Origin of the sequence: Plastoroseomonas hellenica, from assembly GCF_018129085.1 — a bacterium.
GTDB classification, from domain to species: Bacteria; Pseudomonadota; Alphaproteobacteria; order Acetobacterales; family Acetobacteraceae; genus Plastoroseomonas; species Plastoroseomonas hellenica.
Genome location: NZ_JAAGBB010000041.1, coordinates 1 through 53,856, shown reverse-complemented (window position 1 = coordinate 53,856; position 53,856 = coordinate 1). Strand labels below are relative to the sequence as shown.

At 70.3% G+C, this 53,856-nt stretch carries 60 protein-coding genes and 1 tRNA gene (1 of these 61 only partly in view); 36 read left to right on the top strand and 25 right to left on the bottom strand.

All coding sequences use genetic code 11. The annotated features are described in order from the left end of the window. The 8 genes from uvrC to uvrB all read right to left on the bottom strand — a co-directional run. Nucleotides 1-762: the 5' end (the start) of an excinuclease ABC subunit UvrC gene (uvrC, locus tag GXW71_RS25955; protein WP_211855604.1), read on the bottom strand. It extends 1,122 nt beyond the left edge of the window; 762 of the gene's 1,884 nt are visible here — the first part of the coding sequence; it begins with the start codon at nt 760-762; its stop codon lies off the left edge, out of view. 371 nt (nt 763-1,133) lie between these two features. After that, entirely contained in the window at nt 1,134-1,529 is a 396-nt protein-coding gene (gene folB / locus GXW71_RS25950; protein WP_211855603.1) for a dihydroneopterin aldolase, read from the bottom strand. Then, nucleotides 1,526-2,308, bottom strand: coding sequence for an SDR family oxidoreductase (locus GXW71_RS25945; protein WP_211855602.1), 783 nt, complete (start codon nt 2,306-2,308; stop codon nt 1,526-1,528). Before GXW71_RS25945 ends, folB begins: the two co-directional genes overlap by 4 nt. A 33-nt stretch (nt 2,309-2,341) precedes the next feature. Further along, the gene (locus tag GXW71_RS25940; RefSeq protein WP_246526891.1) at nt 2,342-2,788 is read right to left on the bottom strand and encodes a VOC family protein; all 447 of its coding nucleotides are present in this window, start codon (nt 2,786-2,788) and stop codon (nt 2,342-2,344) included. A gap of 13 nt (nt 2,789-2,801) precedes the next feature. Then, nucleotides 2,802-3,587 carry an ABC transporter ATP-binding protein gene (locus GXW71_RS25935; protein ID WP_211855601.1) on the bottom strand — a complete coding sequence of 262 codons (786 nt, stop codon included), beginning with the start codon at nt 3,585-3,587 and terminating at the stop codon, nt 2,802-2,804. A 67-nt stretch (nt 3,588-3,654) separates the two neighbouring features. Beyond that, nucleotides 3,655-4,428 (bottom strand): ABC transporter permease, encoded by a 774-nt coding sequence (locus tag GXW71_RS25930; protein ID WP_211855600.1) that lies wholly within the window; start codon nt 4,426-4,428, stop codon nt 3,655-3,657. Between the two features lie 4 nt (nt 4,429-4,432). After that, a complete protein-coding gene (locus GXW71_RS25925) occupies nt 4,433-5,383 on the bottom strand; it encodes an ABC transporter substrate-binding protein (protein ID WP_211855599.1) in 951 nt (316 codons plus the stop codon). Between the two features lie 209 nt (nt 5,384-5,592). Then, on the bottom strand, nt 5,593-7,770 hold the full coding sequence (gene uvrB / locus GXW71_RS25920; RefSeq protein ID WP_211855598.1) for an excinuclease ABC subunit UvrB: 2,178 nt from the start codon (nt 7,768-7,770) through the stop codon (nt 5,593-5,595). Between the two features lie 108 nt (nt 7,771-7,878). Here uvrB and GXW71_RS25915 point away from each other — a divergent pair, with 108 nt between their 5' ends. After that, on the top strand, nt 7,879-8,466 hold the full coding sequence (locus GXW71_RS25915) for a hypothetical protein (protein ID WP_211855597.1): 588 nt from the start codon (nt 7,879-7,881) through the stop codon (nt 8,464-8,466). Between the two features lie 24 nt (nt 8,467-8,490). Here GXW71_RS25915 and GXW71_RS25910 read toward each other — a convergent pair whose 3' ends face one another. From GXW71_RS25910 to GXW71_RS25890, 5 genes are all read right to left on the bottom strand, one after another. Further along, nucleotides 8,491-10,071 carry an ABC transporter substrate-binding protein gene (locus tag GXW71_RS25910; RefSeq protein ID WP_211855596.1) on the bottom strand — a complete coding sequence of 527 codons (1,581 nt, stop codon included), beginning with the start codon at nt 10,069-10,071 and terminating at the stop codon, nt 8,491-8,493. 137 nt (nt 10,072-10,208) lie between these two features. After that, nucleotides 10,209-10,895, bottom strand: a complete 687-nt coding sequence (locus tag GXW71_RS25905; RefSeq protein ID WP_211855595.1) for an RraA family protein — start codon at nt 10,893-10,895, stop codon at nt 10,209-10,211. 78 nt (nt 10,896-10,973) lie between these two features. Next, entirely contained in the window at nt 10,974-11,600 is a 627-nt protein-coding gene (locus GXW71_RS25900) for a glutathione S-transferase family protein (protein WP_211855594.1), read from the bottom strand. Nucleotides 11,601-11,655: 55 nt separating this feature from the next. Next, nucleotides 11,656-12,642 (bottom strand): Bug family tripartite tricarboxylate transporter substrate binding protein, encoded by a 987-nt coding sequence (locus GXW71_RS25895; protein WP_211855593.1) that lies wholly within the window; start codon nt 12,640-12,642, stop codon nt 11,656-11,658. Nucleotides 12,643-12,753: 111 nt separating this feature from the next. Then, entirely contained in the window at nt 12,754-13,470 is a 717-nt protein-coding gene (locus tag GXW71_RS25890; RefSeq protein ID WP_211855592.1) for a GntR family transcriptional regulator, read from the bottom strand. A gap of 223 nt (nt 13,471-13,693) precedes the next feature. Between GXW71_RS25890 and GXW71_RS25885 the strand changes: the two genes are divergently transcribed. The 4 genes from GXW71_RS25885 (at nt 13,694) to GXW71_RS25870 (ending at nt 17,437) form a co-directional block, all read left to right on the top strand. Next, complete coding sequence (locus GXW71_RS25885; RefSeq protein ID WP_211855591.1) at nt 13,694-15,025, top strand: LLM class flavin-dependent oxidoreductase; 1,332 nt, start codon at nt 13,694-13,696, stop codon at nt 15,023-15,025. A gap of 274 nt (nt 15,026-15,299) precedes the next feature. Then, nucleotides 15,300-16,199, top strand: coding sequence for an AraC family transcriptional regulator (locus tag GXW71_RS25880; protein WP_211855590.1), 900 nt, complete (start codon nt 15,300-15,302; stop codon nt 16,197-16,199). A 163-nt stretch (nt 16,200-16,362) separates the two neighbouring features. Next, nucleotides 16,363-17,097 carry an SDR family oxidoreductase gene (locus GXW71_RS25875; RefSeq protein ID WP_211855589.1) on the top strand — a complete coding sequence of 245 codons (735 nt, stop codon included), beginning with the start codon at nt 16,363-16,365 and terminating at the stop codon, nt 17,095-17,097. 25 nt (nt 17,098-17,122) lie between these two features. Next, complete coding sequence (locus GXW71_RS25870) at nt 17,123-17,437, top strand: Atu4866 domain-containing protein (RefSeq protein ID WP_211855588.1); 315 nt, start codon at nt 17,123-17,125, stop codon at nt 17,435-17,437. A gap of 34 nt (nt 17,438-17,471) precedes the next feature. Here GXW71_RS25870 and GXW71_RS25865 read toward each other — a convergent pair whose 3' ends face one another. After that, the gene (locus tag GXW71_RS25865; protein WP_211855587.1) at nt 17,472-17,954 is read right to left on the bottom strand and encodes a M23 family metallopeptidase; all 483 of its coding nucleotides are present in this window, start codon (nt 17,952-17,954) and stop codon (nt 17,472-17,474) included. Between the two features lie 179 nt (nt 17,955-18,133). Here GXW71_RS25865 and GXW71_RS25860 point away from each other — a divergent pair, with 179 nt between their 5' ends. The 3 genes from GXW71_RS25860 to GXW71_RS25850 all read left to right on the top strand — a co-directional run bounded on the left by GXW71_RS25860 (nt 18,134) and on the right by GXW71_RS25850 (nt 19,927). After that, nucleotides 18,134-19,099 (top strand): SMP-30/gluconolactonase/LRE family protein, encoded by a 966-nt coding sequence (locus tag GXW71_RS25860; RefSeq protein ID WP_367617374.1) that lies wholly within the window; start codon nt 18,134-18,136, stop codon nt 19,097-19,099. Nucleotides 19,100-19,179: 80 nt separating this feature from the next. Continuing rightward, nucleotides 19,180-19,500 carry a hypothetical protein gene (locus GXW71_RS25855; protein WP_211855585.1) on the top strand — a complete coding sequence of 107 codons (321 nt, stop codon included), beginning with the start codon at nt 19,180-19,182 and terminating at the stop codon, nt 19,498-19,500. 112 nt (nt 19,501-19,612) lie between these two features. Next, nucleotides 19,613-19,927, top strand: coding sequence for an NIPSNAP family protein (locus GXW71_RS25850; RefSeq protein WP_211855584.1), 315 nt, complete (start codon nt 19,613-19,615; stop codon nt 19,925-19,927). A gap of 132 nt (nt 19,928-20,059) precedes the next feature. Here the strand turns inward: GXW71_RS25850 and GXW71_RS25845 are convergent. Further along, nucleotides 20,060-20,135, bottom strand: a tRNA-Ala gene (locus tag GXW71_RS25845). A 226-nt stretch (nt 20,136-20,361) separates the two neighbouring features. Between GXW71_RS25845 and GXW71_RS25840 the strand changes: the two genes are divergently transcribed. From GXW71_RS25840 to GXW71_RS25820, 5 genes are all read left to right on the top strand, one after another. Then, complete coding sequence (locus GXW71_RS25840) at nt 20,362-20,667, top strand: YggT family protein (RefSeq protein ID WP_211855583.1); 306 nt, start codon at nt 20,362-20,364, stop codon at nt 20,665-20,667. Nucleotides 20,668-20,726: 59 nt separating this feature from the next. Continuing rightward, complete coding sequence (locus GXW71_RS25835; protein WP_367617373.1) at nt 20,727-20,999, top strand: DUF167 domain-containing protein; 273 nt, start codon at nt 20,727-20,729, stop codon at nt 20,997-20,999. After that, entirely contained in the window at nt 20,996-21,841 is an 846-nt protein-coding gene (locus GXW71_RS25830; RefSeq protein WP_211855581.1) for a bifunctional 5,10-methylenetetrahydrofolate dehydrogenase/5,10-methenyltetrahydrofolate cyclohydrolase, read from the top strand. Before GXW71_RS25835 ends, GXW71_RS25830 begins: the two co-directional genes overlap by 4 nt. Continuing rightward, entirely contained in the window at nt 21,838-22,716 is an 879-nt protein-coding gene (locus GXW71_RS25825) for a DMT family transporter (protein ID WP_211855580.1), read from the top strand. The genes GXW71_RS25830 and GXW71_RS25825 overlap by 4 nt, the downstream gene beginning before the upstream one ends. A 90-nt stretch (nt 22,717-22,806) precedes the next feature. After that, nucleotides 22,807-23,412, top strand: a complete 606-nt coding sequence (locus GXW71_RS25820; RefSeq protein ID WP_211855579.1) for an RraA family protein — start codon at nt 22,807-22,809, stop codon at nt 23,410-23,412. Nucleotides 23,413-23,435: 23 nt separating this feature from the next. Here the strand turns inward: GXW71_RS25820 and GXW71_RS25815 are convergent, their stop codons facing one another. After that, on the bottom strand, nt 23,436-24,194 hold the full coding sequence (locus tag GXW71_RS25815) for an IclR family transcriptional regulator (RefSeq protein ID WP_211855578.1): 759 nt from the start codon (nt 24,192-24,194) through the stop codon (nt 23,436-23,438). A gap of 146 nt (nt 24,195-24,340) precedes the next feature. Here GXW71_RS25815 and GXW71_RS25810 point away from each other — a divergent pair, with 146 nt between their 5' ends. The 4 genes from GXW71_RS25810 (at nt 24,341) to GXW71_RS25795 (ending at nt 27,976) form a co-directional block, all read left to right on the top strand. After that, nucleotides 24,341-25,606: a 3-isopropylmalate dehydratase large subunit gene (locus tag GXW71_RS25810; RefSeq protein ID WP_211855577.1), complete on the top strand. Its 1,266-nt coding sequence runs from the start codon at nt 24,341-24,343 to the stop codon at nt 25,604-25,606. Further along, a complete protein-coding gene (locus GXW71_RS25805) occupies nt 25,603-26,163 on the top strand; it encodes a 3-isopropylmalate dehydratase small subunit (protein ID WP_211855576.1) in 561 nt (186 codons plus the stop codon). The genes GXW71_RS25810 and GXW71_RS25805 overlap by 4 nt, the downstream gene beginning before the upstream one ends. A 51-nt stretch (nt 26,164-26,214) precedes the next feature. Next, nucleotides 26,215-27,195, top strand: coding sequence for a Bug family tripartite tricarboxylate transporter substrate binding protein (locus GXW71_RS25800; protein WP_211855575.1), 981 nt, complete (start codon nt 26,215-26,217; stop codon nt 27,193-27,195). Nucleotides 27,196-27,352: 157 nt separating this feature from the next. Next, complete coding sequence (locus GXW71_RS25795; RefSeq protein WP_211855574.1) at nt 27,353-27,976, top strand: YopT-type cysteine protease domain-containing protein; 624 nt, start codon at nt 27,353-27,355, stop codon at nt 27,974-27,976. On the opposite strand, the gene GXW71_RS25790 is transcribed toward GXW71_RS25795, so the two are convergent. The 4 genes from GXW71_RS25790 to GXW71_RS25775 all read right to left on the bottom strand — a co-directional run bounded on the left by GXW71_RS25790 (nt 27,957) and on the right by GXW71_RS25775 (nt 31,284). Further along, complete coding sequence (locus tag GXW71_RS25790; RefSeq protein ID WP_211855573.1) at nt 27,957-29,123, bottom strand: aminotransferase class V-fold PLP-dependent enzyme; 1,167 nt, start codon at nt 29,121-29,123, stop codon at nt 27,957-27,959. The genes GXW71_RS25795 and GXW71_RS25790 overlap by 20 nt on opposite strands. Nucleotides 29,124-29,145: 22 nt before the next feature. Beyond that, nucleotides 29,146-29,541: a carboxymuconolactone decarboxylase family protein gene (locus GXW71_RS25785; protein ID WP_246526889.1), complete on the bottom strand. Its 396-nt coding sequence runs from the start codon at nt 29,539-29,541 to the stop codon at nt 29,146-29,148. Between the two features lie 67 nt (nt 29,542-29,608). Next, on the bottom strand, nt 29,609-30,781 hold the full coding sequence (gene rlmN / locus GXW71_RS25780) for a 23S rRNA (adenine(2503)-C(2))-methyltransferase RlmN (RefSeq protein ID WP_211855572.1): 1,173 nt from the start codon (nt 30,779-30,781) through the stop codon (nt 29,609-29,611). Further along, nucleotides 30,778-31,284 carry an invasion associated locus B family protein gene (locus tag GXW71_RS25775; protein ID WP_211855571.1) on the bottom strand — a complete coding sequence of 169 codons (507 nt, stop codon included), beginning with the start codon at nt 31,282-31,284 and terminating at the stop codon, nt 30,778-30,780. The genes rlmN and GXW71_RS25775 overlap by 4 nt, the downstream gene beginning before the upstream one ends. 169 nt (nt 31,285-31,453) lie before the next feature. Here GXW71_RS25775 and GXW71_RS25770 point away from each other — a divergent pair, with 169 nt between their 5' ends. Both GXW71_RS25770 and GXW71_RS25765 read left to right on the top strand, forming a co-directional pair. Continuing rightward, complete coding sequence (locus GXW71_RS25770) at nt 31,454-32,698, top strand: class I SAM-dependent methyltransferase (protein ID WP_211855570.1); 1,245 nt, start codon at nt 31,454-31,456, stop codon at nt 32,696-32,698. Continuing rightward, the gene (locus tag GXW71_RS25765) at nt 32,695-33,222 is read left to right on the top strand and encodes a YdcF family protein (RefSeq protein ID WP_211855569.1); all 528 of its coding nucleotides are present in this window, start codon (nt 32,695-32,697) and stop codon (nt 33,220-33,222) included. The genes GXW71_RS25770 and GXW71_RS25765 overlap by 4 nt, the downstream gene beginning before the upstream one ends. Before the next feature lie 27 nt (nt 33,223-33,249). Here the strand turns inward: GXW71_RS25765 and GXW71_RS25760 are convergent, their stop codons facing one another. Next, nucleotides 33,250-33,573 (bottom strand): TIGR02300 family protein, encoded by a 324-nt coding sequence (locus GXW71_RS25760; RefSeq protein WP_211855568.1) that lies wholly within the window; start codon nt 33,571-33,573, stop codon nt 33,250-33,252. 123 nt (nt 33,574-33,696) lie between these two features. Here GXW71_RS25760 and aroA point away from each other — a divergent pair, with 123 nt between their 5' ends. The 12 genes from aroA (at nt 33,697) to GXW71_RS25700 (ending at nt 45,630) form a co-directional block, all read left to right on the top strand. Further along, entirely contained in the window at nt 33,697-35,058 is a 1,362-nt protein-coding gene (gene aroA / locus GXW71_RS25755) for a 3-phosphoshikimate 1-carboxyvinyltransferase (RefSeq protein ID WP_211855567.1), read from the top strand. Further along, nucleotides 35,055-35,714: a (d)CMP kinase gene (cmk, locus tag GXW71_RS25750; RefSeq protein ID WP_211855566.1), complete on the top strand. Its 660-nt coding sequence runs from the start codon at nt 35,055-35,057 to the stop codon at nt 35,712-35,714. The genes aroA and cmk overlap by 4 nt, the downstream gene beginning before the upstream one ends. 247 nt (nt 35,715-35,961) lie before the next feature. Further along, nucleotides 35,962-37,674 (top strand): 30S ribosomal protein S1, encoded by a 1,713-nt coding sequence (rpsA, locus tag GXW71_RS25745; protein ID WP_211855565.1) that lies wholly within the window; start codon nt 35,962-35,964, stop codon nt 37,672-37,674. Between the two features lie 181 nt (nt 37,675-37,855). After that, a complete protein-coding gene (gene sppA, locus GXW71_RS25740) occupies nt 37,856-38,779 on the top strand; it encodes a signal peptide peptidase SppA (protein WP_211855564.1) in 924 nt (307 codons plus the stop codon). An 18-nt stretch (nt 38,780-38,797) separates the two neighbouring features. Further along, nucleotides 38,798-39,139, top strand: a complete 342-nt coding sequence (locus tag GXW71_RS25735) for an integration host factor subunit beta (protein ID WP_211855563.1) — start codon at nt 38,798-38,800, stop codon at nt 39,137-39,139. A 258-nt stretch (nt 39,140-39,397) separates the two neighbouring features. Continuing rightward, on the top strand, nt 39,398-39,721 hold the full coding sequence (locus GXW71_RS25730) for a LapA family protein (protein WP_211855562.1): 324 nt from the start codon (nt 39,398-39,400) through the stop codon (nt 39,719-39,721). Next, nucleotides 39,718-40,428: an orotidine-5'-phosphate decarboxylase gene (gene pyrF / locus GXW71_RS25725; protein ID WP_367617372.1), complete on the top strand. Its 711-nt coding sequence runs from the start codon at nt 39,718-39,720 to the stop codon at nt 40,426-40,428. The genes GXW71_RS25730 and pyrF overlap by 4 nt, the downstream gene beginning before the upstream one ends. After that, nucleotides 40,425-41,060, top strand: coding sequence for a phosphoribosylanthranilate isomerase (locus GXW71_RS25720; protein ID WP_211855561.1), 636 nt, complete (start codon nt 40,425-40,427; stop codon nt 41,058-41,060). Before pyrF ends, GXW71_RS25720 begins: the two co-directional genes overlap by 4 nt. Before the next feature lie 52 nt (nt 41,061-41,112). Next, entirely contained in the window at nt 41,113-42,351 is a 1,239-nt protein-coding gene (gene trpB, locus GXW71_RS25715) for a tryptophan synthase subunit beta (protein ID WP_211855560.1), read from the top strand. Nucleotides 42,352-42,395: 44 nt separating this feature from the next. Beyond that, nucleotides 42,396-43,235, top strand: a complete 840-nt coding sequence (gene trpA / locus GXW71_RS25710; protein WP_211855559.1) for a tryptophan synthase subunit alpha — start codon at nt 42,396-42,398, stop codon at nt 43,233-43,235. A 105-nt stretch (nt 43,236-43,340) separates the two neighbouring features. Further along, nucleotides 43,341-44,282, top strand: a complete 942-nt coding sequence (accD, locus tag GXW71_RS25705) for an acetyl-CoA carboxylase, carboxyltransferase subunit beta (protein WP_211855558.1) — start codon at nt 43,341-43,343, stop codon at nt 44,280-44,282. A 58-nt stretch (nt 44,283-44,340) separates the two neighbouring features. Continuing rightward, nucleotides 44,341-45,630, top strand: coding sequence for a bifunctional folylpolyglutamate synthase/dihydrofolate synthase (locus GXW71_RS25700; RefSeq protein WP_211855557.1), 1,290 nt, complete (start codon nt 44,341-44,343; stop codon nt 45,628-45,630). Here GXW71_RS25700 and GXW71_RS25695 read toward each other — a convergent pair. Beyond that, on the bottom strand, nt 45,627-46,310 hold the full coding sequence (locus GXW71_RS25695; protein WP_211855556.1) for an SDR family NAD(P)-dependent oxidoreductase: 684 nt from the start codon (nt 46,308-46,310) through the stop codon (nt 45,627-45,629). The genes GXW71_RS25700 and GXW71_RS25695 overlap by 4 nt on opposite strands. Nucleotides 46,311-46,440: 130 nt before the next feature. Here GXW71_RS25695 and GXW71_RS35535 point away from each other — a divergent pair, with 130 nt between their 5' ends. Genes GXW71_RS35535 through GXW71_RS25670 form a run of 5 tightly spaced genes read left to right on the top strand, consistent with a single transcriptional unit; the run spans nt 46,441 to nt 51,570 of the window. Continuing rightward, entirely contained in the window at nt 46,441-47,301 is an 861-nt protein-coding gene (locus GXW71_RS35535; protein ID WP_211855555.1) for an IclR family transcriptional regulator, read from the top strand. 49 nt (nt 47,302-47,350) lie between these two features. Beyond that, nucleotides 47,351-48,481: an iron-containing alcohol dehydrogenase gene (locus GXW71_RS25685; RefSeq protein ID WP_211855554.1), complete on the top strand. Its 1,131-nt coding sequence runs from the start codon at nt 47,351-47,353 to the stop codon at nt 48,479-48,481. 11 nt (nt 48,482-48,492) lie between these two features. Continuing rightward, nucleotides 48,493-49,680, top strand: a complete 1,188-nt coding sequence (locus GXW71_RS25680; RefSeq protein ID WP_211855553.1) for a sialidase family protein — start codon at nt 48,493-48,495, stop codon at nt 49,678-49,680. After that, a complete protein-coding gene (locus GXW71_RS25675) occupies nt 49,677-50,567 on the top strand; it encodes a dihydrodipicolinate synthase family protein (protein WP_211855552.1) in 891 nt (296 codons plus the stop codon). The genes GXW71_RS25680 and GXW71_RS25675 overlap by 4 nt, the downstream gene beginning before the upstream one ends. Before the next feature lie 34 nt (nt 50,568-50,601). Continuing rightward, the gene (locus GXW71_RS25670) at nt 50,602-51,570 is read left to right on the top strand and encodes a Bug family tripartite tricarboxylate transporter substrate binding protein (RefSeq protein ID WP_211855551.1); all 969 of its coding nucleotides are present in this window, start codon (nt 50,602-50,604) and stop codon (nt 51,568-51,570) included. 28 nt (nt 51,571-51,598) lie between these two features. Here the strand turns inward: GXW71_RS25670 and GXW71_RS25665 are convergent, their stop codons facing one another. The 3 genes from GXW71_RS25665 to GXW71_RS25655 form a co-directional block, all read right to left on the bottom strand. Next, nucleotides 51,599-52,729: a PQQ-dependent sugar dehydrogenase gene (locus GXW71_RS25665; protein WP_367617371.1), complete on the bottom strand. Its 1,131-nt coding sequence runs from the start codon at nt 52,727-52,729 to the stop codon at nt 51,599-51,601. Between the two features lie 122 nt (nt 52,730-52,851). Then, nucleotides 52,852-53,184 carry a thioredoxin TrxA gene (gene trxA / locus GXW71_RS25660; protein ID WP_211855550.1) on the bottom strand — a complete coding sequence of 111 codons (333 nt, stop codon included), beginning with the start codon at nt 53,182-53,184 and terminating at the stop codon, nt 52,852-52,854. Nucleotides 53,185-53,250: 66 nt separating this feature from the next. After that, a partial coding sequence (locus GXW71_RS25655; protein ID WP_211855549.1) for a PD-(D/E)XK nuclease family protein occupies nt 53,251-53,856 on the bottom strand: 606 nt, incomplete at its 5' end.

Here is a 53,856-nt window from a genome sequence, read left to right as displayed (position 1 = left end):
TCCCTGCACATGGGTCAGGCCGCGGATGCGGTCGCGGATCGCCGCCGCGCGCTCGAATTCCAGCTTCTCGGCCGCCTGCTCCATCTCGGCCGCCAGGCGCTTCTGGATGGAGGGCGTCTCGCCCGACAGGAACTGCTTTGCCTCCCGCACCAGCTCCGCATAATCCGCCTGCGAGATGCGGTCGACGCAGGGCGCCGAGCAGCGGCGGATCTGGTACAGCAGGCAGGGCCGGTCGCGGGTGTCGAACACCGTGTCGCGGCAGGAGCGCAGCAGGAAGACGCGCTGCAGCGCGGTCAGGGTCTGGTTCACCGACCAGGCGCTGGCGAAGGGCCCCCAATAGCTGGCGCCCTTGCGCCGTTCCCCGCGATGCTTGGCGATCTGCGGGTAGGGGTGATCCTCGGTCATCACCAGCCAGGGATAGGATTTGTCGTCGCGCAGGACGATGTTGAAGCGCGGCCGCAGGCGCTTGATGAGGTTGGCTTCCAACAGCAGCGCCTCGGCCTCGCTGCCGGTGGTGATGACCTCGAGCTGCCGGGTCTCGAAGACCATGCGGCGCAGCCGCTCGGGCAGGCGCGCGACCTGGGTATAGGCATGCACGCGCCGCTTCAGTGACCGCGCCTTGCCGACATAAAGGGCATCCCCCTTGGCATCGAGCATGCGATAAACGCCGGGCGACAGCGGCAAGGTCGCAAGTGCCGTCTCGATGACTGAAAGACCCGTCACGGATGGGGCGGTCTCGGCGATCTCGCTGGGCTCCTGCATGGGGCGGGATTAGGCGCGGGCCCTGCCTGTCGACAAGTCCACACTGTCCACGGCCCCTGTGGACAAGCTTGTGGAGGAACACCGCATCGGGGCTGCTCAGACCCGCTTAGAGGCCAGTTTGGCCGTGATTGCCTAAAATCTGGGCTTCGTGACCAAGGCGGTCTAACTCTTTGAAAATACACAGATATGTCGTGACAAATAGGCACACAAATGTGTCAAGCCCCTGATTTTCCTTGACCTGTAACTCCGATGACGCGGCTTGGTCATGGCGGTGGACAAATTCCTACTGCCCATTGCGGGGCCAGATCGAAAGCCCGCCAAGCGTTATGACTCAAGCGATTCCGCCCCTTCATGCTCGCCTCCAGCGCGAATCAGGCGCGGAACCGCTCTACCACGACGCCGACACTCGCCACGTCGGCGAAGGCGTCCGGCTTCTCCACCGTCACCCTCACGGCCAGGACGCGGTGATCCTGCAGGGCGGCGGCGGCGATACGTTCGGCGAGCGTCTCCACCAGCAGCACATGCCCCTCGGCGGCGACCCTCCGCGCCGCCTTCACGACCGCCTCGTAGTCCACCACCCGGTCGAGGTGATCGGGCCCGATGCCGGCGGGGGCATGCGGATCCTCGACCGCCAGCTCGACGCCGATGATGACGCGCTGCGGCGCCGCCTTCTCGTGCGCATAGATGCCGAGCCGTGCCTGCAGCTCCAGCCCGCGCAGGAAGACGCGCCGGATGCCGCGCGCGGCGTCGGGCGCGAAGCCGCTCATTCGGAGACACTTTCGCCGCGGGACGGCCACCATTGCAGATGCTGGCCGCCATCCAGCGCCAGCATCTGTCCGGTCATCGAAGGCAGTGACAGGATGGCGAGCAGTGCACGCGCGATCTCCTCGGGCGAGGTGCCGCGGCGCAGCGGCGTGCCGGCGCATTGGCGCGCGAACTGCTCCTCGCTCTGGCGGGGGCTCGGCAGGGCGGGGCCGGGGCCGATGCCGTTCACGCGGATCCGCGGCGCCAGCGCCAGCGCCATGGTCTGCGTCATCGCCCAGAGCCCGGCCTTGGACATGGTGTAGGACATGAAATGCGGGGTCAGCGACCAGACGCGCTGGTCGATCATGTTCACCACCACGCCTTCCGCCACCTCCGGCAATTGCTGCGCGAAGAGTTGGGTCAGCCGGAAGGGCGCGCGCAGATTGGGCTCCATGTGCAGGTCCCAGCTCGCGCGCGTCGCGTTGTGCCACTCGTCGCGCTCGAAGGTGGAGGCGTTGTTCACGAGCACCCCGAGCGGCCCGAGGGCCGCCGCCGCCGCCGGGAGCAGCGCCTCCGTCTCCGCCTCCCGCGAGAGATCGGCGCGCAGCGCCACGGCACGGCGGCCGAGGGCGCGGATCTCCGCCGCCGTCGCCTCGGCGGCGTCCTGGCTGCCGGCATAGTGGACGGCAATGTCAAAGCCTTGCCCGGCCAGCGTCAGCGCCAGCGCATGGCCGAGCCGCTTCGCGCCGCCGGTGACGAGCGCGACGCGGGGGATCGCGGCGGAGATGGGAAAACTGGTCACGACCGCGGCGTGTAGCGCGACGGTCGCCGCCCGTCACCCTCCGGCACGAGAGAGGGGATGCGCCAGCGACCAGACATGGCCGAAAGGATCGCGCAGCTTGGCGTAGCGATCGCCCCAGAAGGCGTCCATCGGCGGCAGCAGCGCCGTTGCGCCGGTGGCGATAGCGCGGGCGAAGACGGCATCCACATCGTCGACATTGATATGGATCGTCACCGGGCTCGCGGCGCCGGGCGGCGCATTGCCGGACTCGAATTCCGGGAAATGGTCGCAGAGATAGAAGATGCCGCCCTGCAGACCGAGCACCGCATGCAGGACTCGGCGCCCATCCTCGGCGGGATGGCGCGCGAGTTCCTGCGCGGCGAAGGCCTGGCGGTAGAAATCGATCGCCGCGGCGCCATCGGCGACGCAGAGGTGTGGTATCGGTCCGGGAACGGCATCCACCATGGCGGCAGTCTGCCATGTCCAAGGGACCTTGGTCATCACGCCCCCGCGCTCAGCCGATCGCCTTGCGCACCTCTTCACGGATTTCGGCCATCAAACGGGCCTTGAGCGCGCCGAATTCGGGCGTGGTCTTCACCGTCCATTCCCGCGGATAGGACAGCGGCACCTCGACCTCCGCCTTGATCCGCCCGGGCCGCGCCGACATGACGATGACGCGGTTTGCCAGGAAGATCGCCTCGTCGATGTCATGGGTGACGAAAAGCACCGTCTTCCGGTCGGCCTCCCAGATCTCCAGCAGCAGCTCCTGCATCAGCTCCCGGGTCTGGTGGTCGAGCGCGCCGAAGGGCTCGTCGAGCAGCAGGATCTCAGGATCATTGGCGAGCGCCCGGGCGAGCGCGGTGCGCTGCTGCATGCCGCCGGAAAGCTGGCGCGGCCAGTGCTCGGCGAAGCCGGTAAGGCCGGTGCGCGCCAGGAAGCGGTCCACGATGGCGCGTTGCTCCGCCGGCGGTAGTCCGCGCTCGCGCAGGCCATAGGCGATGTTCTCAGCGACGGTGAGCCAGGGGAACAGCGTGTAGGACTGGAAGACCATGCCGCGGTCTGGCCCGGGGGCCGCGATCGGGGCCTCGTCCAGCGTCAGCGTCCCGGCGGTCGGGCGGTCGAGCCCGGCGACGATGCGGAGCAGGGTCGATTTGCCGCAACCGGAGGGGCCGAGGATGGCGACGAATTCCCCGGGCTGCACGGTCAGGTCGGTCGGCTGCAGCGCGAGCGTCGGGCCGGCGCGGCCGCTGCCGGGGAAAGTCCTGGTGACACCACGGACGCGGAGCGTTTTGCGGCTCACGGTTCGCCGCCCAGTATCGGGCCGCCACACCACCCCTCGGCGCCGGGCGGCGGAAAATTGTCCGCCATCACAGCGTGGCCCAAGGGAACAGCCAACGGTTCAGCGCCTTGAACAGGAAATCGGTGATCAGCCCGATCAGCCCGATAACCACGATGCCGAAGATCATCTGCCCGGTGTCGAGCAGGCGCTGGCTATCCATGATCATATGGCCGATGCCGCTGGTCGCGCCGATCAGCTCGGCCACGATCACATAGGTCCAGGCCCAGCCGAGCACCAGGCGCATCGTCTCCATCACGTCAGGCGCGGCACTCGGGATGATGACCCGGCGCAGGATCCCGGCCCGCCGGGAGCCGAGCGTATAGGCCGCCTCCACCAGGTCCATGCGCGTCGCGCCGGCGATGACGGCGACCATGATGACCACCTGGAAGACGCTGCCGATGATGATGACGGAGAGCTTCTGCGCCTCCCCCACCCCGGCCCAGAGGATCAGCAGCGGGATGAAGGCGGAGGCCGGCAGGTAGCGCGCGAAGGAGATGAAGGGTTCGAAGAAGGCCTCGATCGGCTTGAACGCCCCCATCATCAGCCCGAGCGGCACCCCGATCGCGGCCGCGATCGCGAAGCCGCCGACGACCCGGAACACCGTCACCGCGATGTCGCCGAGGAAGTTGAATTCGGTGAGCAGCGACCAGCCGGCGACCAGCGTCTGCCCCGGGGAGGCGAGGAACAGCGGCGGCACGAAGCCGCCATAGGTCGCGAGCCCCCAGCCGGCGATGAACAGCGCGAAGAAGCCGGCGCCGAGCACGATGCGGGCGCCGGCCGAGACCGGCTTCAGCGGCTCCACGAAGTCAGCCGAGGAAGCTGGTGTTGAGCAGCGGTCCCAGGTTCACATCCTGGCGCACCACGCCGGTCTCGCGCTGCACGGTATGCGCCTTCTGCATGAATTCCGGCAGGCCGGCGGTGACGTATTCGCGGTTCTTCGCCTGGTCCAGCCATTCGATGTACTGGGCGCTGTTGCGGAAGGCCTCCGCGGTCTGGTTCACGCGTGCGCCCATGATGCCGAAGCTGCGGTCGGGCTCGGCCGCGATCATCGCGATGGCGTCGTACCAGGATTTCACCACGCGGCGCACCGCCTCCGGGTTGGCCTGGATGAAGGCCGGCTGGAAGCCGAGCGTATCCACCACGCAGGGATGCTGCACCGTGGTCGCCAGGATCTTGCCGCGATCGGCACCCATGCCGCGCACCTGCGAGAGATAGGGCTCGTAGGTCGAGCAGGCGTCGAACTGGCCCGCCACGAAGGCCTGTGCCGCCGGCTGCGGCGCGAGCGTCGCGGTGGTGACGTCACGGATCGAGGCGCCATTCTCCCGCATCATGTAGGCCAGCACGAAATAGGGCGTGGTGCCGGCGCCATCGACCGCGACCGTCTTGCCCTTGAGGTCGGCGAAGGAATTGATGCTCGGCCTGACAGCGACGCCGTCGCCGCCCTTGGACCGGTCAAGCACCAGCACCTGCACCAGCGGCGCGGCGCTGGCCCAGAGGATCATGGTGTCGACGGTCGTCACCACGCAGTTCAGCGCGCCGCCGACCAGCGCCAGGTTGCGCTCCCGCTGCGGGACGAACTTGGTCTCGACCTCCAGGCCGTTGGCCCGGAACAGTCCGGCCTGCTCGGCGAGTGTCAGCGGCGCGAAGCCGGTCCAGCCGGACATGCCGATGGTGATCTTCGGGAAGCTCTGCGCCCGCAGAAGGGCGGGCGCGACGAGGGTGCCGGCGGCGGCGCCAAGCATCGTCCTGCGAAGCATGTGTCGGTCTCCCAGCGGGGCCTGATGGCCCCGATTCCAGGGCTGAGCCTACCGGGCCGCAACTGCCGTGCAAGAAGAACCGCATCGGCCATCGGTCGGACGGAACCGGTCCTGCCTGCCCGCTGGGCAGGCTCTGCCTCGCAGAGCCTCTTGCAAGTGGCGCGTCCGATTCAGACCTCCGGGCCTTCGGCCCTCCGATCATCGGACGCTCAGCCGCGCTTGCGGCGCCCGCCCTTCATCTTCTTCGGGTCGTAGCCGCCGCCGCCCGGGCCCATGGGCTTCGGCTTCCAGTCGGCGCGCGGCGCCGCATCCCGGAGCGACCGCCCGGCGAGCTGCGGCTCCAGCCCCAGCTCCAGCGCCTCCAGCCGCTTGATCTCGTCGCGCAGCCGGGCCGCGGTCTCGAACTCCAACTCGGCGGCGGCGGCGCGCATCTTCTTCTCGAGCTCGGCGATCGAGCTGCGCAGGTCCTTGCCGACGAACTCCGCGGCGCTGTCGCCCTCCACCGCTTCGACCGTCACGTAATCCTGCTCGTAGACGCTCTGCATTACGTCGGCGATCTGGCGCTTGATGCTGGTCGGCGTGATCCCGTGCGCCGTGTTCCAGGCGATCTGCTTCTCGCGCCGCCGCGCCGTCTCATCGAGTGCGCGCTTCATGCTGTCGGTCATGCGGTCGGCATAGAGCACGACCCGGCCTTCCACGTTGCGCGCCGCGCGGCCGATGGTCTGGATCAGGGAGGTGGTGGAGCGGAGAAAGCCTTCCTTGTCGGCATCCAGGATCGCGACCAGCGCGCATTCCGGGATGTCGAGGCCCTCGCGCAGCAGGTTGATGCCGACGAGGACGTCGAAGACACCCTTGCGCAGGTCGCGGATGATCTCGATGCGCTCCAGCGTGTCCACGTCGCTGTGCAGGTAGCGCACGCGAATACCGGCCTCGGTCATGTACTCCGTCAGGTCCTCGGCCATGCGCTTGGTCAGCGTCGTCACCAGCACGCGGCCGCCCTTGGCGTTCACGTCGCGGCACTGTGCCAGCAGGTCGTCCACCTGGCCTTCGACCGGGCGGATCTCGGTCGGCGGGTCGATCAGGCCGGTCGGGCGGATCACCTGCTCGGCGAAGACACCGCCGGTGCGCTCCATCTCCCAGGGGCCGGGGGTCGCGCTGACGAAGACCGTCTCGGGGCGGTAGGCGTCCCATTCCTCGAACTTCAGGGGGCGGTTATCGGTGCAGGAGGGCAGCCGGAAGCCGAACTCGTTCAGGATGGTCTTGCGCGCAAAGTCGCCGCGATACATGCCGCCGATCTGCGGCACCGTCACGTGGCTCTCATCGACCACCAGCAGCGCGTTCTCCGGCAGGTATTCGAACAGCGTCGGCGGCGGGTCGCCCGGGTTGCGGCCGGTGAGATAGCGCGAATAGTTCTCGATCCCTTTGCAGGACCCGGTGGTCTCCATCATCTCGATATCGAAGATGGTGCGCTGCTCCAGCCGCTGTGCCTCCAGCAGGCGGCCGGCCGCGTGCAACTCCTCCAGCCTTTGCTTCAGCTCGATCTTGATGTCGCGGACCGCCTGCTGCAGCGTCGGGCGCGGCGTCACGTAGTGGCTGTTGGCGTAGACGGAGACGCGGTCCATCTCCGCCGTCACCTCCCCGGTCAGCGGGTCGAATTCGCGGATGCCGTCGATCTCGTCCCCGAACAGGGAGACGCGCCAGGCGCGGTCCTCCAGATGGCTCGGCCAGATGTCCACCGTCTCGCCGCGGATGCGGAAGGTGCCACGCTGGAAGGCGGCGTCGTTGCGGCGGTATTGCTGCTCGACCAGCCCCTTCACCAGCGCGTCGCGCTCGATCCGCCCGCCGCGTTCCAGCTTCACCACCATGCGGCCATAGGTCTCGACCGAGCCGATGCCGTAGATGCAGGAGACGGAGGCGACGATGATCACGTCGTTCCTCTCGAGCAGCGCCTGCGTCGCGGAATGCCGCATGCGGTCGATCTGCTCGTTGATCTGCGCATCTTTTTCTATGTAGGTGTCGGTGCGCGGCACATAGGCTTCCGGCTGGTAGTAGTCGTAGTAGCTGACGAAATACTCGACCGCATTGTCCGGGAAGAAGGCCTTCATCTCGCCATAGAGCTGGGCCGCCAGCGTCTTGTTCGGTGCCAGGATCAGGGTGGGGCGCTGCACCGCCTCGATCACCTTCGCCATGGTGAAGGTCTTGCCGGATCCGGTGACGCCGAGCAGCACCTGGTCGCGCTCCGACCTCGCCAGCCCCTCCAGCAACTCGCGGATGGCGGCCGGCTGGTCGCCGTTTGGCTCGAAGGGCGAGACGACCGTGAGCCGCCGCTCCGGCGGGGGCGCCGGGCGCTTCGGGGGGAAGAACTGCACGGGGGGGAGGTGGTCCATTCCGGTGAAAATAGGGCCGCGCCGCGCCCCGTGAAAGACCGCAGGCTTGGCGCAGCGCCATGCGGGCGGCATGATCCGCCCTCGAAAGAACCGGGGACGGACCATGCCATGCGCGCGCTTCTGCTGCTGATCCTGCCGATCGCCTTCCTGGCCGGCTGCACCCCGCCGCCGCCGCCCTGGGCCTTCAACTGCCCGGCCACCAACGCGCTGGTGCGCTATGACGATGGCCGCACCTACCGTTTCGTCCGCCGCGACGGCAATGCCTGCATCGCCAAGGACGCCCAGGAGCAGGAGCACCGCCTGGTCTGGGGCATGATCGAGGAGCGGGGCCTGGAAGGCCGTGGCCATGCGGAGGGCCTGAACGGCTTCTTCCCCGCCGCCGCCTCCGCCCAGTCCCGCTACGAGGCGACCGTCACCTCCGAAGGCAGCGGCATCCGCTATGCCTTCCCGACCATGTGGCGGACGGTGGCCGTGGTGGAACGGGTCGAGACCCCGGCCGGCAATTTCCAGGCGACGGTGCTGGAGCGCCGGGTGATGGCCCAGGCCCCGAACGACCAGAGCTTCGTGATCCGCTACTGGATCGACCGCGCCAGCAATCTGGTCGTCAAGCGCACGGTCGAGATCGAGCGCGGCAGCACCCTGCTGCGCGGCTACACCGCCCAGGCGGTCGAGATCCCGGACCAGCGCCGGCCGTAAAGCCTGCCGGCGCAGGGGCGAGCCTTATCCAGCCGGCCTCACACTCCAGGGATAAGGCATGCTGCCCTTCGCCAGGCCGGTGATGCTGCGGCGATAGGCGGTGCGGATGGTGAACTGGCCGAGCGGCACCGTCGCCACGTCATCCTGCGCCAGCCGGTTGATGTCGTCGGCGAGCGCCTTCTGCCGTGCCGCGTCCGGCGCCTCCAGCCACTGCGCGACCAGCGCGTTCATCGCCTCGCTCTGGTACCAGCCGAACCAGCCGGCAGTGCCCGTCCCCTTCACCAGGGTGGAGACCGCCGGGTTCAGATAGGCGAGGGAGGAGCCGTAGGTGTGGAAGATGCTCCAGCCGCCCTGGTCCACCGGCTCCCGCCGCACGCGGCGCTGCACCACGGTGCCCCAGTCGGTGTCCGCGAGCTCGACATTCATGCCGATGCGCCGCAGCCGGTCGGCGGTCACCTGGCCATGCGGGCCGATCAGCGGGAAATCCGTCGGGTTGATGATGAGGACCTTCTGGCCGCTGTAGCCGGAGGCGGCCAGCGCCGCCCGCGCGCGGTCCAGGCTGCGCGGCGGCCGCGCCAGCTCCGACAGGTCCTCGGTGCCGAAGGGCGTGCCGCAGGGAAACAGGCTGCGGCATTCACGCCAGGTGTCGCGATCGGTGCCGAGCGTTGCCTGCATGTATTCCGACTGCTCGACCGAGAGCGCCACCGCCTGGCGCGTCTTCAGGTCGTTGAACGGCGCCTGCTGGTGATTGAGGCGCATGATGCTCATCAACCCCGTCGGGTTCAGCACCTCGATCGCGATGTTGCGGTTGCGCCGGAGCGTGGGGATCAGGTCGGCGAGCGGCTGGTCCAGCCAGTCCACCTCGCCATTCTGCAGCGCCGCCGCGGCGGTCGCGGGATCGGGCAGGATCTGCCATTCGATGCGCGGGAAATGCGCGACCTTGCCGCCCGAGGCCCAGTCGGACGGCTCCTGCCGGGGCCGATAGCCATCGAACTTCTCATAGACCGCGCGGCTGCCGGAATTGTACTCGCCGGCGACGAAGCGATAGGGGCCGGAGCCCACCATCTCCGTGATCTGCGCATTGGCGTCGGTGCGCGCCAGGCGCTCCGGCATGATGAAGGGCACGTTGGCGTCGGGCTTGGCCAGCGCATCGATCAACAGCGGGAAGGGGCGCTTCAGGCGGATCTCCAGCGTGCGGTCGTCCGGCGCGCCCCAGGCATCGACCGCGCCGGCCAGGATCTGTCCGAAGGTGTCGCGCTTCGACCAGCGCTCCAGGCTGGCGACGCAGTCCCGCGCGCGCACCGGCTCCCCGTCATGGAAGCGCAGCCCCTCGCGCAGGCGGATGCGCCAGACGCGGCCGTCATCCGATGTGGTGTGGCCTTCGGCCATCTGCGGCCGCGGCCGCTGCTCCCCATCCACGGCGTAGAGCGTGTCGAAGATGCAGTAGCCATGCATCTGGGTGACGATGGCGCTGGTCCAGATCGGGTCGAGCGCGGTGAGGTTCGCCTGCGGCACGAAGCGCAGCGTGGCGGTGCGCGCCGGCTGCGCGATGGCGGGTGCGGCGACCGATGCGGCGGCAGCGGCGAGCAATGTCCTGCGATGCATGGCGTGTCCCTCCCGGGGATAGTTCGTCGTGAAATTTGAGCGTGATGACTTGAGGCGGAATCGCCGAAAAGTCTGAATCACGCGACCAAACAAAGGCCTGGAGCATGGTCCGTGAGCGCAGGCGAACGGATCATGCTCTAGTGTTGGATGATGCGTGCCGCCGCCAGGATCGGTTCCATCGCCGGGGTCATGGTGGCGCCGTCACGCACGCGCTGCTCGGCCTTCACCTCGTTGGCCCGCACCTCCTCCAGCGCGCGCAGCACCGCGTCCGCGCGCGCCAGTGGCACCACCACCACGGCATCGGCGTCGCCCACCACGATGTCGCCGGGCTCCACCCGGAGCCCGCCGATGGCGACCGCTTCGCCGACGGTGCCGGGGCCGTTGCGGGCCGGCGAATTCGGGCTGATGCCGGCGGCGAAGACCGGCAGCCGTGCCGCGACGATGCCCGCCCTGTCGCGCGCCAGCCCATCGGTGACGAAGGCCGCGCAGCCCTTGTTCTTCATCATCCCGGCCGCGAGGTCGCCGATGACAGCGGTGCCCGTGTAGCCGTCGCAGCCGACCATCAGCACGTCACCGGGCTCGGCTTCCGCCAGCGCGCCGAACATGCCGACGGTATCGGCGGGATAGGCGAAGGCGGTCAGCGCCGGACCCACGAAGACCGCATTGGCGGGATCAAGCGGCTTGATGCGGTAATCGAGCGCGCCGCGCCCATCCATGGCGTCGCAAAGATGCGATGTCTGGGCGCCCCGGAAGGCTTCGATCAGCGCTTTGCCGGGGCGGCGATGCCCGCGGTGGATGGTCAGCAGCGGTGGGTTGTGGAGCATGACGATATCCCCCTCTCCGGCGCCGGCGCGGCGTCCAACTTTGCTTGGCGCGCAGCCAAGCCCCGCAGCCGAGGCACGTCAAGGAATGCCGTTGCACCCATGCTCCAGGAAAGCCGGACGCGCGCAGAGCCGTGCGTGATAGGCCATCACGCCCGCGTAGTCGGGCCGCTCGGGCAGCGGCGTCATCAGCCAGCGATTGACGGAGAGGCCGAGCACCACGTCGGCGAGGGTGAACGCCGCCCCGGCAGCGAAGGCGCCGGTCCTGGCGAGCCGGCGGTCGAGGATGCCCATGGTGCGGTTCCAGCCGCGGGCGCCCGCTTCGATCTGCGCCGGGTCCTGGAAGCCGGGATCCTGCCGCACCAGGGCCATGAAGGCGTAGCGCCAGGACCCGTTCAGCTCCGTCGCCTGCCAGTCCATCCATTGCTCGACCCCGGCGCGGGCGCGCGGCTCGAGCGACAGCAGATCCGCCCTGCCATGCCGGCCGGCCAGGTAGCGGCAGATGGTGTTCGATTCCCAGAGGGCGCCGCCATCGTCCAGGATCACCGGCACGAGGCCATTGGGGTTCAGCGCCAGGAAGCCAGGCGTATCGGTCGCTGCGAAGCCGCTGCCCCAATCCTCGCGCTCATAGGCGATGCCGATTTCCCGGCAGGTCCAGAGCACCTTGCGCACATTGATCGAGGCGGCCTTGCCGAGAATGCGCAACATGCGGACCCACCATCCTTCGCGGCCTCGGACCGATCCATGGACCGGTCCGTTCCTGCTATTCCTTCTCGATCCCGGCCAGGCGCACCGCTTCGCTCCAGCGGTGGCGGTCCGCGACCAGCATGCGGTCCATGTCCTCCGGCGTGCCGCCGACCGGCTCCGCGCCCCAGGACAGCAGGCGCTCGCGGATCGCCGGCATGGCCAGGATGCGGTCGATCTCGGTCGCGAGGCGGCGGCGGACCTCCATCGGCGTGCCCGCCGGCGCCGCATAGCCGAGCCAGGCGCTCGCCTCGTAGCCCGGCACCCCCGCCTCCTGCATGGTCGGTACGTCCGGCAGCAGGGCGAAGCGGCGCGTGGTGCCGACCGCCAGCGCGCGCAGTCGTCCGCTGCGGAAATCCTCGAGGAAGGATGGCGCCTGCTCGATGACGAGCTGGATGCGGCCGGCCAGCAGATCGGTGCGCGCCGGCGCGCCGCCGCGATACTGCACCATCTCGAGCTCCAGCCCACCGGCGAGTGCGCGGAACATCTCGACCGTCAGCCGCGACGCCATGCCGGAGGTGGCGAAGTTCATGCTGCCGGGGCGTGCGCGCGCGAGCGCCACGAATTCCTGCACACTGGAAACCGGCAGCGTCGCCGGGACCACCATCACATAGGGAATGGTCGCCACTAAGGAGACGCCGACCAGGTCGCGCTCGGGGTCATAGGGCAGGGTGCGGTAGACATAGGGGTTCACCGCCATCGGCCCGGGGCTGCCGGCGAGCAGCGTGTGGCCGTCCGGCGCCGCCTTGGCGACCGCATCGGCGCCGATGATGCCGAAGGCGCCGGCCCGGTTCTCGACCACCACCTGCTGCCCGAGCGGCCCGGCGAGGTTGTCGGCGACCAGCCGCGCGATCAGGTCGGTGGCGCCGCCCGGCGCGAAGGGCACGATCACGCGGAGCGGGCGGGCCGGCCAGGCCTGGGCGCGCGCGGTGCCGGGGACCAGCGCGGGTGCGGCCAGCAGGGCGAAGGCGGCGCGCCGCGAAAGGGGCTGTCGGGTCGGGATCATGCAGGCGGGCCTTCCGGTTCGGGTCAGAGCGCCGCCAGGACCGCGACGGGCGGCTGGCGGGCCGTCTTCGCCGCGGTGGTGTTCTTCCCGACCCTAATTTGAAGACAATTTCTAACCCGGGCCAGCCCCTTTCTGCCGGAGCCCCCGCACCAACCGCGCCCCGGCATCATGCACATGCAGCCGGCAGAGCATCGCCAGCCGCTCCGCATCGCCGTCGCGGAAGGCTTCGAAAATGGCGCGGTGCTCTTGGTTCACCTGGGCGCGGCTGTTGGCGATCATGGAGCCGACGCGGATGTAGCGTTCCACCTTGTTGCGCAGCGACACCATGACCTCGGCCATCTGGCGCCGCCCGCTGGCCCGGTGGATGCAGTCATGGAAGCGGCGGTTGTGCTGGACGAAGGCCACCGCGCCCTCGGCGGTGCCGGCCGGCAGGTCCTCCATGGCGATCAGCACGGCTGCCGCCGCTTCGATATCCGCGTCGGTCCGGCGCTGCGCGGCGATATAGGCGGCCCGTTCCTCCAGCAGCATCCGGATCTCGAAGATCTCCTCGACATCCGTGGGATCGAGGGGGGCTACGACATAGCCGCGCCGGGGGCGGGACACCACGAGGCCTTCCGCCTCCAGCCGCTTCAGCGCTTCCCGTACCGGCGGGCGGCTGACCCCGAAGCGCTGGCCGACATCTTCCTGCCGCAGCAGGGCCTCGGCCGGGATGTCGCCGGACAGGATCGCGTCGCGCAGACGGCTGGCGACGTAGTCGGGCAGGCTTGGGAAGCCGGCCGCATCGGCGATCGGTTGCGGGGGGAGTTGGAGGTAGGGGGCGTGGGTCATTCAGAAATTGTCTTCAAAAACTGTTGCCAAAATCCCAGCCCCCCACCATCGTTCGGGCGGCGGCACAGCATCCCTTTCCGGCCGCCCGAGATCAATCCGATCCTGGAGATGATCCGCTGGCTTGTGCTCGCGGACCATGCCCAGCCCCTTGTTCTATCGCGTGATTCAGGCTTTTCGGCCGAGGAGGCCTCGAGCCATCACGCCCAGCGCAGGAGCCCGCGCCATGCCGATGACGCTCGCCGCCAATGCCAATGCCCAGGGCAGCCATGTCGGCGAATGGCGGCATCCGGCGGCCTGGGACGCCCCCTGCACCAATCTCGAGAATGCCGTCCGTCTCGCCAGGATCGCGGAGAGCGGCAAGTTCGACCTGCTCTTCCTCGCCGACGGCAATGGCGTGCGGCAGATGGACAAGCCCGACCTCTTCGCCGCCACCAGCCCCTCCGACCGGCCCGGCGTCTTCGAGCCGGTGACGCTGCTCGCCGCGTTGGCGATGGCGACTGATCATATCGGCCTCGTCGCCACGACGACGACGACCTATGACGAGCCCTTCGCCGTCGCCCGCCGCTTCGCCTCGCTCGATCACATCAGCAAGGGGCGCGCGGGCTGGAATCTCGTCACCACCTCCAACCCCGGCGATGCCCTGAACTTCAGCCATGCCGCGCATGCGGCGCGCGAGCATCGCTACGAGCGGGCGCGGGAATTCGCCGAGGTGGTGAAGGGCCTCTGGGACAGTTGGGCGGATGACGCCTTCCCGCAGGACAAGGCGTCCGGCCGCTACCTCGACCCATCGAAGGTCCATGTGCTGGGCCACCAGGGCAAGCATTTCCAGGTGGCCGGCCCGCTCAACGCACCGCGCCCGGTGCAGGGGCATCCGGTGGTCTTCTCCGCCGGCCAGTCGGAGCAGGGGAAGGAGCTGTCCGCCGCCCATGCCGATTGCGTCTTCGCGATCGAAAGCACGAGGCCCGCCGCCCAGCGCCTCTACGCCGACATCAAGGGCAGGCTCGCGACCTATGGCCGCAGCCATGACGACATGCGCATCCTGGCCGGTGTCACGATCTTCGTGGGCGAAACGGAGGCCGAGGCCGATGCCCTGTTCCAGGAGCTGGAGGACCTCGTCTCCCCTGCCGTCGGCGTCGACTACCTGTCCAAGATGGTCGGCACGAAGATGACCGGCTACCCCCTCGACGGCCCGATGCCGGTCTTCGAGGAGGAGCATGTCGGCCATACCGGCATCGGCAAGGCGATCATCGCCATGGCGAAGGAAGAGGGGCTGACGGTGCGCGAGACCTACAAGCGCATCCTGCCGCAGATGGGCGGCAACATGTTCAAGGGCGACCCGAAGCAGATCGCCGACATCATGGAGGATTGGTACAGGGCCAAGGCCTGCGACGGCTTCATGATCGCGGCCCCGGTGGTGCCGACCGGCCTCGAGCGCTTCATCCGCCTGGTGGTGCCGGAGCTGCAGCGCCGCGGCCTGTTCCGCCGCGAGTATGAAGGCCGGACGCTGCGCGACAATCTCGGGCTGCGGCGGCCGGCCAATCCCTTCTTCGCGTAGAGCAGATCGCCGAAGGGCCCGGAGGGCCTGGAGGCGCGATACCAGCGGCCTCAACCGTTGACACGATTGAGGCCCCCTCAGACGCCGGGCGCAAACCTCCGGTTTGCTTGGCTTCGCCGGACTACCGGCGGGCCGCATTCGCGGCCTCGGACCGGTCAAGCAACCGGTCCGTTGGCATGAATCTGCTCGGCAGACAAATAGTCGGGATCGCGCCGCGCGGGCTGGCCAGATCGGGGTTTGAATTGCACAATCCTCCGCTCAGGAGGGCTGCAGCATGTCAACCACGGAGATCCTGGCCGGGCTGATCGACCGCTTCACCGGCGAGGATGGTATCCACGAAACCGCCATCCCGAACCTTGCGCTGGTCCGCTGCTCCCGCCCCACGGTGCCGCTGCATGGCTTGCACAAACCGGCGCTCTGCATCATCGCCCAGGGACGGAAGCAGGTGATCCTGGGCGATGCCATCCATCACTACGACTCTGCCCGCTGTCTGGTGGCTTCGGTCGATGTCCCCGTGATCGGCCAGGTGATCGAAGCGACGGCGCCACGCCCCTACCTCTGCATCCGCCTCGATCTCAACCTCGCGGTGCTAAGCGAGCTCGCGCTGGAACTCGGCCTGGGCCGCGGGAATGCCGAGCCGGGCCCGAGCCTCGCGGTCAGCCCGGTGACGACGGATCTGCTGGATGCTGCGGCGCGGCTGGTCCGGCTGCTCGGCAGCCCACACGACATCCCGCCTCTGGCGCCGCTGGCGGAACGGGAGATCCTCTACCGCCTCTTGACCGGGGAGCAGGGCGCACGGCTCTGCCAGATCGCCCATGCAGGCAGCCGGCTGCACCAGGTCAATCGTGCCATCGCCTGGATCCGCGCGAATTTCGACCGGCCCTTCCGGATCGAGGATGTGGCGGCGGCGGCGCATATGAGCGCCTCCACCCTGCATGAGCACTTCAAGGCGGTGACGGCGATGAGCCCGCTGCAATACCAGAAGCAGCTCCGCCTGCAGGAGGCGCGGCGCCTGATCCTGAGCCGGGCGATGGATGCGGCAACCGCCGGCCACAGCGTCGGCTATGAAAGCCCGTCCCAGTTCAGCCGCGAATACAGCCGGCTGTTCGGCGCGCCGCCGATCCGTGACATCGCCCGGCTGCGCAGCGAGCCCTTCTCCGCCGTCGCCGTCTAGGTGTTTGGTCCCGGCGTTTCGTAGGGGCTCGCGCAACAACAGGGTCCGGAGGATCAGGCAAGACTTCCGGAGCCCTGGTCTACCGCTCCGAGGCCCAGAACGAGGATTGTCCGCGCATCACGGGACGGCGCCCCGCCACCCGTCGCAGCGAAGGACAACTCCCATGTCGGATATCCAGGGCAAGGTCATCGCCATCACCGGCGCGAGCAGCGGCATCGGGGAAGCGACAGCCCGTCTGCTGGCCGCGCGCGGCGCCCGCGTCGTGCTCGGCGCCCGCCGCACCGAGCGGCTGGAGGTGCTGGTCGCGGAGATCACCGCGGCCGGCGGCGAGGCCCGCTTCCGCGCACTCGACGTCACCAGCGCCGAGGACACCCAGGCCTTCGCCGATTTCGCGAAGGCGGCATTCGGCCGGCTCGACGTGCTGGTGAACAATGCCGGCGTCATGCCGCTCTCGCCGCTCACGGCGCTGAAGCTCGATGAGTGGAATCGCATGATCGACGTGAACATCCGCGGCGTGCTGCACGGCATTGCGGCGGTGTTGCCGGGGATGGAAGCGCAGGGCTTCGGCCAGGTGATCAACATCTCCTCGATCGGCGGCCACGCGGTCTATCCGACCGCTGCGGTCTATTGCGCGACGAAATTCGCGGTCTGGGCGATCTCGGACGGGCTGCGGCAGGAGACGACGAAGGTGCGTGTCACCACCATCTGCCCGGGCGTCGTGGAATCGGAACTGGCCAGCACCATCACCGACGCCGAGACGGCCAAGGGCATAGCGGAGTTCCGCCGGGTCGCGATGACGCCGGACGCGATCGCCCGCGCCGTCGCCTATGCCGTCGAGCAGCCGGCCGATGTCGATGTCAGCGAGATCATCGTGCGCCCGACCGCGAGCCCCTATTGATCGCGGCACCGCAGGAGGGAGAGCCATGACCCCGCAGAAGCTTCTGGAGAGAATGGCGGCGGCAGTGGCCGTCGCCGCCCTGCCGCGGCCGGAGCCCGAAGAAGAGGAAAGCTTCATCGGCCTCTGGGTCACCGCCGACGGCCGGATCCGGCACGAACTGTTGCCGGATGGCCGCTATGTGGAGGCGCGTGACCGGCAGGAGCGCGCCTATTGCGGCCGCTACGTCATCACCGGCCGGCACATCGACTACTGGGACGACACCGGCTTCACCGCCGATGGTGATTTCGTCAGCGAGGATGTGCTGCATCACGCGGGCATGGTGTTGTACCGGCGGTGGTAGCCCCGAAGGCGTGAATCTGTTCGGCAGACGATGATCAGCCTCGGCAGGGCGTAACGCCGAGATGGGGCGCGGCATCCTGCCGGACGCCGTCGATCAGCAGCTCGAAGTGCAGATGCGTGCCGTAGGTGACGCCGGTGCGTCCGATGCGGCCGATCCGCTCCCCCTGCGCCACCACCCGCCGGCCGGAGGCCAGCGCCGGCGCGACGGTGCCGAGATGGGCGTAGCGGGTGGCGACGCCGCCCGCGTGCCGAATCTCGACCTCCAGCCCCGCGGCGCCGAGGCGGCGGATGAAGCTCACCTGCCCGGCGGCTGCCGCCTGTACCCAGGTGCCGGCGGCGGCGGGCAGGTCGATGCCGTTATGGACGCGGGAGGCACGCGGCCCGCCGCCGGCCTCCCGCGCCCCGAAAGGGGAGGAGACGCAGGCCGGGCGGAGGGGCAGGGCAAGGCTCGGCACCTCGGCCAGGGCCGGCCCGGCCTGCGGCAAGGCGATCAACAGGGCGACAGACAGACGGTGCATCGCCCCCAGCATAGTCGGGATCGGTTCATTTCGGACCGTCCCTGATCTAGCCTGCCGCGGGCGCCGCGCAAGACGGCCGCCAGGGCGTGATGAGCGCATCACGCTCCAGCACGGGAGGAACCGAAGCGATGATCATGAACCGGCGCGCCTTGCTCGGCGCCGCGAGCGCCGCCACGGCCATGGCCACCCTGCCCGCCGAAGCGCGGTGGGACCGCACGGTGCGCTATCCCGATCCGGCGATCGAGGTCCTCGACCCCGCTTTCGCCCGGCTCCGCCTCTTCAACGCGGAGGTCGAGCAGCTCTGGACCGGCGCGCGCTGGTCGGAAGGTCCGGTCTGGTTCGGCGACATGCGTTCGGTGTTCTGGAGCGACATCCCGAACGACCGAATCCTGCGCTGGGACGAGGCGAGCGGGCGCGTCCATGTCTTCCGTCGCAATGCCAATTTCCCGAACGGCAATACCCGCGACCGCGAGGGCCGGCTGATCACCTGCGAGCATGATGCCCGGCGCGTCACGCGGACCGAACATGACGGCCGCATCACTGTCCTCGCCGAGCGCTTCGAGGGCAAGCGCCTCAACTCGCCGAACGACGCGGTGGTCGCGGCCGATGGCGCGGTGTGGTTCACGGATCCGCCCTGGGGCATCAACGGCGTCTACGAGGGCACGACCCGATCCGATCCGGAGCTGCCGACCAATGTCTATCGGCTGGATCCCGCGAGCGGCGCGCTTGCGGTGGTGGCGGGCGACGTGCGCAACCCGAACGGCCTCGCCTTCTCGCCGGACCAGCGCCGGCTTTTCCTCATGAATGGCGGCGCCGATCCGCGGCAGATCCTGGTCTATGACGTGACGGAGAACGGCACCCGGCTCGGCAATCGTCGCGTCTTCTACCAATGCCAGGCCGGCGACACCCCCGATGGCTTCCGCTGCGACACGGAAGGCAATCTCTGGTGCGGCTGGGGCATGGGGGAAGGCAAGGACGGTGTCCTGGTCCTGAACACGGACGGCAAGCCGGTGCTGCGCATCCATCTGCCGGAGCGCTGCGCCAATCTCTGCTTCGGCGGCGCGCGGCGTAATCGCCTTTTTATGGCCGCGAGCAAGGGTCTTTATTCGGTCTATGTCGGCGCCCAGGGCGCCGGCCTGGGGTGAGGTGCGGAAGGGAACTCCCGCCGTCACGCGGCGTTGATCGCCAGAACCAAGAAAGGGCCGGGTTGATGCCTTCGTCGTGGATGTCTTGCTGGATCGGGCGTCTGGCTGCGGGCGCTCTGCTGCTCGGGGTCAGTGGCTGCGGCCCGGGTGGCGGCTACTACGACCCGGGCTATGCGCCGGGGTATTCGGGCTACTCATCCGGCTATTATGGCGGCAATCGCTGGGAGGAGCGGCGCTGGCGCGAGGATCGCGACCGCCGTCGCTACGAGGATCGGCGCCGCCATGAGGACAGCCGGCGGCACGAGGAGCACCGCCGGCGGGACGAGGGCCAGCGTCGTCCGCCGCCGGGCCCGCCGCCGCGCGACACCGGTCGCGGCAACTATATCGGGCCGTCGAACTGATCCGCAGGCGCCGGGCGTAACCCCGGCGTCCGATGCTGCGGCGGCGAACGAAGCGATCGCCGCCGGTCCCGGCGCAGTCTCCGGCTGTCAACGCAGCCAGGGGAGGCACGCCATGACTGTCACGGTCTTCATCCGCTACCAGATCGACCCTTTCAAGCGCGACGCCTTCGAACGCTATGCGCAGAACTGGCTCGGCATCATCCCGGCCTGCGGCGGCGACCTCCTCGGCTACTGGATGCCGCATGAGGGCACCAACACCATCGCCTTCGGCCTGATCTCCTTCGCGAGCCTCGCCGACTACGAGGCCTATCGCGCCCGGCTGCGCGCCGACGCGGCCGGGGCTCGGAATTTCGCGATGGCCGAGGAGCAGCGCTTCATCCTGAGCGAGGAGCGGACATTCCTGCGCCAGGTCGAGCCGGCCGCCTAGAGACCAGGGAGAGAGGAACGCATGGCGCAGGCCGCCGGGTGCAGCGGCATGGCGGGGCCGGAGAGGCGCCATGAGCAGCATCCCCGGACGGAGGCTGGGTGTCGCTATGTCCTTGGAATTGCTGCGGGACGATGGTGGAGCTGAGGGGAATCGAACCCCTGACCTCCTCATTGCGAACGAGGCGCTCTACCAACTGAGCTACAGCCCCGCGCCAACCGGCGCCGGACAACCACGTCCCGCGAGGCGCGCCGTATGCCCGCGCCCCCGGGCGAAGTCAAGCCGCCTTGCCCCGTTCGCCGCCCGCTACCAGCGCGGCCTCCGCTGCGCTCCAACCACGCTGGTCATTTGTTTTTGCGAGCATCTTCACCCGCCCGGGTGATTCCACCCGGACGGGATCTGCTCTAGCTTCCGGCGCGACCGGCAAGGGATGACCGATGCGCGCTCTGTTCTGGCTCTTGGATACCGCGATCTCGCTCTATGTCTGGGCGCTGATCATCTCGGCCGTCCTGTCGCTGTTGATCGCCTTCAACATCCTCGACACCCGCAACCGGCTGGTCTGGACCATCGCCGACTTCTTCTACCGGATCACCGAGCCCGCGCTGCGGCCGATCCGACGCTTCCTGCCCAATCTCGGCGGCATCGACATCTCGCCCGTGATCCTCATCCTGTTGCTGCAGGCGCTGCGCATCCTGCTGCAGGAGGTCTATGTCGCCATCCTGCGCAGCGGCGTGGGTGTTTGAGCGCGCTCGATGACCGGAGCGCCGAAGGGCGCGGAGCTTGGCGACCGGACACGGATGGCGTGACGCTGCGCGTCAAGGCGCAGCCTCGCGCGCGCCGCGCGGCGGTGGGTGGTCTCGCACCTGCCGTTGACGGCGCCCGGCTGCGCGTGGCGGTGACCGAGGCGGCCGAGGATGGCCGCGCCAATGACGCGGTCTGCGCCGCGATCGCCCGCGCGCTCGGCGTGCCGGCTTCAGCCGTCGCGCTGCGCCAGGGGGCCGCGGCGCGCGAGAAGCTGTTGCACGTCGCGGGCGACGCGCCCGCTTTGATTGCCCGACTGGAGGGCCTTGCATGACTGCTCGGATCATCGACGGCAAGGCGATCGCCGCCCGGCTGCGCACGGGGCTCGCCGCGCGCGTCGCCATGCTGGGCTTCCGCCCCGGCCTCCGCGTAGTGCGCGTGGGCGAGGATCCGGCCAGCGTCGTCTATGTCCGCAACAAGGATCGCGCGGCCAGGGAAGTGGGCTTCGACAGCGCCACCATCGTGTTGCCGGAAGCGACTTCGGAAGCCGAACTGCTAGGTGTGATCGCCGGGCTGAACGCCGATCCGGCGGTCGACGGCATCCTGCTGCAACTGCCGCTGCCCGTGCAGATCCACCCCGAGCGTGCGATCCTCGCGCTGGATCCGGCCAAGGATGTGGACGGGCTGCACCCGATCAATGCCGGGCTGCTGGCCGCCGGCAAGCCTGGGCTGACACCCTGCACGCCCAAGGGCGTCATGCATCTGCTGGCCGAGGCGGGGGTGCCGGTGTCCGGCGCCCGGGCGATCGTGCTGGGCCGGTCGGTGCTGGTCGGCCGGCCGATGGGGGCGCTGCTGCTGGCGGCGGATGCCACGGTCACCATGGCGCATTCGCGCAGCCGGGACCTGGCCGCCGAATGCCGCCGCGCCGACATCGTCATCGCCGCCGTCGGCCGCGCCGGGCTGGTGCGTGGCGACTGGGTCGCGCCGGGCGCCACCGTCATCGACGTCGGCATCAATCGCGGCACGGACGGCAAGCTGACCGGCGACGTGGCCTTCGCCGAGGCTGCCGGCCATGCTGGCGCCATTACCCCGGTGCCGGGCGGCGTCGGGCCCATGACCATCGCCTGCCTGCTCGAGAACACGCTGGAGGCCGCGCTGGTGCGGCGCGGGGCGTGAGCCCCGGCAATATCGCCCTCGCCGGTCTCTTCGTCCTCATCTGGTCCTCGGCCTTCACCTCGGCCCGCTTCGTCGTCCTGGAATGGCCGGCGCTTTGGGCGCTGGCGATCCGCTTCCTGCTCACCGCGCCGCTGGTCGCCGCCATCATCCTCGGGCTGCGCGGGCGCATCCGGCTGCCGCGGCGGGGCGATGCCGGGCGGCTGGCGCTGATGGGCGCCTTCGGCACCGGCGGCTATCTGGGTTGCGGCTGGTTCGCCTTGGCGACCACGCCTTCCGGCCTTGTGGCCCTGATCTCCGCGACGGCGCCGCTCTTCGTCGCGGCCGGGGAGCGGATCTTCTTCGGGCGGCGGCTGACGCCGCGCGCCTGGGCGGGGCTGGCGCTCGGCTGGATCGGCGTCGCGCTGCTGGGCTACTGGCGCGCGGCGGGCGGGCTGTCGGCGGCCGAGACCACCGGCATCCTGCTTTCGATCGCCGGGGCCCTGTCGCAGGCGATCGGCATCCTGGCCTATGCCCAGGTGCGCGGCCGCGTCGACGCCTGGACCTCGACCCTTGGGCAAAGCATGACCGCCGGGCTTGTGCTGCTGCCGGTGGCCTGGCTCGTGGAGGGGCCGGCGCCAGCCGCCATCAGCCTGACGGCGGCTGCGGGGATGGCCTGGTCGATCCTCGTGGTCGGCCTCGCCGGCTATGCGCTCTTCTTCACCCTGATGAAGCGCCTGCCGCCCTCGACCGCCGCCGCGCTGCAGCTCCTTTCACCGCCCGTCGCCGCCCTGCTCGGCTGGGCACTACTGTCGGAGCGACTGCTGCCCGGCGACATCCTGGGCGGGCTGGTGACGCTGATCGGTCTGGCGCTGTTGTTCTCGGCGAAGCGGGTATAGGGGGCGGCGGCTTCGGCCGGGGCCGGGCAAGCTCGCCTTTGCAGAATTTATGAACTAAATTCTCATTCGAGAACAAAAGGGAATGCCCGAATGGAGACCATCCCGGCCCACCCGCTCAGCCGCTTCGCGGCCGCGACGCTCTACGAGGCCATGGGCAAGCGCGGGGATCTCGAGCCCGCCTTGCGCGCCGTCGGCGCCGCCCGCCTGTTCGGCCCCGCCTTCACGGTGCGCTGCCATATCGGGGACAGCCGTGCTGCGCTGGTCGCGGCCGCCATCGCGCCGGCCGGATCCGTGATCGTGATCGCGGCCGGCGGGACGCACCGCAGCACGGTCTGGGGCGGAAGCTCGACCAGGGCGGCGATGCGTCGCGGTGTCGCGGGCGTCCTGACGGATGGGGCGGTCCGCGACACGGTCGAGATCCGCGCGCTCGGCTGGCCGGTCTTCGCAGCCGGCGCCGCGGTCCGCGGCGCGGTCAAGAATCATCCCGGTTGGTTCGGGGAGCCGGTTTCGGTGGGTGGCGCCGTGATCCGTCCCGGCGATCTGGTCTCTGCGGATGAGGACGGCGTGGTCGTCATTCCCGCGGAGGATGCCGCGGGCCTGCTGCCGCTCGCTGAACGACAGGCCGCCAAGGAGGCGGCGCTGGATCTGGAGATCGAGGCTGGCGCGGATTTCCGGGACCTGCAGGGGTTCCGCTGAAGCGCCGTGGCCGCGGCTCCCGCTCAACCGAGCGGCCGCCAGCCGAGCTCGGTGGATAGCGCTGCGGCGGCCTCACGCACGGCCTGCGCGACCTCGGCCTCCCGCCGGGAGGTGAAGCGGGCGCTGGCGCCGGCGGCCGAGAGCGCTGCGATCGGCCGGCCGGCGATGTTGAAGACCGGGGCCGCGATGGCGGTGATGCCGAGGATCGCCTCCTCCCGGACCAGGCCGATGCCGCTGGCACGGACCTGGCGCAGATCCTCCATGATCTCCGGCACGGTGACGCGGGTATGCGGCGTGGCCTTGGGGCGCGGCATCCGGGTCAGCCAATCCTCGGCCTCCTGCTCCGGGAGGAAGGCCAGGATCGCCTTTCCGGTCGCGGTGCAATGCATCGGGCCGCGTTCGCCGATCTGCAGCGAATGTGCCAGGGGGCCGCTCGGCGCCTCCGCGGCGACGACGATGTGTTCGTCGCCTTTCGGGACGGCCAGGGCCACGAACTCGCCCAGCCGCCGGAACAGCGCCTCGACGATCGGCGCGCCGGCCCGGACGATGTTGAGCTTCCGCAGATAGGCCTGCGACAGGACCAGGACCTGGGATGCCAGGGAATAGCGCCCGGTCGCCGCTTCCATGGTCACGTAGCCCGCGGCCTGCAGGTCCGCCAGCAGCGAGGTAAGGCTGCTCTTCGGGATACGCAGCCCCCGCGCGATGTCCGTGTGGGTCGCGCTGCCATTCTGGGCGGCGACGAATTGCAGGATCTCGAGAACGCGCAGGGCGGACTTGGCCACATCGCCTGCTACCGCCTTCTCCGGCGCCTGTCGAGCGACCCGCCGCCGTAGCCTGGGCGGGGCGGTAGTTCTCATACAAGAACTTAGTTCTTGACTGGGGCCAGGCCCTGCGGCAGTAAGGGCAGGCTATCGCCCCGGGAGGAGCCATGCCCACGGCTGCCGAGAAGATCCTGTCGCGCGCTTGCGGCCGCGCCGTCGCGGCGGGCGACATCGTCCACCCGGTCCCCGACCTGGTGACCCTGCATGACTGGTACGTCACGCACGCCGCGGCGGCGCTCGACCGCTTCGGCGTGACGGAGGTGCAGCGGCCGGAGCGGGTGCTGGTCAGCACCGATCACGAACCGGTCGCCACGTCTCCTGCTGCCGTGCTGCGTCAGGCGCAGGCACGGCAGGCAGCCGCCCGGTTCCGCTTCGGCATGTTCCACGATGTGGGGCGGGAGGGGCTTGGCCATGTCTTCCCGGTGGAGCGTGGCATCCTGGGGCCGGGCATGCTGGCCATGGGCTACGACATCCACCTGACCAATTTCGGCGCGGTCGGCGCGCTTGGCCTCTATGTGCTGAACGAGGTGACGGAGTTGCTGGCCTGCGGCAGCGTCTGGACCGAGGTGCCGGAGACCGTCCGCGTCACGGTCCGCGGCAGCCTGGCCCCCGGGGTCACGGTGCGCGACGCGGCGCAGCGCTTCATCGCCGAAGCCGATCCGCAGGTGCTGGACGACGCCGTCGTCGAATTCGCCGGGCCGGCCATGGCGACGCTCGGCATCGACAGTCGCATGACGCTGATGAACACGCCCGTCGAACTGGGCGCGCGCTCGGCCCTGGCGGAGCCAGACGCGGTCACGGAGGCCTATCTCCGCGGGCGCTACCGGCCGGGCGTGGAAGCGGCACGCTCGGATGCGGATGCCGGCTTCCGCGCCCGGCTCGACCTCGACCTCTCCGCGGTCGAGCCGCAGGTCGCCGTGCCTCCGCGGCCGGAATGCGCCGTGCCGGTCGGCGAAGTCGCCGGCCAACGGATCGACCATGCCTATATCGGCTCCTGCGCCTCGGGCTTCCTGGACGATCTGCGCCTAGCCGCCGGACTGCTCCGCGGCCGCCGCGTCGCGCCGCATGTGCGCCTCTTCGTCACGCCGGTGACCCAGGCGGTGCAGGCCGCGGCGGCGCGCGAGGGGCTGCTGGAGGTCTTCGCGGGAGCGGGCGCCATCGTCACCGCGCCCGGCTGCGGGATCTGCGCCGGCGGGCGGATCGGCGGCGTCGGGCGTGGCGAGGTCTCGATCGGGACGGGCACGCGCAACGACCCGGGCCGCCTCGGCCATCCCGATGCGGCGCTCTACCTGGCCGGGCCGCTGACCGTCGCGGCATCGGCCATCGCCGGGGAGATCTGCGACCCCCGCCAGGCGCTGGGATGGCCAGCATGACCGCGTTCAACTGGGTTCTGCGCGGCAGCGCCTGGGTCTTCGGGCATGACGTGGCGGTGGATGGCGATCTGATGCCGCTCGAGTTCGCGCTCCGCCGGGAGACGGACCCGGAGGTGCTGCGCCATCACCTCTTCGCCCAGCTCGATTCCGGGCTCGCCGCGAGGTTCCGTCCCGGCGACATCATCGTCGCGGGCCGCCGCTTCGCGCAGGGCAATCCCCACATCCAGGGCTTGCTGGGGCTGCGCGGCGCCGGGCTCGGGCTGGTTGCGGAATCGGTGCCCGGCGGCAGCTTCCGCAATGCTGTTAGTGCCGGGCTCCGCATGCTGCCGCGGGCGGAGGGCGCCATCGGCGAAGCGGCGACCGGGGACGCGCTGGAGATCGATTTCCGTACCGGCCTGTTCCGCAACCTGACGCGCGGCACCGAGCGCCGCTGGCCGCCACTGCCGCCGGGGTTGCAGACCATCATCGAGGTCGGTGGATGGGAAGCCAGCTTCCGCCAGCGGCTCGCGATGATGAAAGCGGCGGAGCCCGCCGGACCGAACGCGCCGCGCCTGTAGAAAAGCGTAGCGCCCGCAAGAAGACTCATGTGCAGCAGGAGGAAACATCCGATGCACCGTCGCATGCTGCTCGCCGGCGCCGGCGCGGTCTGCTCCGCCATCCCGTGGCGTGCGGCCCGCGCTGATCTGCCGGACCGCACGCTGTCCATCATCGTCCCGACGGTGCCGGGCGGCACCACGGACATCCTTGGCCGCCTGATCGCCCAGACCATGGCCGAAGCGCTCGGCCGAACCATCGTCGTCGAGAATGTCGGCGGCGCCGGCGGGCTTCTGGGCATGCAACGCACGGTCCGCGCACCGGTCGATGGCGGCACCCTGCTGGTCGGCAATCAGGGCATCCTGCTGGCAGCCCCGCTGCTGCTGCCCGGCCCCGGCTTCGATGCGCAGCGCGACCTGCGGCCGGTCGGTATCTTCGGCGAGGTGCCCGCGGCACTCGCCGCCAGCCGCGCCAGCGGCATCAGGAGCATGGCGGAGTTCATGGAGCGCGCCAGGGCGCGGCCCGCGCGGCTGACGCTCGGCGTTTCCGGCGTCGGCGCCGCGACGCATCTGGCCGCCGCCGCGCTGATCGAGGCCGCTGACCTGCGGGTGACGCTGGTTCCCTATCGCGGCGGCGGCCAAAGCATGACGGACCTCGCCGCCGGGACCATCGACCTTGCGATGGAGCTGGCGCCGGGGATCATCGCCGCCGCAGCCGGCGGCCACGCCGTGCCGCTGGCGGTGGGTGGCCGGGACCGGGTGCGGGAGCTGCCGGGCGTGCCGACCTTCACGGAGACCGGCATCGCCGACTATCCCGGCATCGTCTGGTACGCCTTGATGGCGCCGGCAGCGGCCTCGGATGTCGCCGTCGCCACCTATGCCGCGGCGATGGGCCGGGCGCTGCATGGGCGCGCCCTGCTCTCCCGCTTCCACGACCTGGCGGTTACGCCGCCGCCCGAGACGATGCAGGGGCCGGAGCCGCTACGGCGTCTGCTGGCTGAAGACGGGGCGAAGATCGGTGACCTCGTGCGTGCCGGCCGCATCCGCGAGAACTGACAGCCTGTCTCGAAATGGTCACGGGGCGCCATTTCGAGACAGGCGCTGAGGCCAGGCGGATCACGATCAGCGGCGATGCTCGCTTCGAGATCGATTCAATTCCGTACATAGGCCAGATTGTCTCGGTATCGCCATGAAGGCGGCCGGGAGACGTGGCATGGATTGGGACTCGGTACAGACGACGGCCAAGAATCGTGGCCAGTTGGTCTTCGCGATGGATCAAGGCCAGCTTCCAATGAAGAAGCTGCCGATCATCAAGCAACTCACCGAGGGTGGCTTCTGCATCGGCCTCTCGGTCACCTGGATCGCAATGCAATATGAGGGCAAGGCCTTCCCGGTCGACGGTGATGTCTGCGAATGGCCGCCCTTCAGGGCCGTGCTGTATCAGAATATCGCGAAAATCGAGGGCGAGCCGGACTGGACGGATTTCTGGGACACGGCCGGCCGGCCGGAGCAGCTCCGCCTCTCGGACGGTCTCCGAGCCAAGCGCGAAACCAAGCCCAGTGCCGACTTCATCTACTCGATCGTGACCAAGGCCTATGGCTGCTACGGCATCACCCTGGCGAGGGATGGCGGGGCGCACGCCGTGGCCATGCGGCACGGGCGCGACAACCGCATGCACTTCTTCGATCCGAACTACGGGCACTTCGCAGTCGCCGATCACACCAAGCTCAAGGCATTCCTGAGCTGGTTCCTCACGGAGAGCGGCTATCGGGACAGGTACGCCAAATATACCGGCGTGGTCGGCATCAAGCCCCCGATCAACGCGAAGGACGGCTGACGGCGCCGAGCGCGGCCAGCGCGCGCTCGATATCCGCCATGTCGTTGTAGACGTGGATGCCGATGCGCAGCGCGCCTTCCCGCGCGCTGACGAAGACGCCGCGCTCGCGCAGTGGGGCGACGAGCGTGCCGCCGTCGACGCCCGGCATCAGCAGTCCCAGCAGATGCGCTGCATGCCGGCGTGGCGCCGCGAAGCCGAGCGCCGCCGCGCCTTCCGCTAGGCGCCGCGACAGCGGCGCCAGATGCGCCTCGATCCGCTCTGGCCCCAGCGCGGCGACCAGGCGCAGCGCCGCAATCGCCATCGGCACCGTCACCAGATTGGCGCGCTGCCCCATGTCGTAGCGCCGGGCGCCCGGCATGAAGCGCCGCTCCCGCCCGTAGTGGTTGGTCAGCGTGTCGGCGCCGACGCGGCTGAAGGTATGCTCCTCCAGAGGCCGTCCCGCCTGCCGGTGCGGCGCGGCATAGAGCAGCCCGATTCCATAGGGGCCGAGCAGCCATTTATACGGCGCGAAGGCGAGGAAATCCGGCCGCACGGCACGGACATCGATCGGCCGCACGCCGACCGACTGGGTGCCGTCCAGCACCAGCGCGGCGCCGTGCCCGCGCGCCGCTTCGCCGATCGCCACCAGGTCGAGCGCCGCGCCATCCGTCCAGTGCACCGCGGTCAGCGCCAGGATGGCGATGCGGGGCTTGCCGCCATCCGCGATCCGCGCCAGCAGCGCCCGCGTCCAGTCTCCATCCTCCGGCCGCGGCAGCTCCTCATGCGTGGCGCCGCTCCGCTTCGCGAGCTCCATCCAGGCGAAGACCTGGGAATTGTGCTCGCCTTCCATGGTCAGCACCGCTTCGCCGGCGGTGAGTGGCAGGTTCTGCGCAGCGGTCGCGATGCCGTAGCTGGTCGCCGCGGTGATCGCGATATCCTCGGCCGAGGCGCCGATCAGCGCCGCCGCGGCGTCCCGCAGCCGCTCGACATCCTCATAGAAGGTGGCGCGGGAGGCGAGCCAGGGCGCCGCCTTGGTCGCAACCCCGATCTCACCGGCCTCCCGCACCGGGCGGGGAATCGGCGTCATGAAGGCGGCGTCGAGATAGGTGATGCCCGATGGGATGTCGAACAGGGCGCGCAGCCCATCCCAGGCGTCGGCGGTGGTCATTGCGGGACGTTCCTTTGCGGCACTACAGCGCGCCGCGTTCCTTCAGCACCGCTTCGGCGATGCGCAGCGCGTCGATTGCGGCCGGGAAGCCGCAATAGGCGACGGCATGGGTGAAGAGCTCGCTGATCTCCTCTGCGGTGCAGCCATTGTTCAGCGCCGCGATCAGGTGGATGCGCAGCTCGTGCGGATGGTTCAGCGCGCAGAGCATGGCCAGCGTGATCAGGCTGCGCTGTTTGCGGTCGAGCGCCGGACGGGTCCAGAGCGTGGCATAGGCCATCTCCTCGGAGAGCGCCCGGATCGCGGCGTTGAAGGGCGTGGTCGAGGCGTCGCGCGCCTCGGTATAGGGCGCGCCGAGGATCTCCCGCATCTCGGTGCGGCCCCGGGCGCGCAGCGTCTCATGCGCGGCCTTCTCGTCCATTGTGTCCTCCCTGCCGTTCCGGTCGCGGGCGAGCCTCCGCCCCGCGCGCGGATCATGCAAGGGCGGATCAGGCGGCAGGCTTTTCCGCGCGCCGCCGCTCGCTCTCGGTCTTGAGCTGCCCGCAGGCGGCCAGGATGTCGCGCCCGCGCGGCCGGCGGATCGGGCTCGAATAGCCGGCATCGTTCACGATGGCCGCGAATTTCCGGATCGCATCGCTGGTGCTGGTCTGGTAGGGGCTGCCCGGCCAGGGGTTGAAGGGGATCAGGTTCACCTTCGCCGGCATGCCGCGGATCAGCCGCACCAGTTCCCGCGCCTCCGCCTCGCTGTCGTTCACGCCACGCAGCATCACGTATTCGAAGGTGATGCGCCGCGCGTTGGAGGCGCCCGGATAGCGCCGACAGGCCGCCAGCAGCTCCTCGATCGGGTATTTCCGGTTCAGCGGCACGATCTCGTCGCGGAGCTCGTTGGTCACCGCATGCAGCGATACCGCGAGGCCGACGCCGAGCTCCTGTCCGCAGCGATCCATCATCGGCACGACGCCGGAGGTCGAGAGCATGATGCGGCGGCGCGAGAGCCCGATGCCCTCATTGTCCATGATGATGCGCAGCGCCTTGGCGGTGTTCTCGTAATTGTAGAGCGGCTCGCCCATGCCCATGACGACGATGTTGGACAAATGCCGCGCCGCGCCATCCGTCGGGCTCGGCCATTCGCCGTAGCTGTCGCGCCCTGCCATGAACTGGCCGACGATCTCGGCGGCGCCGAGGTTGCGCACCAGCTTCTGCGTCCCGGTGTGGCAGAACTTGCAGGAGAGGGTGCAGCCGACCTGGGTCGAGATGCAGACTGCGCCGCGCTCCTCATCCATGCTCGGGATATAGACCGTCTCGACCTGCTGCCCGTCGCGGAAGCGGAACACCCATTTGCGGGTCGCGTCGGCGCTGGTCTGCTCCAATGCGACGTTCGGCCGGTCCACCACGAAGCGCTCGGCGAGCTTCGCCTGCATCGGCTTCGCGATCGTGGTCATCTTCGCGAAATCGGTCTCGCCCTGATGGTAGATCCAGTGCCAGATCTGCTTGGCGCGGAACGGCTTCTCGCCGATCGCGGCCATCTCCGCCGTCAGCTCCTCGCGCGACAGGCCGACCAGGTCGCGGCGCCCGTCGGCGGTTTGCATCGGCGGCGGCGCGAAGATCGCCGCCTTGGCCAGGATGCGGTCGCGCTCGGCCTGGTTCAGGATCTCGTTCATCGCCGTCCCGCCGGGCATTCGCGGGAGATCGCGTCATAGGCGGCGGAGAAGCCGGCCAGCGGGAAAGTGTCCTGCGCGGTGCCGCGGCCATTGGCGGCCGGGCCGCGTGCGCTCGCCTCCCGCCCGCCGCGGAAGGCGGCGACCGTGGCGCGGCCGTCGCGGGAGAAGGCGCTGTCCGCATTGGTGTAGAACGGGAATTCGGTGCTGCCGACGCTGACCGTTACCTCGGCATTCCGGGGATAGGTGTAGCCGGCGCGGAGCGCGACCTGGTCGCGGGATCCGACCCGGTGGGTGACCAGCAGCAGCACGTTCTGCCGCGTCGGCTCGCTGCGGGCGGCGCGGGTGAAGGCGTAGCAGACCTTCTGTCCGCGCTCCATGTGGACCGCGGCCGTCCAGGTCTGGAACTGGCCGAGGCGCCTCGGCTGTGCCGCCGTCTGCGCGAGCGCGGGCAGGGTGGCGATCAGCGCGAGGCCGATGAGGGTGAGGGTCGTGCGATGGCGCATGATGGCGCCCTTGATAGGCTCGGCACCGCGGCGCAGCAACCGCGGTGCGGCCATCCCCGGGTTGCGCCGGGCGCCCGGCCGGCCGATGAGCGTCCGATGACCGGAGGGCCGAATGGCCCGAAGGTTTGAATCGGCCGCTCCGCTGACGAGGGGCGCCACGGAGCCCCTGATGACCGACACCGCCGACACTGCTCTTCGCCAGCAATACGAAGCCTATCCCTACCCGGCCCGCGACCCCAGGGACGAGGCGAAGCGCCTGATCCTCGGCAGCCCGAGCCATCTGCGGGAGGTCGACCACTGGATCTTCGGCGCCCGCCGCCCGGCGGCCTGCCCCCTGAACGCGCTGATGGCCGGCGGTGGCAGCGGCGACGGCACCATCATGCTGGCGACCCAGATGGCGCGGGCGGGGCGGGGCGGGCGCGTCACCTGGCTCGACCGCTCCGGCGCCGCCCGTGCGGTCGCCGAGGCGCGGGCGGCGGCGCGCGGCCTTCAGAACATCGTGTTCGAGGAGGGCTCGATCCTAGACCTGCCGGCCGCCGGCCTCGGCCCCTTCGACTACATCGATTGCTGCGGCGTGCTGCACCATCTGCCGGACCCGCTCGCGGGGCTGAAGGCCCTGGCCGGGGCGCTGGCGCCGGGTGGCGGCATCGGGCTGATGGTCTATGCGCCGCATGGCCGCACCGGGGTCTACATGCTGCAGGATGCGCTCCGCCTGCTCGCCCCGCCAGCGGAGGCGCCGGCCGCCCGGGTCGAGGTCGCGAAGCGCCTCTGGAAGCAGGCGCCGGAGACCGCCTGGCTGCGCAAGAACCCCTGGATCACCGACCACATCCAGGGCGGCGATGCGGGGCTGTATGACCTGCTGCTGAACCCGCGCGACGTCGCCTTCACCGTGCCGCAGCTCGCGGCGCTGGTGGAGGCGGCGGGGCTCACGATCCGCACCCTGGTGGAGCCGGTGCGCTACGACCCCGACCTCTATCTGGCCGACCCGAAACTCCGCGCCCGCACCGCGCTGATGACGCCGGTCGAGCGCGCGGCGCTCGCCGAAGCGATCTGCGGCAACATGGGCATCCACATCGCCTACTGCGTCCGTGCCGATGATCCCGCCGCGCTGCCGGACTGGGCGGATCCCGCTGCGGTGCCGGTGCTGCGGGAGCTGGACGGCGCCGCCGTCGCCCGCGGCATCCGCCCGGACGGCACCCTGCCGGTCGCCTTCGACGGGCTGCGCGCCGCCATCCCAATGCCGCGGCTGGCGGCGGCCATCCTGGCGCGAATCGACGGGGAGACGCCGGTCGGCGCCATCGCCGACGCGCTGGCCGCCAATGGCGTCTCCCACGAGGCCTTCGCCCGCGACTTCGCCGCCCTGGCACGGCAGCTCGAGGCCCTGAACCGGTTGCTGCTCACGGCGCCGACGTGACGCGGGAACCGAGCTCCCGGGCGGCGATCATCATTTTTGGGGCTGCCGTGCGCCCGGATGGTGGGCCGTCGCCGGCATTGCGCGACCGCGTGCTGGCGGCCCTCCGGCATGGGGAGCGGCTGTCGCCGCAGCCGCTCTACCTGCCGACCGGCGCCCGCGGCCGCTTCGGGCCGGAGGAAAGTGCCGTGATGGCGGCGATCCTGTCAGAGGCCGGCGTGCCGGCCACCCGGATCGTCCAGGAAACCAGCGGGACCGACACGCTCTCCTCCGTGCTGGCCTGTGTGCGGCTGTTGCGTGGCATCGGCCATGCCGGGCCGGTGCTGGCTGCCTCCAGCCCCTATCATCTGCCGCGCTGCGTTGCGCTGCTGCGCCTGGCCGGGCTGCCGGCGCGTCCGGTCAGGACGTGCGGCATGCCTGCCTCCCGCCGCTGGACGAAGCGCTGGTACTGGCGCCTCCGGGAGGTGCCGGCGCTGCCCTATGACGTGGCGCTGATGCTCTGGTATCGGTTGACCGGCCGGGCGTGACCCGGCCGGCCTGGCGACGGCCTGGTCTCAGGTTTCTTCGTCGCGATCGGCTTCGACGACGATTTCCTCGTCGATGCTGTCCGCGTCGTCCTCCAGCTCCTCCGCATCCTCGACCGCCTCGTCGCCCTCGACATCCTCGAGCTCGACATCCTCAGCCTCGGCCTCGGGCGTGACGACGCGCTTCTTCAGCTTCTCGTCGGGGACGATGTTGGCGGCGCGGCGCAGGCGCGGCTGTTCGGCCGGCTGTTCGGTACCGCATTTCGGGCAGACCGCCGGGGCGCGGGTCAGGTCATAGAATTTCGTGCCGCAGGCGACGCAGACGCGCTTCAGACCGAGTTCTGGCTTGGCCATGGGGAGGGGGAGCCTCGCTGCAGGATTGACCGCGGACACAGGGGATCGGGCGGCTGTGTCCGACGGTGAAAAACAAGGCGCGCGCATTGCCATGGGCGGGTGCCGCGTGTCAAACGCGCGCTTATGCCGCATGCCCCCGCATCTCCGCTCCTTGCCTCCCGCCCTGCCGGCCCGCTCACCGGCCGGCTCAGGGTTCCCGGCGACAAGTCGATCAGTCACCGGGCGCTGATGTTCGGGGCGCTCGCGGTCGGCGAGACCGCGATCACCGGCCTCCTGGAAGGCGAGGATGTGCTCCGCACCGCCGCCGCCATGCGCCTCCTGGGGGCTGAGGTGACCCAGCTCGCTCCCGGGGAATGGCGTGTCTCCGGCCGCGGCGTCGGCGGCCTGACCGAGCCGGCAGACGTGCTCGACATGGGCAATTCCGGCACCGCGGCCCGGCTGCTCTGCGGGCTGCTGGCCGGCCATCCGCTCTTCGCCGTGATGACCGGCGATGCCAGCCTGCGCAAGCGCCCCATGAAGCGGGTGACCGACCCGCTCTCGGCGACCGGGGCCGTGTTCCGGACGCGGGAGGGCGGGCGGCTGCCGCTGGCAGTGCAGGGGGCGGCCGATCCGCTGCCGCTCGATTACGTGCTCCCCGTCGCCTCCGCCCAGGTGAAGAGCGCCTGCCTGCTGGCCGGCCTCTGCGCCCCCGGCGTGACCCGCGTGGTGGAGCGTGAGCCGACCCGCGACCACACCGAGAACATGCTGCGCCATTTCGGCGCCTCGGTGTCGATCGAGGACACGGCGGAGGGCCGCGTCATCCTGCTGACCGGCCGGCCGGAGCTGGTGGCGGCCCCGGTCCATGTGCCGGGCGATCCCTCTTCCGCCGCCTTCCCGATCGCGGCTGCCCTGCTGGTGCCGGGCAGCCGGGTGGTGGTCGAGAATGTCGGCCTCAACCCGCTGCGCACCGGGCTTTTCGCGACGCTCCGCGAGATGGGCGCCAGGCTCACCATCGAGAATGAGCGGGTCGAGGGCGGCGAGCCGGTCGGCGACCTGGTCGCCGAGCACGGCCCGCTCCGCGCCGTCGATGTGCCGCCGCGCCGCGCCCCCTCGATGATCGATGAATATCCGGTGCTGGCGGTGCTGGCCGGCTTTGCCGAAGGCGAAACCCGCATGCGTGGCCTGCAGGAGCTCCGGGTGAAGGAGAGCGACCGGCTGGCGGCGACCGCCGCCATGCTCGCCGCCAATGGCGTTGCCGCCCGGATCGAGGGCGATGACCTGGTCGTCCAGGGCCAAGGGGGCGCGACGTCCGGCGGTCCCGTGCCCGGCGGCGGGACCGTGGAGACCCATATGGACCATCGCCTGGCGATGAGCGCGCTGGTGATGGGCCTCGGCACCCGCGCCCCGGTCGCGGTGGACGACGCCGCCTTCATCGACACCTCCTTCCCCGGCTTCGCGGCGCTGATGAACAGGCTGGCGGGCGGGGAGGCGCTGCGGGCGCCGTGACCCCCGCCGGCACCATCATCGCCGTCGATGGCCCGGCGGCGGCCGGCAAGGGCACGCTGGCCCGCCGCCTCGCGGTGGCGTTCGGGCTGCCCTATCTGGACACCGGCCTGCTCTACCGGGCGGTGGGGCGACGGCTGCTCGATGCCGGCGCCGATCCGCGGGACGCGATCCATGCCGAGGCGGCCGCCCGCGCCCTGATCGCCGAGGACCTCGCCCGCACCGACCTGCGCGGCCCGGCCGCCGACATGGCCGCGAGCGCGGTCGCCGCCATTCCCGCCGTGCGCGCCGCGCTGCTCGACTGGCAGCGCGATTTCGGCCGGGCGCAGGGCGCCGTGATGGATGGGCGCGACATCGGCACCGTGGTCTTCCCTGACGCCCAGGCGAAGCTCTTCGTCACCGCCAGCATCGAGGAGCGCACCCGCCGCCGGCTGGCGGAGCTGCGCGCCCGCGGCATCGCGGCCGATCCGGCGCAGGTGGAGGCGGAGCTCCGCGTGCGCGACGCCCAGGACGAGGCGCGCCCGGTGGCGCCGCTGCGCCCGGCGGCGGATGCCCTACTGCTCGACACCACGGATCTCGATGCTGAGGCCGCCTTCACGGAGGCGCTGCAGCTTATTGAATCGCGTCTCGGCAAGGACCTGGACACGCGCCGCGCTTGACTCCCACTGGGGCGAAGCCTAAGCGACCCCTGACGCAGTCCCGGCGACGGGGGCGTTCGTTTCGGCGCATCCATGCCGAAACCGGAAGCGGGCGGACCGTTACGCGCCCATCCAACCGGGTCCGGGATTCCCGCCGAGGCGGTGCCGGACCAAGCCGTTCCCGCCAGGCCTCAGGGCCATTGGGGAGCGCAGGACCGAAGGCCCGCAGCCTGGCGCGCGGGCCATCACCGGAAAGACACAGGACTGCATGGCCACCATTACCGCCGACCGCGCGGGCAGCGAGGATTTCGCCGCCCTTCTCGACGAGACCCTCGGTGCTGACACCGGCTTTGCCGGCTCCGTCGTCACCGGCCGCGTCATCCGCGTGGATGACGATTTCGCAGTCGTCGATGTCGGCCTGAAGAGCGAGGGGCGCGTTCCCCTCCGTGAATTCGCCCCCCCGGGCGCCAAGCCGGAAGTGAAGCCCGGCGACGTCATCGAGCTGTTCGTCGAGCGCTACGAGGACCGCGACGGTACGATCGTCCTGTCCCGTGAGAAGGCGCGCCGCGAGGAAGCCTGGACCAACCTCGAGAAGTCCTTCACCGCGCAGCAGCGCGTGAACGGCGTCATCTTCGGGCGCGTGAAGGGCGGCTTCACCGTCGATCTCGGCGGCGCTGTCGCCTTCCTGCCGGGCTCGCAGGTCGATATCCGCCCGGTGCGCGATGTCGGGCCCCTGATGGGCAGCCCGCAGCCCTTCCAGATCCTCAAGATGGACCGCGCCCGCGGCAACATCGTCGTCTCCCGCCGCGCGGTCCTCGAAGAGACCCGCGCCGAGCAGCGGAGCGAGCTGATCCAGGGCCTCAAGGAAGGCATGATCCTGGACGGCGTGGTGAAGAACATCACCGATTACGGCGCCTTCGTGGATCTGGGCGGCGTCGACGGCCTGCTGCACGTCACCGACATCGCCTGGCGGCGCATCAACCACCCGAGCGAGGCGCTGACCATCGGCCAGCCCGTGAAGGTGCAGGTGATCCGCTTCAACAGCGAGACGCAGCGCATCAGCCTCGGCATGAAGCAGTTGCAGGCCGATCCGTGGGACGGCGTCGCGCTGAAGTACCCGGTCGGCGCCAAGTTCGCGGGCCGCGTGACCAACATCACCGACTACGGCGCCTTCGTGGAGCTGGAGCCGGGCGTCGAGGGCCTCGTGCACGTCAGCGAGATGTCCTGGACGAAGAAGAACGTCCACCCCGGCAAGATCGTCGCGACCTCCGAGCAGGTGGACGTGATGATCCTCGATGTGGACGAGCCGAAGCGCCGCATCTCGCTCGGTCTGAAGCAGGCCCAGGGCAACCCCTGGGAGCTGTTCCTGGAGGCGCATCCGCCGGGCTCCATCGTCGAGGGCGAGATCCGCAACATCACCGAGTTCGGCCTGTTCATCGGCATCTCCGCGGATATCGACGGCATGGTCCACATGTCCGACCTGTCCTGGGACGAGGCCGGCGAAGCCGCGATGGCCAAGTACAACAAGGGCGACACCGTCAAGGCGAAGGTGCTCGACGTCGACGTGGAGAAGGAGCGCATCTCCCTCGGCATCAAGCAGCTCGAGGCCGATCCGGCCGCCGAGGTGCTGGATCGCGTCCGCAAGGGCGACATCGTCACGACCATCGTCACCAAGGTCGAGGCGAACGGCATCGAGGTGAAGGTCGACGACGTGCTGACCGGCTTCATCCGCCGCGCCGAGCTCGCTCGTGACCGCAACGACCAGCGCCCCGAGAAGTTCGCGATCGGCGAGAAGGTCGATGCGAAGGTCACCGCCGTGGACCGCGCCGCCCGCCGCCTCGCCCTGACCATCAAGGGCAAGGAAGTCGAGGAGGAGCGCCAGGCAGTGGCCGAATACGGCACCACCGACAGCGGTGCCTCGCTCGGCGACATCCTGGGTGCGGCGATCCGCCGCCGCCGCGAGATGGCCGGCGAGGAGTGATACTCGGCGGAGCCGAGTATCGGCGCGCAGGGTTGGTGTGGCGGCTGCGCGCCTAAGAAAGGCTCTTCCAGCCGCCCGCGGCTGAGCTTGGAGAAACCCCGGGGCGCAGGCCTCGGGGGTTTTCTTTTGCAGCCCTGCGCCGCCCCTGGCGCCGCGGCGCCGCCGGGGGCATCTATGGGCCATGTCCCTGGATGCCGACCTCCTTACCGATCGCCGCCGCCTCAAGCGCCGGCTCTCGCTCTGGCGCCTGCTCGCGATCGTCGCGGTGCTGGGGGTAATCGGCCTCGCCGCCGGCGGCGGGGCGCGGATCGGCATGGAGGCCACTGCCGGCCGCGCCCATGTCGCGCGCCTCGCCATCTCCGGCACGATCGGGGAGGCCAGGCGCGAATTGCAGGTGCTGGAGCGCGCCCGGCGGGATGACAATGTCCGTGCCCTGATCCTCGCCATCGACAGCCCCGGCGGCACCATGGCGGGGGGCGAGGCGCTGCATGCCGCGATCGCCCGTTTCGCCGAGACCAAGCCGGTGGTCGCGACCATGGGTGGCGTCGCGGCCTCCGCCGGCTACATGATCGCGATGCCGGCGCAGCGCGTGCTGGCCCGCGAATCGACGCTCACTGGCTCGATCGGTGTCCTGCTGCAGAGCATGAACGTCTCCGACCTGCTGGAGCGCTTCGGCATCCGTCCGGAGGTCATCGCCTCCGGCCCCTTCAAGGACCAGCCGAGCCCGTTCCGCCCGCTGACCGCCGAGGGTCGCGCCTCGCTGGAGCGGCTGATCGCCGATCTCCATTCCCAATTCGTCCACATCGTCGCCGCCGGCCGGCACATGGAGGAAGCGCAGGTCCGCGAACTCGCCGATGGTCGCGTCTTTTCGGGACGGGAGGCGGTGGGCCTCGGGCTCGTCGATGCGATCGGCGGCGAACGGGAGGCGCGGGCCTGGCTGGCGGCCGAGCGCGGCGTGCCGGAGAGCCTGCCGCTCCGCACCATCGAGACCCGTGGCCGCGCCGAGCGCTTCTTCGCCGATGCCAGTGGCTGGATGATGAAAACCCTTTTCTCTGAATGGCTTGGCGTTGACGTCCCTCGGGCGCTCTGGCAGCCTTTCCCTTGAGGGAGAGGGCTGGGCGCCATGACCAAGTCGGAGCTGATCGCGCAGTTGGCGGCCGAGAACCCGCATCTGCGGCAGCCGGATATCGAGTTGATCGTCGCCACCATCTTCGAGGAGATCACCGCCGCCCTGGCGCGCGGGCAGCGCGTCGAGCTCCGCGGCTTCGGGGCCTTCTCCACCAAGCAGCGGGAGCCCCGCACCGGGCGCAACCCGCGCACCGGGGAGACGGTGGATGTCTCCGCCAAGGCGGTGCCCTATTTCAAGCCGGGCAAGGAATTGCGGGAACGCGTGAACGAGAGCGGCAAGCCCGATGACGGCAAGCGTCGTCCGGCGGCACCGCGCCGCACGCCTGTTCCGGCCTGACCGGTGCTTTGTGTGATCGCGTAATCCAGGTTTTTCGGCCGGACCGGCCTCAGAGACCGTTTGGGAATGGCGGCGGTGGAGGGATGGCGAGGGATTTTTCGTCCCTGATGTGTCGGCTGACGCAGCCGATGCTGGTTGCATCGGCGAGGAAGCCGGCGCGGCAGGGGCGGAAAAGACCCGCCAGACTGACCCGCCGCTATTTCCAAACGGTCTCTCAAGTCATCACGCTCTGGGCGGTCGCCTGAGGAAAGGTCCTCGATGTTTCGCTGGCTGTTGATCGCGCCGCTGCTGATCCTCGTCGTGCTCTTCGCGCTGAGCAACACGGCCCCGGTCTCGCTCACCCTTTGGCCCTTCGACTTGGCCTGGCAGGCGCCGCTCGCGGTCGCGGTGCTGGTCATCGCGGGCTTCTTCTTTCTGCTCGGCGCGCTGATCGCCTGGCTCTCCGGCCTGCCGGCCCGTCGCCGCGCGCATCAGCTCGAAGGCGTGGTGCGCACGCTGGAGCGCGAGCTCGGCGGCCTGCGCGCCAAGACCGAGACGGAGGCCGAGGCACGGCGCCAGCAATTGCCAGGGCCTGCGGCGTGATCGCGCGGCCGAACAGCTTCGCCGGCCGCATCATCGCCGCGATAGACACCGGCGATACGACGCGCGCGGAGCAGCTCGCGCATGCCCTGGCTCGCCGCACCGGCCTGCTGAAGGTCGGGCTGGAGCTGTTCTGCGCCGGCGGTCCGGCCGTGGTCACCGGGATCGCGGAGCAGGCGCCGGTCTTCCTCGACCTCAAGCTGCACGACATCCCGAACACGGTCGCGGGCGCGGTCCGCAGCCTGCTGCCGCTGGCACCCGCGATGCTGACGCTGCATGCCGCCGGCGGTCCGGCGATGATTGCGGCGGCGCGGGAGGCGGCGGAGCAGGCCGGCGCCGCGCGGCCGATGCTGCTCGCGGTCACGGTGCTGACCAGCATGGATGCGGCGACCCTGTCGGAGATCGGTGTCGCCGGCGGCCCGGTGCAGCAGGTGCTGCGCCTGGCGCGGATAGCGTTGGCCGCCGGCGCCGATGGCCTCGTCTGCTCGCCCCAGGAAGTCGCGCGCATCCGCGACGCCTATGGTGCAGCGCCTTTCCTGGTCGTCCCCGGCGTGCGTCCGGCCGGCAGCGCCATGGGCGACCAGGCGCGCGTCGCGACGCCGGCGGAGGCCATCGCGGCCGGGGCCGACTGGCTCGTCATCGGGCGCCCGATCACCGGTGCCGCAGACCCTGCCGCCGCCGCGGAAGCGATCGCCGAGAGCCTCCGATGATCGTCAAGATCTGCGGCCTCAGCGAAGCCGAGGGCTTCGACGCCGCTGTCGCCGAGGGCGCCGACCTCGTGGGCTTCGTCTTCTTCCCGGCCTCCCCGCGGGCGGTGACGCCCGCCCAGGCGGCAGCGCTCTCGGCGCGCCATGCCGGCGGGCCGGGGCGCACCGGGCTCTTCGTCGATCCGAGCGATGACGCGATCGCCGCGGTGCTGGCGGCGCTGCCGCTCGATATCCTGCAACTGCATGGCGGAGAGACGCCCGAGCGCTGCGCCGCCATACGGGCGCGTTTCGGCGTGCCGGTGATGAAGGCGCTCGGCGTCGCGACGCCGGCCGATCTGGATGGGCTGGCCGCTTACGCGCCGGCGGTGGACCGTTTCCTGCTCGACGCCAAGCCGCCGCCGGAGGCGACCCGGCCTGGTGGCAACGCGCTGGCCTTCGACTGGAGCCTGACCGCCGGTCGGGCCATCCCACGCCCCTGGCTGCTGGCCGGTGGCCTGACGCCCGGGAACGTGGCGGAAGCGGTCCGGATCTCCGGCGCGCCGGGGGTCGATGTCTCCTCTGGCGTCGAGCGCGGCCACGGCGAGAAGGATCCGGCGCTGATCGCCGCCTTCATCCGCGCGGCGCGGGGCGGGTAGCGATCCGCCCTCCGGGGCGCTATGTGACCCCTTGAGGACGCAGGACAGGCCCGTGAACCAGACGCTCCGCAATTCCTTCAAGCTCGGCCCCGACGGCCGGGGCCGCTTCGGCACCTTCGGTGGACGTTTCGTCGCCGAGACGCTGATGCCGCTGATCCTCGAGGTCGAGCGCGCCTATGAGGCCGCCAAGACCGACGTGGCCTTCCAGACGGAATGGCGCCGTCTGCTGGCGCATTATGTCGGCCGCCCGAGCCCGCTCTGGTTCGCCGAGCGCCTGACCGCGCATCTGCGCCAGGCGGCGCCGGCCGGGAAGGGCGCCCGCGTCTATTTCAAGCGGGAAGAGCTGAACCATACCGGCGCGCACAAGATCAACGCGGTGCTCGGCCAGATCCTGCTGGCCAGGAAGATGGGCAAGACCCGCATCATCGCGGAAACCGGCGCCGGCCAGCACGGTGTCGCGACGGCGACTGCCTGTGCCCTGTTCGACCTGCCCTGCACCGTCTTCATGGGCGCGACCGATGTCGAGCGGCAGAAGCCCAACGTCTTCCGCATGAAGCTGCTGGGCGCAGAGGTGGTGCCGGTGACCTCCGGCGCCGCCACGCTCAAGGACGCGATGAACGAGGCGCTGCGCCACTGGGTGGCGAATGTCGCTGACACCTATTACTGCATCGGCACTGTCGCCGGCCCGCACCCCTATCCCACCATGGTGCGCGACTTCCAATGCGTCATCGGTGACGAGCTCCGCGAGCAGATCCTGGCCGCCGAGGGAAGGCTGCCGGATGCACTGGTCTGCGCGGTCGGCGGCGGCTCCTCCGCCATGGGACTGTTCCATCCCTTCCTCGATGACGCCGGCGTCGCGATGTATGGTGTCGAGGCAGCGGGGCGGGGCCTCGACACTGAGGAACATGCGGCTTCCATCAGTCGCGGCGCGCCCGGGGTGCTGCACGGCAACCGCACCTATCTGCTGCAGGACAGCCAGGGCCAGATCAACGAAGCGCATTCGATCAGCGCCGGCCTCGATTATCCCGGCATCGGGCCGGAGCATTCCTGGCTGCATGAGCAGGGTCGCGTGACCTATGTCGGCGCCACCGATAACGAGGCGCTGGAGGCGTTCCAGCTCTGCTCGAAGCTCGAAGGCATCATCCCGGCCCTGGAGAGCGCGCATGGCCTCGCGCATGTGCTGAAGCTGGCGCCGGAGATGCCGGAGGATGGCATCATCGTGCTGAACCTCTCGGGGCGCGGCGACAAGGACATCTTCACCGTCGCCCATCACCTGGGGGTCAGCCTGTGAGCCCGTCCGATTCTGAAGCACCGCAGCGCAGCGAGGAGCGAAGCGTGAATCGGCCGGGCCAGACGTCACGCATCGCGGAGCGCTTCGCCAGCCTCAAGGCATCGGGGCGTGGCGCGCTCCTGACTTATCTCCAGGCCTATGACCCCGACCCCGCGACCTCGCTCGCGATCCTGCGTGGCTTGCCGGGCGCGGGCGCCGACGTCATCGAGATCGGCGTCGCCTTCACCGACCCGATGGCTGACGGCCCTGCGATCCAGCTCGCGGCGCAGCGCGCGCTGAAGTCGGGCGCCACCCTGTCGCGGACGCTTGCGCTGGTGCGTGACTTCCGCGCCGAGGAGCAGGCGACGCCGATCGTGCTGATGGGCTACTACAACCCGATCCTGAGCTACGGCATCGACCGCTTCTGCATCGATGCCGCTTCCTCCGGCGTCGATGGCCTGATCATCGTCGACGTGCCGCCCGAAGAGGCGGACGAGATCGAGCCGCAGGCCAAGGCCAACGGCCTCGACCTGATCCGCCTGGTGGCGCCGACCACCGACGACGCGCGGCTGCCGGGCGTGCTCGCGGCGACCTCGGGCTTCGTCTACTACGTCTCGATCACCGGCATCACCGGCACCAAGAGCGCGACGCGCGAATCACTCGCCGCCGAGATCCCGCGCATCCGCCGCCACACCGATCTGCCGATCGCCATCGGCTTCGGCATCCGCACCCCGGCCCAGGCTGCCGAGGCCGCATCCATCGCCGATGGCGCAGTGGTCGGCACGGCGCTGGTCGATGTGCTGAAGGACAGCCTGGACGAGCAGGGCCGCGCGAAGCCGGACACGGTGCGGCGCGTGCTGGATGCGGTGCGGGCCTTGGCGGATGCCGTGCGCGGCAACGCATGATGAACGGCGCGCTTGCGCGCCGAGGCCGCGAACGCGGCCCGCCGGCAGTCCGGCGAAAGCCAAGGCGGGCGGATGCCCGCCGCCCGGCGTTTGAGGGACGATGATATGAACTGGATTTCCGAGTGGGCGCTGCCCAAGATCAAGACGCTGTTCGGCGCATCGCGGGAGGTGCCGGAGAATCTTTGGCACAAATGCCCCGCCTGCGAGCAGATGATCTTCCACCGCGACCTCGAGCGGAACCTGCACGTCTGCACCCATTGCGGCCACCACATGCGGATCAGCGCCGCGCGCCGCCTGGAATGCACCTTCGACCCCGGCTTCAGCCGTATCGAGCTGCCGAAGGTCCCGGCCGATCCGCTGCGCTTCCGCGACCAGCGCCGCTATGCCGACCGGCTGCGCGAAGCGCAGGTGAAGGCCGCGATGGATGATGCGGTCGCCGTCGCGCATGGCGCGATCGAGGGCCAGCGCGCCGTCGTCGCCGCCTTCGAATTCGCCTTCATGGGCGGCTCCATGGGGGCCGGCGTCGGCGAGGCGATCGTCACCGCGGCCCGGCTCGCGGTGCTGCAGGACGCGCCGCTGATCGTCTTCACCGCCTCCGGCGGCGCGCGCATGCAGGAAGGCGCGGTGTCGCTGATGCAGATGCCGCGCACCGTCATCGCGACGCGGCTGGTGAAGGAAGCGGGCCTGCCCTTCATCGTCGTGATGTGCGACCCGACCACCGGCGGCGTCACCGCGAGCTTCGCGATGCTGGGTGACATCCATATCGCCGAGCCCGGCGCCATGATCGGCTTCGCCGGCGCCCGCGTGATCGAGCAGACGGTGCGGGAGAAGCTGCCCGAAGGCTTCCAGCGCGCCGAATACCTGCTGGAGCACGGCATCCTCGACATGGTGGTCAAGCGCGGCGAGATGCGGGAGACGCTGGCCCGCGTCATCGGTCTGCTGCGCGAACCGCTGCTGACCCAGCCGGAGCGGGCGCCTGCCGCCGCAGAGGCCAGCAACGTGATCGCGCTGCCGACCCCGGAGGCGCCGGCACCCGCCGCGAGCTGAGAGCCTGTAAAATGCCTCGACAGCCTGCCGCCACGCCATTCCCAAACAGGCTCTGACCATGCCGACTGGCCGCAGCGAGGCGATCCTCGAACGCCTGCACAGGCTGCACCCGAAGCTGATCGATCTCAGCCTCGGCCGGATGCAGCGTGCGCTCGATGCGCTCGGCAATCCGGAACGGCACCTGCCGCCGGTGATCCATGTGGCCGGCACCAATGGCAAGGGCAGCACCTGCGCCTTCCTGCGCGCCATCGCGGAAGCCGCCGGCCAGCGCGTGCACGTCTTCACCTCGCCGCACCTGGTGCGCTTCCACGAGCGCATCCGCCTGGCCGGTGACCTCGTGAGCGAGGCGATGCTGGCCGAAGCCTTCGAGGAGGCCGAGCGCGTGAATGCCGGCTTGCCGATCACCGTCTTCGAGATCACGACCGCCGCGGCCTTCTGGCTGTTTTCCCGTGTCCCGGCCGATCTCCTGGTGCTGGAGGTCGGGCTCGGCGGCCTCTATGACGCGACCAATGTCGTCGACCGACCGGCGGCGACGGCGATCACCAGCATCTCCATGGACCACATGGAGTTCCTCGGGGACCGGATCGCCGGCATCGCGCGGGAGAAGGCGGGCATCATCAAGCCGGGCGTGCCCTGTGCCAGCGCGCGCCAGCCACCGGATGCCGCTGCCGTCATCGCCGATGTCGCCGGCGCCGAGGCCGCGCCGCTGCTGGTTCGGGGCGTCGGCTGGACCGCCGAGGCGACGGCGACAGGCTTCCGCTATGCGGATGCGCAGGGCGCGCTCGACCTGCCGCCACCATCCCTGCTGGGGCCGCACCAGATCGAGAATGCCGGCATCGCCATCGCGGCACTGCGCGCCTGGAACCCGCCCTGGCTGACGCCAGGGGCCATCGCGCGCGGCGTCGCCGCCGCCGAATGGCCGGCGCGGCTGCAGCGCCTGCGCGGCCGGCTGGCCGCATCGCTGCCGGCGGGATCGGAGCTCTGGCTCGATGGCGGCCACAATGCCGGCGGCGGCGCCGCGCTCGCCGCCCAGCTCGCCCTGTGGCGGGCGGCGCCCGATGCGCCGCCGCTGCACCTGATCGTCGGCATGAAGGGCAGCAAGGTGGTGGAGGATTTCCTGCGCCCGCTGCTGCCGCATGCGACGACGCTCTGGGCGGTGGCGGAGCCCGGCCAGCACCAGGCGACACCGGTCGAGCGCATCGTGGAAGCCTCCGGTGGCGTTGCCCGCATCGGGCCGCGCGTCGCGGATGCGCTGGCGCAGCTCGGCGGTGCGCCCGGCCGGGTATTGATCTGCGGCAGCCTCTATCTGGCCGGCGAAGTCCTGAAGATGGACGCCGGACTCGACTAGAGTGAGCTGCCGCCGCAGATGACGATCTGCTGGCCGGTGATGGCGCCGGCTTCCGGGCCGAGCAGGAAGGCGGTCAGCGCCGCGACCTCCTCCGGGTCGATGTAGCGCCCGATCGGCGGCAGGCGTGTCGGCGTGCCGCGGCGCGCCGGGTCGCGCAGCATCGGGGTGTCGGTCGCGGCCGGCGCGACCACGTTCACGGTGATGCCGCGCGGCGCAAGCTCCAGCGCCCAGGACCGCGCCATGGCGACGAGCGCCGCCTTGCCGGCGGCATATTGGCTGCGCCCCGCGGCGCCGGCGGCGGTGCGGCTGCCGATCAGCACGACCCTGCCGCCATCCGCCATCGCCGGCACCAACGCGTCCGCCAGCAGGAAGGCAGCGTCGACATGCAGGCGCCAGAGCGTCCTGCCGGCCTCGGCATCGAGCGCCCCGAGCGTCCCGCCGCGCATCAGCCCCGCGGCGTGGACGATCGCCGTCGGCCGCAGGCCCTGGACCGCCACGGCAAGCTGCGACGGATCCAGCAGGTCCGCAGCCCTGTGGGCGTAGTTCGGTGAAGGGTTGCCGGGGTCGGTCCGGCTCAGACCGGTCACCTGCCAGCCGCCGCGCAACAGCCGGGCCGCGATCGCGGCCCCGATGCCGGAACTGGCCCCGGTCACCACGGCATGGCCTCCCAAGGACGTCATTGCGTGCTCCTCCCGCTTCCCCATCGGGGCTTGACGCTGCGGCTCGCGGCGCTTTAACAGATGGCGAGTTGGCGAACAAGTGTTCGCATTCCGATCAAATCAGCCCCGAGGGGGCGGACGGGAGGGACGAGTGCCGGAAGAGGCAGCCAGCAGGTCCGCGACCGCGGGGCGCGAGGAACCGGCTTCGGAAAACCCGAAGAACCAGGTGCGCTCGGTCGTGAAGGCATTCGCGGTGCTGAAGGCCTTCGGGCGCGACCTGCCCGAGCTGACGGTGGCCGAAGTGGCGGCGCGCGCCGGCGTCGACCGCGGCACCGCTTTCCGGCTGATCCACACCCTGATCGGCCTCGGCTATCTGCGGCCGGTGCCGGATGGCCGCCGCTTCCGGCTCACCCTGAAATGCCTGGAGCTCGGCTTCTCGGCCCTCTCAGCCGGAGACCTGCCCGACCACGCCCTGCCGCTGCTGCGCGAGCTGGTGCCGGGCGTCGCCGATGCCGGCTCGCTCGGCGTGCTGGACAAGGGCGAGGTCATCTACCTGGCCCGGGTCGATGCGGGGCTCGAGCGGCACGGCGTCATCCGCCGCCCCGGCAGCCGCATCGGCGCCTATGCCACGGCGCTCGGGCAATCGATTCTCGCCTGGCTGCCGCGGCAGGAGCAGATCGCGCATCTCGAAAGCGTCGAGCGGGTGAAGCTCTCGGAGCGGACCCTGACCGATCTCGACGCGCTGCTGGCGCGGCTCGAGGAGGTCCGGGCGCGCGGCTATGCCGTGTCGGATGGCGAGAACGCCTATGGCCTCGTCACCGTCGCGGCGCCGGTGCTCGACCAGCGCGGCGCGCCCTGCGCGGGAATCAGCCTCACGATCGGCGACGGGCGCCTCTCCAGCGCGGATTTCACGGCGCTCGCCGCGCCACGCGCGCAGCACCTCGCGGCCGAGCTGAGCGAGGGCGTGCGCCTCTCGCTCGGCGCCATCGGGCTTCCCGTGGGGACGCGATGACCGCTGCCACACATCCCCTTGGCCTGAGCGATTTTCCGGAACACCACGCATGACAGAGCTGCTCCGCCCGATCGAGATCACCCGCCCGCCTGCGATCGAATTCGGCGCCGGCCTGGTCGGCGCCGTCGGCCGTTGGGCTGCGGCGCAGGGCATCACCCGCTGCCTGGTCGTGGCGGATGCCTTCAATGCGGCGCGCATCGAACTGCTCGGTCTGCCGGGTGAGGTCACCGTCTTCGGCGAGGTGAAGCCGGAGCCTGACATCCCGAATCTGGAACGCGCGCTGGCGCTCGCGGAGCGCGCAAAGCCCGATCTGGTCGTCGGCTTCGGCGGCGGCAGCGCCATGGATCTCGCGAAGCTGGTCGCGGTGCTGCCGGGCAGCGGCCAGGCCATCCATGACGTGGTCGGCGCGGAACGCGTCGCTGGGCGCAGCACTGCCCTGGCGCAGGTGCCGACCACCTCCGGCACCGGCAGCGAGGCCGGCACGCGGGCGCTGGTGACGGATCCGGCGACGCGGAACAAGCTCGCGATACAGAGCCGGCACATGTTGGCCGATCTCGCGGTCGTCGATCCCGACCTCACTCTGACGGTGCCGTCCGCCGTCACCGCCGCGACCGGTGTGGACGCGCTGGCGCATTGCGCGGAGGCCTTCACCAGCCGCCGTGCGCATCCGCTGATCGATCTCTACGCGCTGGAGGGCATCAGGCTGGTCGGCCGGTACCTCGCCCGCGCCGTCGCGGATGGCAGCGACCGAGAGGCACGAGCGGGCCTCTCGGTCGCCTCGCTCTATGGCGGCTTCTGCCTCGGACCCGTGAACACCACGGCGGGGCATGCGGTGGCCTATCCGCTGGGCACGCGGCATCACGTCGCGCATGGCCTGGCCTGCGCGGTGATCTTCCCGCACACGCTCGCCTTCAACGCTCCGGCCGTGCCGGAGAAGACGGCGCTGATTCTGGCCGCGCTCGGCCTCCGCGCCGCATCCGATGAGGGCGCGGTGCTCGCCGCCGCGCACGGCTTTTGTGCGCGGCTCGGCATCGAGATGCGGCTCTCGCGCCTCGGCGTGCCGGAAGACGACCTCGGCACGATGGCGGAGGAAGCGCATGCGATCCGCCGTCTACTCGACAACAACCCCCGCGACCTGAGCCGCGACCGGATCCTCGCGATCTATCGAGCGGCGCTGTGAGGACATCCGGCATGAGCAGCACCACTGGCACGATTGAGCGCATCGAGAGCCTGGGCCCCGCGCCAGATGATCCGGCCCGGATCGAGGCCTTCATCCCGACGCCCTGCGTGCAGAACCATGCCGCCTTCCTGATGCCGCTCTCCGGCGGCGACCTCGGCTGCGTCTGGTTCGGCGGCACGCAGGAAGGCGTGCCCGACATCGCCGTGCATTTCTCCCGCCTCGCGCCGGGTGCCATGCGATGGAGCGATCCGGTGCGGCTCTCCGACGACCCGACGCGGTCGGAGCAGAACCCGCTGCTGTTCCCCGCACCGGACGGGACGCTGTGGCTGCTCTGGACCGCGCAGGTCTCCGGCCATCAGGACACCGCCATCATCCGCCGGCGCATCTCCGCCGATGACGGGCGGAGCTGGGGGGCGGTCGAGACGCTGTTCAGGGCACAGCCGGGCTTCGGCACCTTCATCCGCCAGCCGATCGTGGTGCTCGCGAATGGCGACTGGCTGCTGCCGATCTGGCGCTGCGTCACGCCGCCGGCGGGCGCCTGGACCGGCGACCTCGACACCTCCTCGGTGATGATCTCCTCCGATGCCGGGCGGAGCTGGACGGAGCATGCGGTGCCGGGCAGCCAGGGCTGCGTGCACATGAACATCCTGGACCTGGGCGAGGCCGGGCTGGTCGCCTTCTTCCGCAGCCGCTGGGCGGATTGGATTTACGCCACGCGCTCCATGGATGGCGGGCGGAGCTGGTCGGAGCCGGTGCCGACGGCACTGCCCAACAACAATTCCTCGATCCAGGCGGCGCGCCTCGCCAACGGGCACATCGCCATGGTGTTCAACGACTCCAGCGCCTTGGACGCGACCGGGCGGCGGCTCTCGCTCTATGACGATATCGGTGGCGGGGACGACCTCGCACCGGCCGCGCCCGCATCTGGGCGCAGCGCCTTCTGGGGCGCGCCGCGCGCGCCGATGACGCTCGCGATTTCCGAGGATGAGGGGCGAAGCTGGGGTTGCCGCCGCAACCTGGAAACCGGTGACGGCTACTGCCTGACCAACAATTCGAAGGAGCGGCTGAACCGAGAATTCTCCTATCCCTCGATCTGCCAGACGCCCGACGGACAGCTCCACATCGCCTACACCTACTTCCGCCAGGCCATCAAATATGTCCGCGTCGCGGAGGATTGGGTGCGGGGAGGCGGCCAATGAGCACGCTGCATCCGCGCGGCGTCTACTGCGCATCGCTCACGCCGCTCACCGCGGATCTGGCGCCGGACCATGCGCGCTTCGTCGCCCATTGCCGTTGGCTGCTCGATGACGGCTGCGACGGCATCGCGCTGCTCGGCACCACCGGCGAGGCGAATTCCTTCTCGACCGGCGAGCGCCAGGACCTGCTCGAAGCCGCGATCGCCGGCGGTATCGCACCGGAGCGGCTGCTGCCCGGCACCGGTGTCACCGCACTGACCGAGACCGTGGCGCTGACCCGGCACGCGCTCTCGCTCGGCGTCACCACGGTCGTGATGCTGCCGCCCTTCTACTACAAGGGCGTGAGCGAGGATGGCCTCTTCGCCGCCTATGCGGAGGTGGTGGAGCGGGTTGCGGATGCGCGGCTCCGGATCGTGCTCTATCACATCCCGCAGATGTCGGCGGTGCCGATCACCTTTCCGCTGATCGAGAGGCTGTGCGCGCGCTATCCGGGCGTCTTCACCGGCATCAAGGATTCCGCCGGCGACCTCTCGCACATGGAAGCGCTGGTGGAACGCTTTCCCGGCCTCGCGGTGCTGGCGGGGGCGGATCCGCTGATGCTGCCGCTGCTGCGCAAAGGCGGCGCCGGCTGCATCACCGCGACCTCCAATCTCGTCGCCGCGGATCTCGCCTTCGTCTTTCGGCATGTCGGCGATCCCGCCCGCGCCGCGCAGGTGGAGGCGGCCCAGGCCCGGATCGTCGCCGCGCGCAACCGCGCATCACGCTTCGCGCAGATGGCGTCGCTGAAGGTCCTGCTTGCCGCGCGCACGGGTGACGAAGGCTGGCGGCGCCTGCGGCCGCCCTTGCTGCCGCTGACAGAGCAAGAGGCCGGGGCGCTGCTGGAGATGTGAGGGATCGGCGTTTCGGATCAGGGAGGAAGAGACAATGCGTAGACGCGAATTGACGGCAATGGCGCTCGGCCTGCTGGCGGCACCCGCCGTCCACGCGCAAGGCCCCTGGCCGCAGGGCAGGCCGATCCGGGTCATCTGCCCCTGGCCGCCGGGTGCTGCCAACGACATGCTCGCGCGCCTGCTGGCGCAGCGGCTGCAGGAGAAGCTCGGCGCCACCGCGGTGGTGGAGAACCGCACCGGCGGCGCCGGGCTGATCGGCACCAATGCGGTGCTGCAGGCGGCGCCGGACGGCTACACCTTGCTCGGTTCGGCCTTCAACACCGCGGTCATGCCGCTGGTGCTGCGCGGCGCCACCTTCGATCCGCAACGTGACCTGGAGGTGATGGCCCGCACCGCGCAGGCGCCCCTCGTCATGGTCATCAGCGGCCAGCGGCCGCAGCGGACGGTCGCGGAGGTCGTCGCCGCCGCCAAGGCCAATCCCCGCGACTGGGGCATCGCCATCTCCTCGCTCGGCTCCGCCGGCCATCTCGCGACCATCGAATTCAACCGTCGCACCGGCGCCAATCTCGACATGGTGACCTATCGGGGCACGCAGCCGGCGCTGACGGACCTGATGGGTGGCAATATCCAGCTTCTGATCGACCCGAGTTTCGCGCTGCTGCCGGCGACCGCGGATGGCAGGGTGCGCGCGCTCGCGATTGCCGCGCCCCGGCGCTCGAGCCTGGCACCGGATTTGCCGACCATGGCGGAGGCCGGCCTGCCCGGCTACGAGTTCCAGTCCTGGTACGGCGTCTGGGCGCCGAAGGGCACGCCCAACGAGATCTGCGAGCGGGTGAACGGCCTGATGCAGGAGACGATGCGCGATCCGGCCATCGTGCAGCGGCTGACCGCGCAGGTGCTGGAGCCAGTCACCGAGAGCATCGCGGAGACAAGGCGCTTCATCGCGGCCGAGATCACGCGCGCTTCCGAGCTGCTGCGCAGCGTCAACTACCAGCCGGAGTGATGATGGCGCCCGCCTGCGCCTGGATCCGTCACGCGGGATCCAGGCGCAGGATCCGCCCGTCGCTCTCATCGGTCAGGATGTGCAGCACCCCGGCCGGCGAGACCACCACATGGCGGAAGCGCGCCAGCCGCGGCAGCAGCACCTCCTGCCCGGTCACCCGGTCGCCGTTCATCGCCAGCCGGATCAGCGACTGGTTGAGCCCGGCCAGGAACAGGCTGCCGCGCCAGCCCGGCATCGCCGCGCCGTCGTAGAAGGCGATGCCGGAAGGATTCACTGACGGCACCCAGACCACCAGCGGATCCTGCATCCCCGGCGCCGTCCGCAGATCAGAGACGCTGGCACCGCTGTAGTCGATGCCATGCGTCACCAGCGGCCAGCCGTAATTGGCGCCGCGCTGGACGATGTTCACCTCGTCGCCGCCGCGGGGGCCGAACTCGGCCTCGAACAGGGAGCCGGTGACCGGGCTGATCGCCAGCCCCTGCGGGTTGCGGTGACCGAAGGACCAGATCTCCCCGCGCGCATCCGGCCGGCCGGTAAAGGGATTGTCGGCGGGGATGCCGCCCTCCCGCGTCAATCGCAGCACCTTGCCGCCGAGATCATCGAGCGCCTGTGCGCGCTGCATCTCATAGCGCTCGCCGGTCGTGAGGAAGACGTAGCGCCCATCCGGCGCGAAGGCGATGCGGCAGCCGAAATGGTTGCGCCCGCGCGCCTGGGTGGGCGCCGCATCGAGCACCGTCGTGACATCCTCCAGCCGCCGGTCGTCGCCGGAGAGGCGCGCGCGGATGAAGCGCGTCAGCGCGCCGCCATCGGCCAGCGCCGCCTGGCAGAACCAGAGCTCCCGCGTCGTCGCGAAATCAGGGGCGAGCGCGACATCCAGCAGGCCGCCCTGGCCGCGCGCTTCGACCGGCGGCACGCCTTCAATGGGGGCGGAGGCCGCGCCATTCGGCGCAATCAGGCGCATGCGCCCGATACGCTCGGTGACCAGCAGGCGGCCATCGGGCAGGAAGGCGCCGCCCCAGGGCCGCTCCAGCCCCTGCACCAGGGCGGTGACGCGAAATCGCGCGGCTTCGGACTGCACGACCTGTCCGACCTGTGCCTGGGCGGCCAGGCCGGACAGGAGGGAGGCGAGAAGGATGAAGGTGAAAAGCTTGGGGCGCACCCTGGTCTCCTGGCTGCGCCCTTCCCCGATCGGATGCGCGCGTCCCGCAGGTTGGGTCGCGCGCCGCCACTGCCAAGCGGCAGGGGTCGCGGGAGCCGCGATGCGGCGGCCCCGTTGCGGGATCAGGCCCCGATGGCGCCGACGACCCAGTCGCGGAGCTGGCTCTTGGGCATCGCGCCGACCTTGGTGTCCACCGGCTTGCCGTCCTTGAACAGGATCATGGTCGGGATGCCGCGCACCGCGAAATCATTCGGGGTGATCGGATTGTCGTCGATGTTCACCTTGGCGATGGTGAGCTTGCCCGCGAATTCCTTCGCGATCTCATCGAGCGCCGGCGCCACCGCACGGCAGGGGCCGCACCATTCCGCCCAGAAATCCACCAGCACGGGGCCGGTGGCCTCCAGGACGTCCTGTCGGAAGCTGTCATCGGTGACGGGGATGGTGTTCTCGGCCATCGGGATCTCTCTCAATGGGGCGCGGATGCCCCGGATGCGTCAAAATCGTGGCGCGGACGCTCCGGGTCAAGGATCATGCGTGTCTAGCATGGCTGAGGGTAGTGCCATGACATGGGCGCCGTGCGTCCAGATCAGCGCGCAGGCCACCTCCCGCCCCGGCCAGGCCTGGCGCAGCAGGGCGCGGTAGGCCGCCATCTGCCGCAGGTAGAGGGGCGCCACATCCTCGACCCGTGCCGGCGGCGGCCGGTTTGTCTTGAAATCGAGCACCAGGATGCGCGCCGGCCCGACGACAATCCGGTCGACCTGGCCCGCGATCAGTCGGCCCTTGATCCGCCCGGCGAGCGGCGCTTCCGCCAGGCTTCCCGGCCCGAAGGCCTCGGCACAGTCCGGATGGCGCAGAAGCGCCAATACCTCCGCCGCCGTCTCGGCCTGGGCCGCCGCATCCAGCCCATGGCCCGGCCGCGCCAGGTAGCGCCGTGCCGCATCCTCCCAGGCTTCCGGCGCCAGGTCCGGCAGGTGCTGCAGCAGCGCATGCACCAGCCGCCCGCGGCGGAAGCGGCGGCCGGTCGGGTCGGCGGCGGCGCGCGGATCGGCGACCGGCGGCTCCTCCTCCCCCGGCAGGGCGGAGGGCGCGAGCGCCGTCTCCGCCCCCTCTGGCGGCGCCGGCCGTCC

Bases quoted from the DNA above. Each gene is read 5' to 3' on its own strand.
- folB (WP_211855603.1), bottom strand. From the start codon at position 1,529: ATGAGCGGCTTCGCGCCCGACGCCGCGCGCGGCATCCGGCGCGTCTTC.
- GXW71_RS25940 (WP_246526891.1), bottom strand. From the start codon at position 2,788: ATGACCAAGGTCCCTTGGACATGGCAGACTGCCGCCATGGTGGATGCC.
- GXW71_RS25925 (WP_211855599.1), bottom strand. From the start codon at position 5,383: ATGCTTCGCAGGACGATGCTTGGCGCCGCCGCCGGCACCCTCGTCGCG.
- uvrB (WP_211855598.1), bottom strand. From the start codon at position 7,770: ATGGACCACCTCCCCCCCGTGCAGTTCTTCCCCCCGAAGCGCCCGGCG.
- GXW71_RS25915 (WP_211855597.1), top strand. From the start codon at position 7,879: ATGCGCGCGCTTCTGCTGCTGATCCTGCCGATCGCCTTCCTGGCCGGC.
- GXW71_RS25910 (WP_211855596.1), bottom strand. From the start codon at position 10,071: ATGCATCGCAGGACATTGCTCGCCGCTGCCGCCGCATCGGTCGCCGCA.
- GXW71_RS25905 (WP_211855595.1), bottom strand. From the start codon at position 10,895: ATGCTCCACAACCCACCGCTGCTGACCATCCACCGCGGGCATCGCCGC.
- GXW71_RS25900 (WP_211855594.1), bottom strand. From the start codon at position 11,600: ATGTTGCGCATTCTCGGCAAGGCCGCCTCGATCAATGTGCGCAAGGTG.
- GXW71_RS25895 (WP_211855593.1), bottom strand. From the start codon at position 12,642: ATGATCCCGACCCGACAGCCCCTTTCGCGGCGCGCCGCCTTCGCCCTG.
- GXW71_RS25890 (WP_211855592.1), bottom strand. From the start codon at position 13,470: ATGACCCACGCCCCCTACCTCCAACTCCCCCCGCAACCGATCGCCGAT.
- GXW71_RS25885 (WP_211855591.1), top strand. From the start codon at position 13,694: ATGCCGATGACGCTCGCCGCCAATGCCAATGCCCAGGGCAGCCATGTC.
- GXW71_RS25880 (WP_211855590.1), top strand. From the start codon at position 15,300: ATGTCAACCACGGAGATCCTGGCCGGGCTGATCGACCGCTTCACCGGC.
- GXW71_RS25875 (WP_211855589.1), top strand. From the start codon at position 16,363: ATGTCGGATATCCAGGGCAAGGTCATCGCCATCACCGGCGCGAGCAGC.
- GXW71_RS25870 (WP_211855588.1), top strand. From the start codon at position 17,123: ATGACCCCGCAGAAGCTTCTGGAGAGAATGGCGGCGGCAGTGGCCGTC.
- GXW71_RS25865 (WP_211855587.1), bottom strand. From the start codon at position 17,954: ATGCACCGTCTGTCTGTCGCCCTGTTGATCGCCTTGCCGCAGGCCGGG.
- GXW71_RS25860 (WP_367617374.1), top strand. From the start codon at position 18,134: ATGGCCACCCTGCCCGCCGAAGCGCGGTGGGACCGCACGGTGCGCTAT.
- GXW71_RS25855 (WP_211855585.1), top strand. From the start codon at position 19,180: ATGTCTTGCTGGATCGGGCGTCTGGCTGCGGGCGCTCTGCTGCTCGGG.
- GXW71_RS25850 (WP_211855584.1), top strand. From the start codon at position 19,613: ATGACTGTCACGGTCTTCATCCGCTACCAGATCGACCCTTTCAAGCGC.
- GXW71_RS25840 (WP_211855583.1), top strand. From the start codon at position 20,362: ATGCGCGCTCTGTTCTGGCTCTTGGATACCGCGATCTCGCTCTATGTC.
- GXW71_RS25830 (WP_211855581.1), top strand. From the start codon at position 20,996: ATGACTGCTCGGATCATCGACGGCAAGGCGATCGCCGCCCGGCTGCGC.
- GXW71_RS25820 (WP_211855579.1), top strand. From the start codon at position 22,807: ATGGAGACCATCCCGGCCCACCCGCTCAGCCGCTTCGCGGCCGCGACG.
- GXW71_RS25810 (WP_211855577.1), top strand. From the start codon at position 24,341: ATGCCCACGGCTGCCGAGAAGATCCTGTCGCGCGCTTGCGGCCGCGCC.
- GXW71_RS25805 (WP_211855576.1), top strand. From the start codon at position 25,603: ATGACCGCGTTCAACTGGGTTCTGCGCGGCAGCGCCTGGGTCTTCGGG.
- GXW71_RS25800 (WP_211855575.1), top strand. From the start codon at position 26,215: ATGCACCGTCGCATGCTGCTCGCCGGCGCCGGCGCGGTCTGCTCCGCC.
- GXW71_RS25795 (WP_211855574.1), top strand. From the start codon at position 27,353: ATGGATTGGGACTCGGTACAGACGACGGCCAAGAATCGTGGCCAGTTG.
- GXW71_RS25790 (WP_211855573.1), bottom strand. From the start codon at position 29,123: ATGACCACCGCCGACGCCTGGGATGGGCTGCGCGCCCTGTTCGACATC.
- GXW71_RS25785 (WP_246526889.1), bottom strand. From the start codon at position 29,541: ATGGACGAGAAGGCCGCGCATGAGACGCTGCGCGCCCGGGGCCGCACC.
- rlmN (WP_211855572.1), bottom strand. From the start codon at position 30,781: ATGAACGAGATCCTGAACCAGGCCGAGCGCGACCGCATCCTGGCCAAG.
- GXW71_RS25775 (WP_211855571.1), bottom strand. From the start codon at position 31,284: ATGCGCCATCGCACGACCCTCACCCTCATCGGCCTCGCGCTGATCGCC.
- GXW71_RS25770 (WP_211855570.1), top strand. From the start codon at position 31,454: ATGACCGACACCGCCGACACTGCTCTTCGCCAGCAATACGAAGCCTAT.
- GXW71_RS25760 (WP_211855568.1), bottom strand. From the start codon at position 33,573: ATGGCCAAGCCAGAACTCGGTCTGAAGCGCGTCTGCGTCGCCTGCGGC.
- aroA (WP_211855567.1), top strand. From the start codon at position 33,697: ATGCCGCATGCCCCCGCATCTCCGCTCCTTGCCTCCCGCCCTGCCGGC.
- rpsA (WP_211855565.1), top strand. From the start codon at position 35,962: ATGGCCACCATTACCGCCGACCGCGCGGGCAGCGAGGATTTCGCCGCC.
- sppA (WP_211855564.1), top strand. From the start codon at position 37,856: ATGTCCCTGGATGCCGACCTCCTTACCGATCGCCGCCGCCTCAAGCGC.
- GXW71_RS25735 (WP_211855563.1), top strand. From the start codon at position 38,798: ATGACCAAGTCGGAGCTGATCGCGCAGTTGGCGGCCGAGAACCCGCAT.
- GXW71_RS25730 (WP_211855562.1), top strand. From the start codon at position 39,398: ATGTTTCGCTGGCTGTTGATCGCGCCGCTGCTGATCCTCGTCGTGCTC.
- GXW71_RS25720 (WP_211855561.1), top strand. From the start codon at position 40,425: ATGATCGTCAAGATCTGCGGCCTCAGCGAAGCCGAGGGCTTCGACGCC.
- accD (WP_211855558.1), top strand. From the start codon at position 43,341: ATGAACTGGATTTCCGAGTGGGCGCTGCCCAAGATCAAGACGCTGTTC.
- GXW71_RS25700 (WP_211855557.1), top strand. From the start codon at position 44,341: ATGCCGACTGGCCGCAGCGAGGCGATCCTCGAACGCCTGCACAGGCTG.
- GXW71_RS25695 (WP_211855556.1), bottom strand. From the start codon at position 46,310: ATGACGTCCTTGGGAGGCCATGCCGTGGTGACCGGGGCCAGTTCCGGC.
- GXW71_RS25685 (WP_211855554.1), top strand. From the start codon at position 47,351: ATGACAGAGCTGCTCCGCCCGATCGAGATCACCCGCCCGCCTGCGATC.
- GXW71_RS25680 (WP_211855553.1), top strand. From the start codon at position 48,493: ATGAGCAGCACCACTGGCACGATTGAGCGCATCGAGAGCCTGGGCCCC.
- GXW71_RS25675 (WP_211855552.1), top strand. From the start codon at position 49,677: ATGAGCACGCTGCATCCGCGCGGCGTCTACTGCGCATCGCTCACGCCG.
- GXW71_RS25670 (WP_211855551.1), top strand. From the start codon at position 50,602: ATGCGTAGACGCGAATTGACGGCAATGGCGCTCGGCCTGCTGGCGGCA.
- trxA (WP_211855550.1), bottom strand. From the start codon at position 53,184: ATGGCCGAGAACACCATCCCCGTCACCGATGACAGCTTCCGACAGGAC.